57 protein-coding genes and 1 pseudogene (1 of these 58 only partly in view) are annotated in these 54,315 nt (G+C 65.0%); 33 read left to right on the plus strand and 25 right to left on the minus strand.

What is annotated here, in order from left to right; all coding sequences use genetic code 11:
- Positions 1 to 156 precede the first annotated feature (156 nt).
- Entirely contained in the window at positions 157 to 462 is a 306-nt protein-coding gene (locus AX724_RS24675; RefSeq protein ID WP_082733339.1) for a transposase, read from the plus strand.
- Between the two features lie 149 nt (positions 463 to 611).
- Here AX724_RS24675 and clpS read toward each other — a convergent pair whose 3' ends face one another.
- The 3 genes from clpS to AX724_RS00015 all read right to left on the minus strand — a co-directional run bounded on the left by clpS (position 612) and on the right by AX724_RS00015 (position 3,771).
- Positions 612 to 1,022: an ATP-dependent Clp protease adapter ClpS gene (clpS, locus tag AX724_RS00005; protein WP_066762321.1), complete on the minus strand. Its 411-nt coding sequence runs from the start codon at positions 1,020 to 1,022 to the stop codon at positions 612 to 614.
- Between the two features lie 113 nt (positions 1,023 to 1,135).
- Positions 1,136 to 1,936, minus strand: a complete 801-nt coding sequence (locus AX724_RS00010; RefSeq protein ID WP_066762063.1) for a phasin family protein — start codon at positions 1,934 to 1,936, stop codon at positions 1,136 to 1,138.
- Between the two features lie 95 nt (positions 1,937 to 2,031).
- Positions 2,032 to 3,771 (minus strand): PHA/PHB synthase family protein, encoded by a 1,740-nt coding sequence (locus AX724_RS00015; protein WP_066762071.1) that lies wholly within the window; start codon positions 3,769 to 3,771, stop codon positions 2,032 to 2,034.
- A gap of 141 nt (positions 3,772 to 3,912) precedes the next feature.
- Here AX724_RS00015 and AX724_RS00020 point away from each other — a divergent pair, with 141 nt between their 5' ends.
- From AX724_RS00020 to AX724_RS00030, 3 genes are all read left to right on the plus strand, one after another.
- Complete coding sequence (locus AX724_RS00020) at positions 3,913 to 5,124, plus strand: LL-diaminopimelate aminotransferase (RefSeq protein WP_066762073.1); 1,212 nt, start codon at positions 3,913 to 3,915, stop codon at positions 5,122 to 5,124.
- Positions 5,125 to 5,190: 66 nt separating this feature from the next.
- The gene (locus tag AX724_RS00025; RefSeq protein WP_066762324.1) at positions 5,191 to 5,667 is read left to right on the plus strand and encodes a DUF2721 domain-containing protein; all 477 of its coding nucleotides are present in this window, start codon (positions 5,191 to 5,193) and stop codon (positions 5,665 to 5,667) included.
- A complete protein-coding gene (locus tag AX724_RS00030) occupies positions 5,664 to 6,218 on the plus strand; it encodes a (2Fe-2S)-binding protein (protein WP_066762075.1) in 555 nt (184 codons plus the stop codon). The genes AX724_RS00025 and AX724_RS00030 overlap by 4 nt, the downstream gene beginning before the upstream one ends.
- Here the strand turns inward: AX724_RS00030 and AX724_RS00035 are convergent.
- The 3 genes and pseudogenes from AX724_RS00035 to AX724_RS00045 form a co-directional block, all read right to left on the minus strand.
- Entirely contained in the window at positions 6,203 to 7,012 is an 810-nt protein-coding gene (locus tag AX724_RS00035; RefSeq protein WP_066762077.1) for a DODA-type extradiol aromatic ring-opening family dioxygenase, read from the minus strand. The two genes, AX724_RS00030 and AX724_RS00035, sit on opposite strands and share 16 nt — an antisense overlap.
- 318 nt (positions 7,013 to 7,330) lie before the next feature.
- Positions 7,331 to 8,500, minus strand: a pseudogene (locus AX724_RS00040) (GAF domain-containing protein); the annotation flags it as partial.
- On the minus strand, positions 8,493 to 8,978 hold the full coding sequence (locus AX724_RS00045) for a biliverdin-producing heme oxygenase (protein ID WP_066762327.1): 486 nt from the start codon (positions 8,976 to 8,978) through the stop codon (positions 8,493 to 8,495). The gene AX724_RS00045 and the pseudogene AX724_RS00040, both read right to left, overlap by 8 nt.
- Positions 8,979 to 9,280: 302 nt before the next feature.
- On the opposite strand from AX724_RS00045, the gene AX724_RS00050 reads away from it, so the two are divergent.
- The 3 genes from AX724_RS00050 (at position 9,281) to AX724_RS00060 (ending at position 11,513) form a co-directional block, all read left to right on the plus strand.
- Positions 9,281 to 10,111, plus strand: coding sequence for an RcnB family protein (locus tag AX724_RS00050; RefSeq protein ID WP_066762078.1), 831 nt, complete (start codon positions 9,281 to 9,283; stop codon positions 10,109 to 10,111).
- 106 nt (positions 10,112 to 10,217) lie between these two features.
- Entirely contained in the window at positions 10,218 to 10,892 is a 675-nt protein-coding gene (locus AX724_RS00055) for a prolyl hydroxylase family protein (protein ID WP_066762330.1), read from the plus strand.
- A gap of 150 nt (positions 10,893 to 11,042) precedes the next feature.
- On the plus strand, positions 11,043 to 11,513 hold the full coding sequence (locus AX724_RS00060; protein WP_066762080.1) for an RcnB family protein: 471 nt from the start codon (positions 11,043 to 11,045) through the stop codon (positions 11,511 to 11,513).
- Positions 11,514 to 11,705: 192 nt separating this feature from the next.
- Here AX724_RS00060 and AX724_RS00065 read toward each other — a convergent pair whose 3' ends face one another.
- Positions 11,706 to 13,286 (minus strand): lysine--tRNA ligase, encoded by a 1,581-nt coding sequence (locus tag AX724_RS00065; RefSeq protein ID WP_066762081.1) that lies wholly within the window; start codon positions 13,284 to 13,286, stop codon positions 11,706 to 11,708.
- A 129-nt stretch (positions 13,287 to 13,415) separates the two neighbouring features.
- Here AX724_RS00065 and AX724_RS00070 point away from each other — a divergent pair, with 129 nt between their 5' ends.
- From AX724_RS00070 to AX724_RS00080, 3 genes are read left to right on the plus strand one after another with little or no spacing between them, the layout of a single operon-like run.
- Complete coding sequence (locus AX724_RS00070) at positions 13,416 to 13,781, plus strand: PilZ domain-containing protein (protein ID WP_066762082.1); 366 nt, start codon at positions 13,416 to 13,418, stop codon at positions 13,779 to 13,781.
- A gap of 50 nt (positions 13,782 to 13,831) precedes the next feature.
- Positions 13,832 to 16,585 carry an ATP-dependent DNA helicase gene (locus tag AX724_RS00075; protein WP_066762085.1) on the plus strand — a complete coding sequence of 918 codons (2,754 nt, stop codon included), beginning with the start codon at positions 13,832 to 13,834 and terminating at the stop codon, positions 16,583 to 16,585.
- Positions 16,582 to 17,124, plus strand: coding sequence for a SixA phosphatase family protein (locus AX724_RS00080; protein ID WP_066762087.1), 543 nt, complete (start codon positions 16,582 to 16,584; stop codon positions 17,122 to 17,124). Before AX724_RS00075 ends, AX724_RS00080 begins: the two co-directional genes overlap by 4 nt.
- A gap of 60 nt (positions 17,125 to 17,184) precedes the next feature.
- Here the strand turns inward: AX724_RS00080 and pip are convergent, their stop codons facing one another.
- Positions 17,185 to 18,126 (minus strand): prolyl aminopeptidase, encoded by a 942-nt coding sequence (pip, locus tag AX724_RS00085; RefSeq protein WP_066762333.1) that lies wholly within the window; start codon positions 18,124 to 18,126, stop codon positions 17,185 to 17,187.
- A 176-nt stretch (positions 18,127 to 18,302) separates the two neighbouring features.
- Here pip and AX724_RS00090 point away from each other — a divergent pair, with 176 nt between their 5' ends.
- A complete protein-coding gene (locus AX724_RS00090) occupies positions 18,303 to 21,122 on the plus strand; it encodes a TonB-dependent receptor (protein WP_066762335.1) in 2,820 nt (939 codons plus the stop codon).
- Positions 21,123 to 21,208: 86 nt separating this feature from the next.
- Positions 21,209 to 22,123, plus strand: a complete 915-nt coding sequence (locus tag AX724_RS00095) for a bifunctional helix-turn-helix transcriptional regulator/GNAT family N-acetyltransferase (protein WP_156447956.1) — start codon at positions 21,209 to 21,211, stop codon at positions 22,121 to 22,123.
- Between the two features lie 25 nt (positions 22,124 to 22,148).
- Here the strand turns inward: AX724_RS00095 and AX724_RS00100 are convergent, their stop codons facing one another.
- On the minus strand, positions 22,149 to 24,764 hold the full coding sequence (locus AX724_RS00100; RefSeq protein ID WP_066762091.1) for an EAL domain-containing protein: 2,616 nt from the start codon (positions 24,762 to 24,764) through the stop codon (positions 22,149 to 22,151).
- 69 nt (positions 24,765 to 24,833) lie between these two features.
- Positions 24,834 to 25,946, minus strand: coding sequence for a DNA polymerase III subunit beta (dnaN, locus tag AX724_RS00105; protein WP_066762094.1), 1,113 nt, complete (start codon positions 25,944 to 25,946; stop codon positions 24,834 to 24,836).
- A gap of 184 nt (positions 25,947 to 26,130) precedes the next feature.
- On the opposite strand from dnaN, the gene AX724_RS00110 reads away from it, so the two are divergent.
- The 4 genes from AX724_RS00110 to AX724_RS00125 all read left to right on the plus strand — a co-directional run bounded on the left by AX724_RS00110 (position 26,131) and on the right by AX724_RS00125 (position 29,314).
- The gene (locus tag AX724_RS00110; RefSeq protein WP_066762338.1) at positions 26,131 to 26,619 is read left to right on the plus strand and encodes a hypothetical protein; all 489 of its coding nucleotides are present in this window, start codon (positions 26,131 to 26,133) and stop codon (positions 26,617 to 26,619) included.
- 35 nt (positions 26,620 to 26,654) lie between these two features.
- Positions 26,655 to 27,929 carry a 23S rRNA (adenine(2503)-C(2))-methyltransferase RlmN gene (gene rlmN, locus AX724_RS00115; protein ID WP_443018615.1) on the plus strand — a complete coding sequence of 425 codons (1,275 nt, stop codon included), beginning with the start codon at positions 26,655 to 26,657 and terminating at the stop codon, positions 27,927 to 27,929.
- 145 nt (positions 27,930 to 28,074) lie between these two features.
- The gene (locus tag AX724_RS00120; RefSeq protein ID WP_156447957.1) at positions 28,075 to 28,878 is read left to right on the plus strand and encodes a YkgJ family cysteine cluster protein; all 804 of its coding nucleotides are present in this window, start codon (positions 28,075 to 28,077) and stop codon (positions 28,876 to 28,878) included.
- A 13-nt stretch (positions 28,879 to 28,891) separates the two neighbouring features.
- The gene (locus AX724_RS00125) at positions 28,892 to 29,314 is read left to right on the plus strand and encodes a hypothetical protein (RefSeq protein WP_066762100.1); all 423 of its coding nucleotides are present in this window, start codon (positions 28,892 to 28,894) and stop codon (positions 29,312 to 29,314) included.
- Between the two features lie 69 nt (positions 29,315 to 29,383).
- On the opposite strand, the gene AX724_RS00130 is transcribed toward AX724_RS00125, so the two are convergent.
- The gene (locus tag AX724_RS00130) at positions 29,384 to 29,893 is read right to left on the minus strand and encodes a porin family protein (protein WP_066762102.1); all 510 of its coding nucleotides are present in this window, start codon (positions 29,891 to 29,893) and stop codon (positions 29,384 to 29,386) included.
- A 287-nt stretch (positions 29,894 to 30,180) separates the two neighbouring features.
- Between AX724_RS00130 and AX724_RS00135 the strand changes: the two genes are divergently transcribed.
- The 7 genes from AX724_RS00135 (at position 30,181) to AX724_RS00165 (ending at position 35,006) form a co-directional block, all read left to right on the plus strand.
- Positions 30,181 to 30,915, plus strand: a complete 735-nt coding sequence (locus AX724_RS00135; RefSeq protein WP_443018616.1) for a cytochrome b/b6 domain-containing protein — start codon at positions 30,181 to 30,183, stop codon at positions 30,913 to 30,915.
- Entirely contained in the window at positions 30,912 to 31,658 is a 747-nt protein-coding gene (locus tag AX724_RS00140) for a molybdopterin-dependent oxidoreductase (RefSeq protein ID WP_066762104.1), read from the plus strand. The genes AX724_RS00135 and AX724_RS00140 overlap by 4 nt, the downstream gene beginning before the upstream one ends.
- 31 nt (positions 31,659 to 31,689) lie before the next feature.
- Positions 31,690 to 32,931, plus strand: a complete 1,242-nt coding sequence (locus AX724_RS00145; RefSeq protein WP_066762105.1) for an SAM-dependent methyltransferase — start codon at positions 31,690 to 31,692, stop codon at positions 32,929 to 32,931.
- A 112-nt stretch (positions 32,932 to 33,043) separates the two neighbouring features.
- Positions 33,044 to 33,343: a hypothetical protein gene (locus AX724_RS00150; protein WP_066762106.1), complete on the plus strand. Its 300-nt coding sequence runs from the start codon at positions 33,044 to 33,046 to the stop codon at positions 33,341 to 33,343.
- Positions 33,344 to 33,406: 63 nt separating this feature from the next.
- Positions 33,407 to 33,829 (plus strand): DUF350 domain-containing protein, encoded by a 423-nt coding sequence (locus tag AX724_RS00155; protein ID WP_066762108.1) that lies wholly within the window; start codon positions 33,407 to 33,409, stop codon positions 33,827 to 33,829.
- A gap of 3 nt (positions 33,830 to 33,832) precedes the next feature.
- Positions 33,833 to 34,663, plus strand: a complete 831-nt coding sequence (locus AX724_RS00160) for a S1 family peptidase (RefSeq protein WP_066762118.1) — start codon at positions 33,833 to 33,835, stop codon at positions 34,661 to 34,663.
- Between the two features lie 52 nt (positions 34,664 to 34,715).
- Complete coding sequence (locus tag AX724_RS00165) at positions 34,716 to 35,006, plus strand: DUF3297 family protein (RefSeq protein WP_066762121.1); 291 nt, start codon at positions 34,716 to 34,718, stop codon at positions 35,004 to 35,006.
- A gap of 29 nt (positions 35,007 to 35,035) precedes the next feature.
- On the opposite strand, the gene AX724_RS00170 is transcribed toward AX724_RS00165, so the two are convergent.
- The 4 genes from AX724_RS00170 to AX724_RS00185 all read right to left on the minus strand — a co-directional run bounded on the left by AX724_RS00170 (position 35,036) and on the right by AX724_RS00185 (position 38,178).
- A complete protein-coding gene (locus tag AX724_RS00170) occupies positions 35,036 to 35,773 on the minus strand; it encodes a CHAP domain-containing protein (protein ID WP_066762123.1) in 738 nt (245 codons plus the stop codon).
- A gap of 77 nt (positions 35,774 to 35,850) precedes the next feature.
- Entirely contained in the window at positions 35,851 to 36,384 is a 534-nt protein-coding gene (locus tag AX724_RS00175) for a CHAP domain-containing protein (RefSeq protein ID WP_066762125.1), read from the minus strand.
- Positions 36,385 to 36,491: 107 nt separating this feature from the next.
- On the minus strand, positions 36,492 to 37,562 hold the full coding sequence (gene recF, locus AX724_RS00180; RefSeq protein ID WP_066762128.1) for a DNA replication/repair protein RecF: 1,071 nt from the start codon (positions 37,560 to 37,562) through the stop codon (positions 36,492 to 36,494).
- Positions 37,563 to 37,611: 49 nt separating this feature from the next.
- Positions 37,612 to 38,178 (minus strand): hypothetical protein, encoded by a 567-nt coding sequence (locus AX724_RS00185; protein ID WP_331711400.1) that lies wholly within the window; start codon positions 38,176 to 38,178, stop codon positions 37,612 to 37,614.
- A 112-nt stretch (positions 38,179 to 38,290) separates the two neighbouring features.
- Here AX724_RS00185 and AX724_RS00190 point away from each other — a divergent pair, with 112 nt between their 5' ends.
- Entirely contained in the window at positions 38,291 to 38,824 is a 534-nt protein-coding gene (locus tag AX724_RS00190) for a peroxiredoxin (RefSeq protein WP_066762129.1), read from the plus strand.
- A 47-nt stretch (positions 38,825 to 38,871) separates the two neighbouring features.
- Here AX724_RS00190 and AX724_RS00195 read toward each other — a convergent pair whose 3' ends face one another.
- Both AX724_RS00195 and AX724_RS00200 read right to left on the minus strand, forming a co-directional pair.
- Entirely contained in the window at positions 38,872 to 39,786 is a 915-nt protein-coding gene (locus AX724_RS00195; RefSeq protein WP_066762130.1) for a dienelactone hydrolase family protein, read from the minus strand.
- Between the two features lie 35 nt (positions 39,787 to 39,821).
- A complete protein-coding gene (locus tag AX724_RS00200; protein WP_443018618.1) occupies positions 39,822 to 40,247 on the minus strand; it encodes a gamma-glutamylcyclotransferase family protein in 426 nt (141 codons plus the stop codon).
- A 314-nt stretch (positions 40,248 to 40,561) separates the two neighbouring features.
- On the opposite strand from AX724_RS00200, the gene AX724_RS00205 reads away from it, so the two are divergent.
- Positions 40,562 to 40,747, plus strand: coding sequence for a PspC domain-containing protein (locus tag AX724_RS00205; RefSeq protein WP_066762134.1), 186 nt, complete (start codon positions 40,562 to 40,564; stop codon positions 40,745 to 40,747).
- Positions 40,748 to 41,061: 314 nt separating this feature from the next.
- On the opposite strand, the gene AX724_RS00210 is transcribed toward AX724_RS00205, so the two are convergent.
- Positions 41,062 to 41,802 (minus strand): DUF72 domain-containing protein, encoded by a 741-nt coding sequence (locus AX724_RS00210; RefSeq protein ID WP_082733346.1) that lies wholly within the window; start codon positions 41,800 to 41,802, stop codon positions 41,062 to 41,064.
- Positions 41,803 to 41,914: 112 nt separating this feature from the next.
- Here AX724_RS00210 and AX724_RS00215 point away from each other — a divergent pair, with 112 nt between their 5' ends.
- The gene (locus AX724_RS00215) at positions 41,915 to 42,151 is read left to right on the plus strand and encodes a DUF2061 domain-containing protein (protein ID WP_066762137.1); all 237 of its coding nucleotides are present in this window, start codon (positions 41,915 to 41,917) and stop codon (positions 42,149 to 42,151) included.
- Between the two features lie 6 nt (positions 42,152 to 42,157).
- Here AX724_RS00215 and AX724_RS00220 read toward each other — a convergent pair whose 3' ends face one another.
- Positions 42,158 to 42,832, minus strand: coding sequence for a peptidylprolyl isomerase (locus AX724_RS00220; RefSeq protein ID WP_066762145.1), 675 nt, complete (start codon positions 42,830 to 42,832; stop codon positions 42,158 to 42,160).
- 148 nt (positions 42,833 to 42,980) lie between these two features.
- On the opposite strand from AX724_RS00220, the gene AX724_RS00225 reads away from it, so the two are divergent.
- Positions 42,981 to 44,471, plus strand: coding sequence for a tryptophan halogenase family protein (locus AX724_RS00225; RefSeq protein ID WP_331711401.1), 1,491 nt, complete (start codon positions 42,981 to 42,983; stop codon positions 44,469 to 44,471).
- A 4-nt stretch (positions 44,472 to 44,475) separates the two neighbouring features.
- Here AX724_RS00225 and AX724_RS00230 read toward each other — a convergent pair whose 3' ends face one another.
- Positions 44,476 to 45,840 carry a cation:proton antiporter gene (locus AX724_RS00230; protein ID WP_066762150.1) on the minus strand — a complete coding sequence of 455 codons (1,365 nt, stop codon included), beginning with the start codon at positions 45,838 to 45,840 and terminating at the stop codon, positions 44,476 to 44,478.
- A 205-nt stretch (positions 45,841 to 46,045) separates the two neighbouring features.
- Between AX724_RS00230 and AX724_RS00235 the strand changes: the two genes are divergently transcribed.
- The 3 genes from AX724_RS00235 to AX724_RS00245 all read left to right on the plus strand — a co-directional run bounded on the left by AX724_RS00235 (position 46,046) and on the right by AX724_RS00245 (position 48,252).
- Positions 46,046 to 46,270 (plus strand): type II toxin-antitoxin system prevent-host-death family antitoxin, encoded by a 225-nt coding sequence (locus tag AX724_RS00235; protein WP_066762152.1) that lies wholly within the window; start codon positions 46,046 to 46,048, stop codon positions 46,268 to 46,270.
- Positions 46,270 to 46,767, plus strand: a complete 498-nt coding sequence (locus AX724_RS00240) for a PIN domain-containing protein (RefSeq protein WP_066762155.1) — start codon at positions 46,270 to 46,272, stop codon at positions 46,765 to 46,767. The genes AX724_RS00235 and AX724_RS00240 overlap by 1 nt, the downstream gene beginning before the upstream one ends.
- A 276-nt stretch (positions 46,768 to 47,043) precedes the next feature.
- Positions 47,044 to 48,252 (plus strand): tyrosine-type recombinase/integrase, encoded by a 1,209-nt coding sequence (locus AX724_RS00245; protein ID WP_066762158.1) that lies wholly within the window; start codon positions 47,044 to 47,046, stop codon positions 48,250 to 48,252.
- Here AX724_RS00245 and AX724_RS00250 read toward each other — a convergent pair.
- Positions 48,227 to 48,421: a helix-turn-helix domain-containing protein gene (locus AX724_RS00250; RefSeq protein ID WP_066762163.1), complete on the minus strand. Its 195-nt coding sequence runs from the start codon at positions 48,419 to 48,421 to the stop codon at positions 48,227 to 48,229. The genes AX724_RS00245 and AX724_RS00250 overlap by 26 nt on opposite strands.
- Positions 48,399 to 48,632, minus strand: coding sequence for a helix-turn-helix transcriptional regulator (locus AX724_RS00255; protein WP_066762165.1), 234 nt, complete (start codon positions 48,630 to 48,632; stop codon positions 48,399 to 48,401). Before AX724_RS00255 ends, AX724_RS00250 begins: the two co-directional genes overlap by 23 nt.
- Before the next feature lie 525 nt (positions 48,633 to 49,157).
- On the opposite strand from AX724_RS00255, the gene AX724_RS00260 reads away from it, so the two are divergent.
- The 3 genes from AX724_RS00260 to AX724_RS00270 are packed head-to-tail and all read left to right on the plus strand — an operon-like array spanning position 49,158 to position 50,021.
- Positions 49,158 to 49,421 carry a type II toxin-antitoxin system RelB/DinJ family antitoxin gene (locus tag AX724_RS00260; RefSeq protein ID WP_066762168.1) on the plus strand — a complete coding sequence of 88 codons (264 nt, stop codon included), beginning with the start codon at positions 49,158 to 49,160 and terminating at the stop codon, positions 49,419 to 49,421.
- Positions 49,408 to 49,689, plus strand: a complete 282-nt coding sequence (locus AX724_RS00265; protein ID WP_066762171.1) for a type II toxin-antitoxin system YafQ family toxin — start codon at positions 49,408 to 49,410, stop codon at positions 49,687 to 49,689. Before AX724_RS00260 ends, AX724_RS00265 begins: the two co-directional genes overlap by 14 nt.
- Positions 49,683 to 50,021: a hypothetical protein gene (locus AX724_RS00270; RefSeq protein WP_231736417.1), complete on the plus strand. Its 339-nt coding sequence runs from the start codon at positions 49,683 to 49,685 to the stop codon at positions 50,019 to 50,021. The genes AX724_RS00265 and AX724_RS00270 overlap by 7 nt, the downstream gene beginning before the upstream one ends.
- A 113-nt stretch (positions 50,022 to 50,134) precedes the next feature.
- Here AX724_RS00270 and AX724_RS00275 read toward each other — a convergent pair whose 3' ends face one another.
- The 3 genes from AX724_RS00275 to traA all read right to left on the minus strand — a co-directional run.
- On the minus strand, positions 50,135 to 51,091 hold the full coding sequence (locus AX724_RS00275; RefSeq protein WP_231736418.1) for an alpha/beta hydrolase: 957 nt from the start codon (positions 51,089 to 51,091) through the stop codon (positions 50,135 to 50,137).
- A gap of 331 nt (positions 51,092 to 51,422) precedes the next feature.
- Entirely contained in the window at positions 51,423 to 52,127 is a 705-nt protein-coding gene (locus AX724_RS00280; RefSeq protein WP_066762178.1) for a DUF6118 family protein, read from the minus strand.
- Between the two features lie 9 nt (positions 52,128 to 52,136).
- Positions 52,137 to 54,315, minus strand: partial view of a Ti-type conjugative transfer relaxase TraA gene (traA, locus tag AX724_RS00285; protein WP_066762347.1) — the 3' portion only. It continues 836 nt past the right edge of the window; 2,179 of the gene's 3,015 nt are visible here — the last part of the coding sequence; the start codon falls outside the window, past its right edge; the stop codon is at positions 52,137 to 52,139.

Raw genomic sequence — 54,315 nt, forward strand, 5'->3', positions numbered from 1 at the left:
CTGCGCGCGCCTCCGGTCGGGCTACGCCCGCCCTCCGCCGCACGCAGCGCAAGGCCATCTTCAACAAACCAGCATCATATTATCCGAAAAGGGGGTCCCTCTTCGACGCCGATCGGGGGTCCCTTTTGAACGCCGTTTGACACTGGGGTTGGACCGATCACCGCGCTCACCTACACCTCGACCATCGAAGATCCGCGCCATTTTTGCCAGAAGCGACGACGTCCGCGCCTATGCGGGCTTGTGCCGCGACGCAGTCAATCGGGTGAACGCGATGTCAGCGGGCATATCTTCAAGGCGGGAGATCCGATGTTGCGTAAAGCGCTCTACGAAGCCGCCAATGTCGCGCTGTCCCAGGTGAAGCGACCATTCGCCCTACAGGCGTGGTCGCCAACGCTGACGGTACTTTTCGCCGCAATCCAGATACGGGCGTCGGACCTGGAAAGGATCGGGAAGAGCCGATAGCAGCCGATAAATGGCCTGCGGAGTGACCCTTCGGGGACGGTCACCCGATTCACGTGCCGCTGCATGGCGGCGCGGCAACGGGCTCGGGATGTGGGGCAATTAAACGCGTGTCGATCCCCGACTAACCCGCCCGCCGGAGCGGCGAAGGGCTATGCCTTCTCCAGCGTGCATTGCAGCGGGTGCTGGTTCTGGCGGGCGAAGTCCATCACCTGGTTCACCTTCGTTTCCGCGACCTCGTAGCTGAAGATCCCGCAGACGCCGACGCCACGCTGGTGCACGTGGAGCATCACGCGCGTCGCTTCCTCCATGTCCATGCGAAAGAAGCTCTGGAGGACGTGGACGACGAACTCCATCGGTGTGTAATCGTCGTTCAGCATCAGCACCTTGTAGAGCGACGGCTTTTTCGTACGGGTGCGCGTGCGGGTGGCGATGCCGACATTGGGCCCGCCGGGGCCTTCGCCCTGATCGTCCTGATCCCGGCCCGCCATGCTGACGGACCATGCCGATACGCTGATGCTGTTGTCCATGATGAAGGAGAATATGGCGATTCGGTTGGCCATGGCAAGGGGGCGGTCCCCCGGTTCGCCGCGCGATGCGTCACTTTGACCCATAGCAAAGGGGCGCTCCTTCGCCAGAAGGAACGCCCCGTCGCTTAGTGTAAAGTCCGGCAGGCTCAGGCCGCCAGCGACTTGACCTTGTCGGTGACCAGCGTCACGCGCGCGGTGATCGGCTGGGCGACTTCGCCGGCCATCTTCATCAGCGCTTCGCTGTTCTTCGCAGCTTCCTTGGTGAATTCATCGAAGCTGCTCGAGAGCAGCTGGCTTTGCAGCTGGAAGAATTCGGTGGGGGTCTTGACCGTCGAGAAGGTCTTGAAGGAGGCCGTGGCCTTCTCAAAGCTCTTGCGGCTGTAATCGACGGCTTCCTGACCCATCGTCTCGATCGCCTTGGCTGCGATCTTGCCCGATTCGACCAGCGCCTCGACATTGCCCTTGGCAAGGTCGCTCAGCTCTTCGATCGCCTTGGTCGACTTCTCGACATGCGCCTTGGTCTTCTCGTTGAAGTCGGCATAGGCGGTTTCCATCTTCGCCTTGGCGTCTTCGGCGAACTTCTTTCCGGTTTCGATAACGTCGTTCATAATTGTCGTTCCTTCTATGGCGGGCAGCGGCGCTGTCACTTCAGCTTCGGCCTTGGGCAGGCTCTCTGTCGGGGGCGTCGTCGCCATGTCCGGAACAGGTTCCGGCGCGGCATCGACAGCCGTGGTGGCGGCCACCACGGCAACGGGATCGGGGGTGGCCGAAGCGACCGGCACCGGACGCTTGGCCCGTGGCGCAGCCGGCTTGCGGGCAGGCTTTGCCGGTTGGGGAGCGTTGCCGATGGCGGCTTCAGCCGCCTTCAGCGCTTCGCTCGCCGATAAGGTGCTCGACCCTGTCTTGGGACGGGCGCTCTTACGCGGTGTCTTCGGGGTTACGGCCATGACCTTCCTCCGTTTGCTGCACTGCACAATATAGAAAGATCGAGGCAAATGCAATAGCTATTGTGCACTGCAACAAAATAGCCATATTCGCTCAGTCAGCGCTGCATGACGTAGCGTCCGGGCGCATCCTCGATCGCTTTCCGCTTGCCCCCGCCAGGGATGCGAGGCCCGGTCACGGCGACTGTTTTTTCGTCTATCCGCCCGATCCAGGCGCGCCAATCGGGCCACCAGCTGCCCTTCGTTTCCGTTGCGTGGGCCAGGAACTCATCGATCGTCGCCTGCGCCTCTTCGCAGGTCCAATATTGATATTTCATCGCCGACGGCGGGTTCACCACGCCGGCGATATGGCCCGAACCTGCCAGCAGGAATCGGATCGGCCCGGCGAAATGCTCGGTCAGTTTCCAGACGCTTTCCAGAGGGGCGATATGATCCTCCCGCCCGGCCTGGACATAGGCGGGCGTCTTCACGTTCTTGAGGTCGATGGGCGTGCCAGCAACGCTGATCGCGCCGGGCACAACCAGCAGGTTGTCGCGATAGAGCTGCGTCAGATAATCCTTGTGCCAGCGTGCCGGCAGGTTGGTCGTATCGCCGTTCCAGTACAGCAGGTCGAAGGGGGGATAATCCTGCCCCAGCAGGTAATTGTTGACCACATAGTTCCAGATGAGGTCGCGGCCGCGCAGCAGATTGAACGTCGCGGCCATGTAGCGTCCGTCCAGAAAGCCGCCGGACGAAAGCTGATCGACGAGCTTCATCTGCTCATCATCCACGAACAGGGTAAGATCCCCCGCCTCGCTGAAATCGACCTGCGCGGTGAAGAAGGTCGCGCTCGCCACCTTGTCCGCCTCGCCCCGCGCGGCCAGCAGCGCCAGCGTCGCGGCAAGCGTGGTGCCCGCCACGCAATAGCCGATCGCATGGACGTTTTCGACGCCCAGCAGGTCGCGCACGGTATCGATCGCGTCGATCTGGCCGCTCAGGATATAATCGTCCCAGACCATGTCCTTCATCGAAGCGTCGGCCGATTTCCACGAGACGAGGAAAACGCTCAAGCCCTGATCGACGGCCCATTTGACGAAGCTTTTTTCCGGCGAGAGGTCGAGGATGTAGAAGCGGTTGATCCAGGGCGGGAAAATGAGGAGCGGTGTTTCCAGCACCGTGTCGGTCGACGGCGCATAATGGATGAGCTGGTAGAGCGGCGTTTCGTGGATCACCTTGCCGGGCGTCGAGGCGATGTTGCGGCCGAGTTCGAAGGCCGTGCCGTCGGTATGGGTAAGCTGTCCCTTCTCCATGTCGGCCAGCATATGTTTGAGGCCGCGGACCAGATTCTCGCCGCCGCTCTCGATCGTTTTCTGCACCACCTGCGGATTGGTGAGCGGGAAGTTGGACGGGGACATGGCGTCGAGCAGGCCCGCGGTGGCGAAGCGCAGCCGGGCTTTCTCCTTGGGATCCACGCCGTCGACCGCGTCGGCCATTTTCGTCAGATAATCCGAGAGCAGAAGATAGCTTTGGCGGACGAGATCGTAAAAGGGATGCTCCGTCCATGCCGGGTCCGAAAAGCGCCGGTCCTTGCGCGCGGCAGGGCTGCCGGCCGGTGCGGGTTCCGGCGTATCGCGCAGCAGCCCGCCGGAATCCAGGAACCGCTGCCACAGGGCCAGCCCTTCGTCGGCAAAGCCGGTCTGGATGCGGGCAACGATTTCGGGATCGAAGGGCGGTGCCTGCCCGGTCATCCCCGCCGCCTGCTCCAGCATCAACTGCTGCGCGCGGCCGATCACCTGCGTCCATTGCTGCATCTGTTCGAGCGTTGGGAGGTGCGGTTCCATGACGTGCAATTGATCCATGGCCACCTTCCTTCTCCCGGCATCACGCAATCGCCGCTTTCGCTGGCGCGTCATCGGATGGCGAGTTATAGCCAGATTGTGACGCGCCAAGGGCGGGCCACGCATTATTCCCTACAGAGAGCTTTCAGGAAAGCCCCTATAATGTCCGAAGAATTCTACCGCATGAAGCGCCTGCCGCCTTACGTTATCGCTGAAGTCAATGCGATGCGTGCCGCCGCCCGCGCAGCGGGGGAGGACATTATCGATCTTGGCATGGGCAATCCCGACCTGCCGCCGCCCGACCATGTCATCCAGAAGCTGATCGAGGTGGCGCAAAAGCCGAGCGCGCACGGCTATTCCCAGTCGCGCGGGATACCGGGATTGCGGAAGGCGCAGGCCAACTATTATGGCCGCCGCTTCGGCGTGGAGATCGACCCGGACACCGAAGTCGTCGTGACCATGGGATCGAAGGAGGGGCTGGCCAGCCTTGCCACCGCGATCACCGAGCCGGGGGACGTGGTGCTGGCTCCCAACCCCAGCTATCCGATCCACACCTTCGGCTTCATCATCGCCGGGGCGACGATCCGGTCGGTGCCCACGACGCCGGACGAAAATTATTTCCGTTCGCTGGACCGCGCCATGGCCTTCACCGTGCCACGCCCGTCGATTCTGGTGGTCAACTATCCGTCCAACCCGACTGCCGAAACGGTGGACCTCGCTTTCTACGAGCGGCTGGTCGCCTGGGCGAAGGAGAATAAGGTCTGGGTGCTGTCCGACCTTGCCTATTCCGAACTTTACTATGACGGCAACCCGACGCCTTCCATCCTTCAGGTGCCGGGCGCGAAAGACGTGGCGATCGAGTTCACGTCGCTCAGCAAGACCTATTCCATGGCGGGGTGGCGCATGGGCTTTGCCGTGGGTAACCGCAAGCTCATTGCGGCGATGACGCGGGTGAAGTCCTATCTCGACTATGGCGCGTTCACCCCGATCCAGGCGGCCGCCTGCGCCGCGCTCAATGGGCCGCAGGACATCGTCGAGAAGAACCGCCAGCTCTACCACAAGCGCCGCGACGTGCTGGTGGAAAGCTTCGGCCGCGCAGGGTGGGACATTCCGGCGGCGCGTGCATCCATGTTCTGCTGGGCGCCGCTGCCGCCTGCACTGAAAGACATGGGAAGCCTCGAATTTTCCAAACAGCTCCTCACCCATGCCAAGGTCGCGGTCGCGCCGGGCGTGGGCTATGGCGAGGATGGCGAAGGGTTCGTCCGCATCGCGATGGTTGAAAATGAGCAGCGGCTGCGGCAGGCCGCGCGCAACATCAAGGCGTATCTCAAATCCATGGGCGTCAACACGCCGTCGAACAAGGGCGCTGCTTGATTTGTTGGCATTAGTCTGGCTTTTTGCTCCCCGGCGAACCGGCCGGAGCATCCATCCGTCATGACCATGATCCCCCTGCCCCAGGTAAGCCAGGTCGCTCAGACCATCCAGCTCGCGCTCGCGCCCGTATTCCTGCTGACGGGCATCGGCGCGTTCCTGAATGTCTGCGTCGGCCGGCTGGCGCGCATCATCGACCGGGCGCGCACGGTCGAGCAACTGATCCTCACGTCGCGGGGGAAGGAGCATGACCGGATGGTGGGCGAAATCCGCGTGCTCGACCAGCGGATGACCGTCGTCAACGCCTCCATCTTCCTGTCGGTCGCGTCCGCCTGCGCGGTATGCCTTGTCGTCATCCTGCTGTTCGCGGGCAACCTGTTCGGCGCGCATCTCGGCACGCCGATCGCCGTCCTTTTCAGCCTGGCGATGCTGCTGCAGGCCGTCGGGTTCGCGAGCTTCATCCAGGAGATCCGGCTGGGGTCGAAAATCATCCACGTCCGCAACGAAGTGCTGTTCCACAAAGTCGAGGAGGAAGAGGGCGCGTGACGAAGTTCACCGTCAACGACCGGCCGGTGCAGTATCGGATGGACCCGGACACGCCGCTGCTGTGGGCGCTGCGCGACGCGTCGAACCTCACCGGCACCAAATATGGTTGCGGCACCGGGGACTGCGGCGCCTGCACCGTCGATATCGATGGCGAGGCGGTACGATCCTGCCAGGTGACGATCGGCAAGACGGAGGGGCGGTTCGTGACGACGATCGAGGCACTGTCGCCCGATCGCGGCCATCCGCTGCAACAGGCGTTCGCGGCGGACAATGTGTCGCAGTGCGGCTACTGCATTCCCGGCATGATCATGGCCGCGTCCGTGCTGCTGCGCCGGACCAACGATCCGAGCGACGAACAGATCGACGCCGCGATCACCAACATCTGCCGGTGCGGCATCTATCCCCGCCTGCGCGGCGCGATCCGGCGGGCGGGCCGGATCATGCGCGGGGAAGAGCAGGTTGCCGCCGCGCCGCCGCCCGGCATTTCGCCGCAGGATGCCGCCCGCACCGTGCCGGCGCTGGGCCGTCCGGCCGATCAGCCGAAACGATAGCCGGAAACGGTCCAGCCCAGAACGCTGCTGCGATGGGACAGGGCAGCGGGGTCGTCCCCGCCCGCCCCCAACGCCACCATTAATGGCAGCAGATGCTCCGCGCTCGGATGGGCGAAGCGGGCGTGCGGCAGATCGGCCCAGGCGGCGACGCGGGCCGCGCGGCGCTGAGGATCGGGATCGGTGACGGCATCGGTCAGCGCCTCGTCCCACTGGGTCGACGGGTCCACCGCTCGCTCTCCCCTGACCTGCAGATTGTGGAAGCTCATGCCCGATCCGACGATCAGCACGCCTTCTTCCCGCAGCGGGGCCAATGCGCGGCCCGCGGCGATATGGGCGGCGGGATCGAGATCGTGGCGCAGCGACAGTTGCGCCAGCGGGATGTCAGCGTCAGGCAACATCACCTTCATGGGAATGAAGACACCATGGTCCCAGCCGCGCTCGCTGTCTTCCGCCGTCGCAAGGCCTGCCTGCGCCAGGAGCGCCGCCGCGCGTCGGGCAAGGCCGGACGCGCCCGGCGCGTCCCAGCGCAGCGCGTAGGTGTGAGGCGGAAAGCCGTAATAGTCGAAGAGCAGGTTCGGCCGCTCCCCCACATGAACGGTGAAGGCCGCTTCCTCCCAATGGCCCGACACAAGGAGGATGGCGCGCGGCCGTTCCGGCAGGCTGTCGACGATACCGGCCAGATAGTCCTGCATCGGTTGCCACATGGGGTCGCTATGCGGGCTTTGGGGATCGGTGGGATCCATGAAGAAGCAGGGGCCGCCGCCATGCGGCAGGAAAAGGGTTGGCTGAATCATCATCTTTGCCGCCATAGGATCGCGCGGGCTTAACTTCGCATATGTCCCGCAGATTTTGACATTTTATTGCGCCATCCTGATCCTATCGACATGGCCCCTTCACTCATGGCGACGCCATGGTGGCAAAGGCCGGGCCGGTAGGACAGGCGCCGACAAAGGATCGGCATTCGCGCGACGCGCTGCAAGGAGCGGAGGAGAAAACGTTCGTTTCGGTTGGGAAACCTACGCCGCGTCCATGGCGGGCGCCAGCGCCTGCGCCAGCGTCGCGCCGGAATAGGGCTTCTTCACCAATGTCACATGGGCAAAGCGCGACGGCAGGTCGAGCCCGTTGACGATCGCGGCAAAGGCCGGCTCGTCCGGGGTCAGGCCCGACAGGATCATCTGACCGTCGATATAGACGCCGACGCCGTCGGCCGGGATCGTGTCGAAGATGATGTCGCCGAGCCAGGCGGCGTTGTGCAGCAGTTCATTGTCCTGCGCCACGGCGGACAGCAGCCGGTCGGCAACCTGGCGGGACTTGCCCTCATAATCGGCGGTCTCGGCCCGCTCGCGGCTTTCGAGCATCATCGAAAAGATCTGACCGAACAACTCCGCCGCGCTGCGTTGCGCGAAGGTGGGCAGGCGCGGGCCATAATGGTGGCAGGCGAACAGCCCCCACAGCTTGCCCTCCACGATGATCGAGATGGAAAGCGACGCGTCCACGCCCATGTTGCGCAGATATTCGATATGGATCGGCGACACCGCGCGGGTGAGGCAGAGCGACATGTCGAGCGCCATGCCCGCCGGGTCGAGTTGCGGCATCACCGGGACAGGCGGCGCATTCACATCGGCGATCACCCGAAAGATGTTGCGCAAGTAGAGCGCGCGCGCCTGCGCCGGGATGTCGGAAGCAGGATAATGGAGGCCAAAGAAGCTCTCGATCCCCGGCCGCAGCGCCTCTGCCACCACTTCGCCGTCTCCGCTGCCGGAGAAGCGATAGACCATTACCCGGTCGAAGCCGGTCAGCGCCCGCACCTGCCGCGCGCCGTCCCGCAGGAATGCGGCCATCCCTTCCACCTGGCCAAGACGCGACACCATCGAACGGACGGTGCTGCTCGCTTCCATCTCGTCATGGCTGGCAGGTTCGCCCTCGATCACCACAAGCTGGCCGGAAAAATGCACCGCGACGTCAAAGGCGGGTCCGCCATCCATGAGGGGAAGGGAAAAGACGCGCTCGACCGCGTCGGGGCCACGCAGGAGCGTGATGCGATTGCGCAGCGTGTGGATGGCGTCGCCGCTCAGCACGGCGCTCACCGGCTTGCCCAGAACCTCCTCCGGCGACAGGCCGATGAAGTCGGCCACGTTGGCGGAAACCCGCGACACCAGCCAGTCCGCCGTCAGCGCGATCAGGAAACCGAACGGCTGGACGGTCCCAAGCACATGAATGGGCTCGCGGTCGCAATTGGTCAGGTCCACCGCCGCCGGCCGGCCGATATCGGACTCAGCCATGGGCGGACGCCATTTCGGCGCTGCCCGCCCGCAGGAACAGGGCGAAGGCGGCCCGGGCGCCCTGCACGGCGTCACCGAGCCAGCCTTCGCCGCCTTCCTCCGCTGCGCCATCGAGCGCGCGCTGGAAGGCGATCCAGTCCCCCTTGCCATGGGTGGCGGACAGATAGGCCCTTGGCAATCCGTCACCCACCTGACGTGCCAGCATGGCGCCGCCCAGCCGGGATCCTTCCAGCGCATAGCGCAGACCCCAGCGGAATCCGCCCCGGCCCGCATCCGTCAACGGCAGCGGATCGGGCCAGGCGCTGCCCAGTGCCGCCAGATCCTGCGCCAGCAGCGGCAGCCGAGGCGACTCGGGCCGGGCGACCGCTTCCAGCGCGCCGAGCGCGCGCGCCTGCGCCGTCAGGAAAGCGGTGTAGTCGGCGCGGGAATGCAGATCATAAGCCGAGAAGACCGAATCGACCTGTCGATGATCCTCCATCGTCGCGTCGCGCAGGGCCTGGCGCACATGGCCAGTGGTGGAGGCTGTCGTCACAGGGATCGTCCTAGGGCCATGTCAACGCCAGCGCCTTGATATGGATTAATCTTGCTGCCCCGAACCGGCATTATTTCAGTCATCCTGGCGCGAATTTCCCACTGTGGGTCGATCTTTGTCTCCGGTCCGGCGACTTGCCTTCCTTTCTGATCGCTGACGGCCGGGTTCAGTCCTGCGACATCCGGGGCATCCTAAAAGGACTGTCATGGCGGACATCCCCTTCGTCCGCATCGAGGAAAGACAGGACGATGTTGAGGAAGATGATGGTGGCGGGCCTGATGGCCGCCACGGTGATGAGCGGCATCGCGCCCGCCCTTGCGCAGGACGGTCCGGGGCGTGGCGATCGCGGCGAGCGCAGTGCGCGTCCCGACGGCGGCGGATGGCGGGGTGGCCCTGCCGGGCAGCCCGGCAGGCCGGATATGGGGCAGCGCTGGCAGCAGCGCGGGCCTGATCGCGCCGGCGGGGTCGTGGCGCAGCCAAGGACGGACATGCAGGCGCAGCGCTGGCAGCAGCGTGGCGATGATCGGCCGGGTCGACCGGCAGGCCAGCCGGGTGCGGGTGCGGACTGGCAGCAGCGCCGCGACAATGGCGGGCAGCGTGGCGATGATCGCAACCGGTCACAGACCCTTGGGCGAGAGGACTGGCGGAACGACAGGGCGCAGGAGCGCCGCGACTGGCGCGATGATCGCCGGGACGTGCGGCAGGACCAACGACAGGACTGGCGTCAGGATCGCCGCGACGACAGGCGGGACTGGCGCGACGACCGGCGGGACGATCGCGGCTGGCGGCAGGATCGGCGCTATGTCTGGAACAGTTACCGCAACCGTTATGGCGACCGCTATCGCATCGGCCGCTATTATGCGCCGCGCGGCTGGAGCTACGGCTATCAGCGCTATTCGATCGGGATATTCCTCAACAGCCTGCTCTACAGCAACAGCTACTGGCTGGACGATCCCTACAGCTATCGCCTGCCGCCCGCCTACGGCACGTTGCGCTGGGTCCGCTATTATGACGACGCGCTGCTGGTCGACATCCGCGACGGCTATGTGGTCGACGTGATCCACGATTTCTTCTGGTGACATGAAGCGTGCGGCTTCCTGAACTGGCCTTCAGGAACCACTGACCCCGGAGCAGCGATGCTCCGGGGTCTTTTCATGGGAGCCGCCCTTGTGGCAGGACGGCGGCATGACCGAGACGATCGACGATGGCGGCATCGCTTCGGCCGCGCGCGCGGCCTTTGGCGAAAGCGTGCGCAAGCGACTGGACCGCAATCCGATGGTCAGTCGCATCGATGCGCCGGAGCTTGAAATCTACGGCCGGCAGAATTTCCTGAGCCCGGAGGAATGCGCGGAGATACGCACTCTGATCGACGCCAGCGCGAAGCCCTCCACGCTCTTTTCCGGCAGCGCCAACGCCGAGTATCGGACCAGCCATAGCGGCAACCTGTCGCCCTGGAATCCGTTGGTGGAAAGCATCACCGAGCGGATCTGCGCGTTGACCGGCCTGCCGGCGACGCATGGCGAAACGCTGCAGGGGCAACGCTACACGCAGGGGCAGGAATATAAGGTTCATTGCGACTATTTCCCCCCGACCGCCGATTACTGGCAGGCGATGCGCAAAACCGGGGGACAGAGGACATGGACCGCGATGATCTATCTTTCCCCTTTGGAAGCAGGCGGCGAGACGCATTTCCCGATGTGCCAGTTCATGATCCCTCCGGTCGAGGGCATGGTGCTGATCTGGAACAATATGGATCGCGACGGCGCGCCCAATCAGTCCAGCCTGCACGCCGCCCGTCCGGTGGAGCGCGGGGTCAAATATGTCGTCACCAAATGGTTCAGGGAAAGGCCGTGGGGCTGAGGCCCGGACGGCGCGCCGGTTACACTTTGCGACATAGATGACTGGAATCTGACCGCGCCATTCCCGGAACATTCAGGCGAACACGCGCATATCTGATCCCGTGGCGAAGGAACCCCAAAGCTTTGCCAAGACATATGGGAGACGAGACCAATGCGTAAGTTCATCATCCTGGGCCTGCTGGCCGCGACCGTGGTGCCGAGCGTCGCTTCCGCCCAATCCTATGGCGAGGTACGCCGGAGCGAACAGCGACTGCGCGAAGAGCAGCGCGACCTGCGCCAGGCGGAGCGCTACGGCGACCGCCGCGACGTGCGCGACGCGCGGCGCGATGTCCGTGATGCCCGCGGCGAGGTGCGGGAAGACTGGCGCGACTATCGCCGCAGCCACCGCGACGTCTATCGCGGCGGCAACTGGAACGCGCCGTTCCGCTACAGCCAGTGGAATGTCGGTGCCCGGCTTCGCCCCAATTACTATGCGCCGCGCTATTATATCAGCGACCCCTATCGCTATCGCCTGCGCCCCGCCGGCCGCGACCTGCGCTGGGTCCGCCACTATAATGACGTGCTGCTGGTGAATGTCCGCACCGGCCGGGTGGTGGAAGTCAATCGCGGCTTCTTCTGGTAAGGCCCGCAAACGAAGCGGCCCGGAACGGATATGTTCCGGGCCGCCGTTCCCCGCTTGGCCGCGTCGCCCGTTTCCGGGCGCACGCGGCCGATGACGTGCGCTAGGCGCGCCACCAGTCCGAAAGGGGGGTGGACCGTTCGCCGTAACGACCGACCATCATGAAAGTTCCCCCGCCGGGCGGCAGTCGGCGTCTCAGGCGGCGAGTGCCTCCGCGATCAGGCGGCGGCTGTTTTCCACGCCGTACAGCGCGATGAAGCTGCCCATGCGCGGCCCCTGATCGGCGCCCAGCAGCGTCTGGTAAAGCGCCTTGAACCAGTCGCGCAGTTCCGCAAAGCCGAAGGCTTCGTCCTTGCCGATGGCGTAGACGATATTCTGGATGTCTTCCGCCGACGCGCCATCGGGCAGCGCCGCCAGTTCCTCGTCCAGCCGCTTGAGCGCCGCGGCCTCATTTGGCTCGGGCGCCCGCCGCTTGAGCGTCGGCGCGACGAAATCGCGATGATAGGCAAGGGCATGGCCGATCAGCGCGTCGAGTTCTGGATAGGTTTCCGCGCTCGCACCCGGTACATAATTTTGGAGATAGCCCCAGACCTGTTCGCGGGTCGCATCGCCCATCACACCGACGAGGTTCAAAAGCAGCCCGAAAGTGACCGGCAGTTCGCCGTGCGGCAGCGCCCCGTCATGGATATGGTGCACCGGGTTGCCCAGTTGCTGCTCGACCGCCTGCTTGGGGTAATTGCCACGGAATTGCCAATATTCGTCCACTGCCCGCGGGATGACGCCCATGTGCAGCTGCTTCGCCTTCTTGGGTTCGCGATAGGCGTAGAAGGCGAGGCTTTCCTGCGGGCCATAGGTCAGCCATTGTTCGAGGCTCAGCCCGTTGCCCTTGGACTTGGAGATTTTCTCGCCCTTTTCGTCCAGGAACATCTCATAATTGAAGCCCTCGGGCGGCCGGCCGCCGAGCGCGCGGCAGATCTTCGACGATTGGGTGACGGAATCGATCAGATCCTTGCCCGCCATCTCATAATCGACGCCCAGCGCATACCAGCGCATCGCCCAGTCGACCTTCCATTGCAGCTTGGCACCGCCCGACAGGATCGACTGCTCGATGATGTCGCCCTCATCCTCGAACCGGACCAGGCCCGCTTCGGCGTCGATCACCTCGACCGGCACCTGAAGGACAATGCCGCTCCTGGGGCTGATCGGCAGGACCGGCGAGTAGGTCGCCTGCCGTTCCTTGCGCAGCGTCGGCAGCATGATGTCCATGATTGCAGAATAGCGCCGCAGCACCTGCTTGAGCGCCTCATCGAACGCACCGGCACGATATTGCTCGGTCGCCGAGACGAACTCATAATCAAATCCGAAACGGTCGAGAAATTCGCGCAGCATCGCGTTGTTGTGATGCGCGAAGCTCTCATATCTTCCGAAGGGATCGGGCACCTGCGTCAACGGCTTGCCCAGATGCTCGGTCAGCATCGCCTGGTTGGGCACATTATCAGGCACCTTGCGCAGGCCGTCCATATCGTCGCTGAACGCCACCAGACGCGTGGGCAGGTCCGACAAGGTATGGAAGGCGTTGCGCACCATCGTCGTCCGCAGCACTTCGTTGAACGTGCCGATATGCGGCAGGCCCGACGGACCATAGCCGGTTTCGAACAGGACATGCCCCTTGTCGGGCGCGCCGGCCGCGTAGCGTTTCAGCAGCTTGCGGGCTTCTTCATAGGGCCAGGCCTTGGACGCCTGCGCGGCGGTGCGGATGTTGTCGGACATGGTCATGTCCAGCCCCCTACCCCCGGACGCGGCGAAAGAAAACGGTCAAGATTCGCCAAATCATTTCGGAGGCGGGCCAAAAATTAACCCATCATTTACCCTGCTTGTCGATAATTCCTTTGGACAGGAGGTCTCATGCAGATCAAGCGTAGTCGCGAACGCATCATCGTCGACATCCCCATCGTCGTGACGACGGTGCTCGACAGCCTGGAAGGCACGATCGTCGACCTCAGCGAGGGCGGCGCGCAGATCGTCGGCTGCTCTCTTCCCGCGCGTTCGCAATGCCAGATCGATCTGGACGGCTATACCGTATTCGGCACGGTGCAATGGGCCGAAGAGGATCGCATGGGCATTCGCTTCCCCTATCTCCTGACTGACGGCCCGCTGTACGAGCGGCTGGAAATGGCGCGAGGCCGGCGGCATGCGCCCCCGCCCGCCCTGCGGCCCCGTCCCCAGATGGCTGCGCCCGTCATCGGGGGCTTTGGCCGACGGATGGCCTGACCCCCTTTTTTCCGGTTTCCCTTTTGTTCCCGCTGCCCTAGATCGGCGACGTGATCGACCCTGCAGACCTGCCCGCGCTTCACGCCAGCCATGGCGGCATCTGGCTGCGAGAGGAGGGCCGCACGCAGGGCCTCGCCAAGGGGCAGGCCATCGCCCGCGCGGCGGAAACGCCGGTGCTGCTGCTCAACGCGCCCTTGACCGGCCAGCGGCTCGGCTATCCCGAACTCAACGGTCTCGACCTGCTCGAACTCTGGGCCTTCATCCACCCCGCCCGCTTTCTGGTACCGACGCCCAAGGGGCTTGCGGCGGCGCTGGGGTTGGCCGCGCCCACCGAAGAGGGCGAGATTCCCGGCCTGCTGCAACAGGCGACGGCCGCGCTGCTGGCACGGATCGATGCCGCCGACTGGACGGAACGGGAGGGCGCATGGACCGCCGCCCAGTCGCTCCACCGGCTGCGTTGGGCCTGGTCGCCGCTCGTCGCGCCGCGCATCGCCCGGCCGCGGGAGGCGGAACGCTGGCTCTTCTCGAAACTGCCTGAATGGGAGGAGGCCCAGCCGCGCCCGGCCCCGCGCACGATCAGCCTGAGCGAGGATCAGGTGCTGGATCGGCTGGATCGGCTGACCGGCGCAGGCGCCGAACCCCGTCCCGGCCAGCGCGCCTATGCCGCCGCCGCCGCCGCCGCGTTCACGCCGCGCCGCCATCGCGATCAGCCCAACATGCTGCTGGCCGAAGCGGGGACCGGCATCGGCAAGACGCTGGGCTATCTCGCGCCCGCCTCGCTCTGGGCCGGGGAGGCGCAGGGCACCGTGTGGGTGTCGACCTATACAAAGGCGCTGCAGCGGCAACTCGACCGGGAATCGCTCCGCCTGTTCCCCGATGCCGCAATGGCCGCGCGGCGCGTGGTGGTGCGCAAGGGGCGGGAAAATTATCTCTGCCTGCTGAACCTTGAGGATGCGCTGCAGGGCGGTTTTTCGGGCCGCGCCGCGATCCTGGCGCAACTGGTCGCGCGCTGGGCCGCCTTTTCCAAGGATGGCGACATGGTGGGCGGGGACCTGCCCGGCTGGCTGCCCACCCTCTTCCGCCGCAACGGATCGACCGCGCTGACCGACCGGCGGGGCGAATGCATCTATGCCGGCTGCCCCCATTATCGCAAATGCTTCATCGAGCGTTCGGCGCGGGCGAGCGCGGATGCGGACATCGTCATCGCCAACCATGCGCTGGTGATGATCAACGCCGCGCGGGGGCGGGAAACCGGCCAGCGACCGCAGCGGATCATCTTCGACGAAGGCCACCACCTGTTCGACGCGGCCGATTCGACCTTTTCGGTCGCGCTGTCGGGGCAGGAGGCAATCGAACTGCGCCGATGGATCATGGGACCCGAAAACGGATCGCGCGGGCGGCGGCGTGGCCTTGCCGCCCGCCTCTCCGACCTGGCGAGCTATGACGAGGAAGGCGGCCAGGCGATCCGCGCGGCGATCGACGCGGCGCAGGCGCTGCCCGCCGACGAGTGGCTGAAGCGCGTGGTCGCGGGTGAACCGTTCGGACCATTGGAGGCGCTGTTCGCCGCCGTGCGCGGCACCGTCTATGCGCGCGCCGCCGACGCTGGCGAGGCGGACGCCGGCTACGGGCTGGAGACCGAACTGGCGGAACCGGACGGCACGCTGGTCGAAGCGGCGCAGGAGGCCGCACTGGCGCTCGATGCGCTCATCAAGCCGCTCGTCCGCCTCGCCCGGCGGCTGGAGGCGGTGATCGAGGACGCGCCCGACTGGCTGGACGGCGCGGCACGGGCGCGGATCGAGGGCGCGGTGGCGTCGCTCGGCTGGCGGCGCGACCTGATCGCGGCCTGGCTGGCGCTCCTCGCCCGGATCGGCGGGCCGGCGGACCCTGACTTTGTCGACTGGATGACGGTGGACCGCATCGAGGGACGGGAGTTCGACATCGGCCTTCACCGGCATTGGCTCGATCCCACGCGTCCGCTCGCCGAAACCGTGCTGAAGCCCGCGCAGGGGGTGATCGTCACCTCCGCGACGCTGAAGGGCGGGGGCGAGTGGGACAATGCCGCCGCGCGCAGCGGAGCGGCCCATCTCCCCCACGGCGCGGAGCAGTTCGAGGCGGCGAGCCCATTCGACTACCCCGACCGCGCCGAGGTGCTGATCGTCACCGACATCAAGCGTGGCGACATCGCCGCGCTGTCGGGCGCCTATGCCCGGCTGATCGAGGCGGCGGGCGGCGGCACGCTCGGCCTCTTCACCGCGATCCGCCGGCTGCGCGCGGTTCATGCCCGCATCGCCGACAGGCTGGCGCGCGGCGGATTGCCACTCTACGCCCAGCATGTCGATCCGATGGATACCGGCACGCTGGTCGACATCTTCCGCGACGATCCGCGCGCTTCGCTGCTTGGCACCGACGCCTTGCGGGATGGCGTGGACGTGCCCGGCCATTCGCTGCGCCTCGTGGTCATGGAGGGCGTGCCCTGGTCCAAGCCCACCGTGCTGCATGCCGCGCGCAGGTTGGCAGGGGGCGGCAATGCCTATGACGACCGGCTGATCCGCGCGCGCCTCGCGCAGGCGTTCGGCCGGCTCATCCGCCGCGCGGAGGACAAGGGGCAGTTCGTCATCCTGTCCGCCGCCATGCCCAGCCGCCTGCTCAGCGCGTTTCCACCCGGCACGCCGGTGCGCCGCGTGACGCTGGACGAAGCCATCATCGCGGTCAGCGGACAGGCGCGCGATCAATCGCTTGGCGCACCGGCCGCTTTGGGGCATCAGGGATTCGAATCCGGCCCGCCCCGACAGGAGATCGAATGAAGCGCCTCACCCTGTTGCGCCACGCCAAATCGGATTGGGACGATCCGGTCGCGCGCGACTTCGACCGGCCGCTCAACCGGCGCGGGGAGAAGGCGGCGCGACTGATGGGCGAACATGCCGCGCGCAAGGAGATGCGGTTCGACCTGCTGGTCGCGTCGCCCGCGGTGCGGGTGGTGCAGACGCTGGAAACCTTCTTCGCGGGCTATGGCGAGACGCTGGAGACGCACTGGGACCGGCGCATCTATCTCGCCTCCGCCCCGACCTTGTGCGATGTCGTGCGCGACCTTCCCGACAGCGCGGACAATGTGCTGATGGCGGGGCACAATCCGGGATTCGAGGAGCTGATCCTGGAGTTGGTGCCGGACGATGGCGCAAGCCCGCTGCGCGACGATATCGAAACCAAATTCCCGACCGCCAGCCTTGCCGTGCTCGACCTTCCCATCGACCGCTGGGCCGAAGCGCGCGCCAGCATCGCCACGCTGGCGAGCTTCACCCGCCCCCGCGATCTCGACCCTGCGCTGGGACCGGGCGGGCGCTAGGCCGTCATCCGTTCGATCGGCCGCCTTCGGCCTGAGTAGCCCCCCGAATGCCCGCCGCCGCTAGGCGGCAAACCCATCCGTCGCGCGGATGAGCGCATCCAATATGCCCGGCTCATTATAGGCATGGCCCGCGCCCTCGATCATCTCGAAGCGCGCCTGCGGCCAGGCGCGGTGCAACGCCCAGGCGGTTTCGGCCGGACAGGCCATGTCGTAGCGGCCCTGCACGATCACGCCGGGAATGTCCGCCAGCCGCCCGGCGTCCCGCAGCAGCTGCCCCTCCTCCAGCCAGCCGCCATGGGTGAAGTAATGATTTTCGATCCGCGCGAAGGCGAGCGCGAAATCGTCGGCGTCATGCGTGGCGGACAAGGATGGATCGGGCAGCAGGCGGATCGTTTCGCCTTCCCACACGCTCCACGCGCGCGCCGCCGCCAGTTGCGCCGCGCGGTCGTCGCCGGTCAGGATGCGTCGGTAGGCGGCGACCAGGTCGCCACGCTCGTCCGGCGCGATCGGGGCTATGAACCGCTCCCATTTATCGGGATAGATGCGGCTCGCGCCCTCCTGATAATACCAGTCGATCTCTCGCGCGCGGACCGTGAAGATGCCGCGCAGCACCAGTTCGGTGACGCGATCCACGTGCGCCTGCGCATAGGCGAGCGCGAGCGTCGATCCCCAGCTGCCACCGAACACCAGCCACCGTTCGACGCCCATCATCTCTCGCAGGCGCTCGATATCGGCGACCAGATGCCAGGTCGTGTTGGCATCCAGGCTGGCGTGGGGTGTGGACCGGCCGCAGCCGCGCTGGTCGAACAGCAGCACGTCATAGCGCGCGGGATCGAATAGGCGACGATGATCGGGCGAAATGCCGCCGCCTGGGCCGCCGTGCAGGAATATGGCCGGCTTCGTGCCCGGCGTACCGGCCCGTTCCCAGTAGAGGGCGTGGCCGTCCCCCACATCCAGTTGGCCGGACGCGTAGGGATCGATGGGCGGGTAGAAGATACGCATGGCCATCCTTCTATGGCGCACGCCCGCGTCCGGCCAGCCTCTTTCCCGTCCCGGCCATCAACGGTTCAGTTGCGCCGTTACATCTTGCGACAGTTTTGCCTGGCCTTTGCCAATATCCTGCGACAAGTGGCGGCTAGGCCGGGACCATCATCTTGTTTCTGTTCGGGGGGTTTTCCGTGCGTCGATCCGCAACCGTTTTCCTGCTTCCCTTCTTTCTTGGCGCCGCGCCCGGCGCGTTGCTGGCACAGGAACGCCCGCAGGGTCAGCCGCAGGGCGGCGCTGCGACCCCGGATGAGGATGAGATCGTCGTCACCGGCCAGCCGCTGCGCGGATCGGTGATCGGCAATATCCAGCCCGAACAGTCGCTGGGGGCGGCGGACGTGCGCGCGCTGGGCGTCACCTCCATCGCCGAACTCGTCACCGAACTTGCGCCCCAAACCAACGGGACGCCGGTCATCCTGCTGAACGGCAAGCGCATTTCGAGCTTTTCCGAAATTCAGGACATCCCGTCCGAAGCCATTGCCCGCGTCGACATCCTGCCGGAACAGGTCGCCCTGTCCTATGGCTACGCACCGACGCAGAAGGTGGTGAACATCGTGCTGCGCGAACGATTCCGCGCGGAAACCGTGCAGCTGCGCGGTGGCACGACGACGCAGGGCGGGCGGGACAGCGGTACGGCGGAAGGCGGCATGCTGCGCATTCGCGGCGACAACCGCTTCAGCCTGAACCTGGAGTATGACCGCGCCGCCGACCTGCTGGAAAACGAACGGGGCATCGTGTCGGCTGCGCCCGGTCGCCCCTATGCGATCGACGGAAACGTCACGTCGACCATAGCGGGCGGGCAGATCGATCCAGCGCTGTCCGCGCTGGCGGGTCAGCCCGTGACGGTGGCTGCCGTTCCCGCCAGCGCGGCCGGCGCGCCACCATCCCTCGCCAGCTTCGTCGCCGGCGCGAACGCGCCGCAGATAAGCGACGTCACCCGCTATCGCACGCTCAGCCCCGCCACGGAGAGCTTTGCCGCCAACGCCACCCTGGCCCGCGCGCTGGGCGGCGTGTCAGCGACATTGAACGGCCGGCTGCAACTGTCCGACAGCGATTCGCTCCAGGGCCTGTCGCAGGCGGCGCTGACCCTGCCGGGCGGCAGCCCCTTCTCCCCCTTCGCCAGCGACGTGACGCTGTACCGCTATCTGATGCAGCCCGGCGCTCTGCAACAGCAGGTGCGCAGCAATACCGGCCATGTCGGACTGACGCTGAACGGCGGGCTGGGCAGCGGCTGGCAATGGTCCTTCACCGGCAATGGCGACCTGTCGATCACCACCACGCGCACCGATCGCGGCGTGGCGACGGGCGCGATCCAGTCGGCGATCGAAGCCGGCGACCCGACGGTCAATCCCTATGGCGCCTTCGCCGACACGCTGTTGGGCACACGCGTCGTCGATACCGCGCGGGCGAAAAGCCAGGCGTTGCAGGGCGACCTGCTGATCAGCGGATCGCCCTTCGACCTGCCCGCCGGCAAGGTCACGACATCGATCCGGGTCGGCGCGTCGGCCAACGGCTTTTCCAGCCGGTCGCTGCGCGGAGGCATCGCCACCAGCACTGATTATAACCGGGAGATCGGCAGCGGCCAGATCAGCGTCGACCTGCCGATCACCAGCCGGTCGCGCGCCGTGCTTGGCGCGGTCGGCGACATCAGCGTCAATGTGAATGCGGCGGCACAACATTATTCGGACTTCGGCACGCTTTCCACGCTGGGCTATGGCCTGCGCTGGAAGCCGGTGGCCGCCGTGCAGATACTGGCGTCGGCCAATCAGGATCGCGCCGCCCCCACCGGCGCGCAAATCACCGACCCCCTGATTGCCACGCCTAACCTGTCGGTATTCGACTATGCGACGGGCCAGACCGTCTTCGTGACGCAGCTATCGGGTGGCAACGCGGCCCTGCGCGAAAGCGTGCGCGACCAATTCCGGCTGACGGCAACGGTGAAGCCGTTCGAAAAACCGAACCTGACGCTGACCGCCACCTATCTCAACAGCCGCACCCGCAACCCGATCTTCGCCTTCCCCACGCCTACGCCTGCGTTGGAGGCCGCCTTCCCGCAGCGCTTCCTGCGCGACGCGGACGGCAATCTGCTCCAGATCGACGCGCGCCCGCTCAACTTCCTGCGCGCGCAGAGCGAACAGCTGCGCTGGGGCTTCGATCTTTCGATCCCGCTCAAGTCGCACATCCAGAAAGTGATCGAGGCGTGGCGCGCCGCCGGGTCGAAGCCGGAGGATCGTCCCAAGGAACTGGACGACATCCGCGCCGTCTTCATGCGCGGCCGACAGCAGCAGCAACGGCAGGAAGGCGACGCCCCTCCCCCACCCCCGCCCGGCGACGGTGCGGGCCAGGGCGGCGGGCGCGGCGCGAGCGCAGGGCCAGGCGGCGGCTTTCGGGGTCCTCCCGGCGGCGGCTTTGGCGGCGGGCCGGGCGGCGGCGGTGGCGGGCGGCTGAGCTTCAGCCTCTACCATACCTGGCACTTTACCGAGAATATCCTGATCGCGCCCGGCATCGCCCCGCTCGACCTGCTGAACGGGGACGCCACCGGATCGTCGGGCGGCCAGCCCCGGCACGAGCTTCAGGCACGCGTGGGATACAGCAATAATGGCATCGGTGCGCGGCTGGGCGTCGACTGGGAAAGCGGCACGCATGTCGACGGCGCGCTGGGCGGCAACAGCCGGCTCGAATTCGGCAGCCTCGCCACGGTGGACCTGCGACTGTTCGCCAATTTCGGCCAGATGCCAAGCCTGGTGAAGCAGGTGCCCTTCCTGCGCGGCGCGCGGGTGCAGGTCAGCGTCGACAATCTCTTCAACCAGCGCCGGGACGTGACGGACGCCGCCGGCATGACACCGCTGCGCTACCAGCCCGGCTATCTGGACCCGCTTGGGCGGAGCATATCGATCAGTTTCCGCAAGCTGTTCTCCCCCAACTTCGGGGCTGCGCGGGGATCGCGGGGTTAGGCGATTGTTCGCGCGATCCCGCATGCGAAGAGCACTGCCATGTAAAATCAGTTGACTCAGTCAACTATATGGCGTTTTCCTTTGGCATGGACACCGCCATTGAATCGATCCGAAGCTTCAACCGCTTCTTCACCCGCCATGTCGGCGCGATCGACACGCGCTTTCTCGACACCGACATCACCCTGCCCGAAGCGCGGCTGTTGTTCGAGATCGCGAAACGAGAGCCGGTCGCCGCGCAGATATTGCAGGCCGAACTGGGCATTGATCGCGGCTATCTCAGCCGTGTGATCGCCCGCTTCGAACAGAGGGGATGGATCAAGCGGGATCGTAGCGAAGGGGATGGCCGCATCCGCTCGATCCGTCTTACGGCGGAAGGGCGCACAGCGTTCGAGCAGATCGACAAGCGCCAGCGCGCGGCTGTCGCGCAGGATCTGGCCCCGCTTGCCGACCTTGAACGCGACGAACTCGTCCAGGCTCTGACGAAGGCGCGCCTCCTCCTCGATCCGCACGCGCCGATGGATGTCGTCATCCGAGCGGCGCGGACAGGAGAGGCCAGCCAGGTCGCGGCGCGGCAATCGATTCTCTATGCCGCAAGCCATGGCTGGGGCCGCGGCCTGGAAGTTGTGGAAGCAGAGACCGTCGCCGCATTCCTGCGCGACTTCAAGCCGGGACGGGAGCAATGCTGGATCGCCGATCTGGCAGGCGTGATGGCGGGTGCCGTGTTCCTGACCGACGAAGGCGACGGAACGGCGCGCCTGCGCCTGCTGCATGTAGAGCCGTTCGCCCGCCGTCGGGGGATTGGCGACGCGCTGGTGCGCAACTGCATCCAGTTCGCGCGCGAGGTCGGCTATGACCGGATCATGCTCTGGACCCACACGGTGCTGGATGCCGCGCGCCGCATCTACGCCCGGCACGGCTTCGAATGCATCGATGTCGAGACCCACGACAAGTTCGGCGATCCCGTGCAGGGAGAGACGTGGCGCCTGACGCTGAGGGGATAAGCAGCGGTGCCGGGGTCGATTGGGCCTAGCTCGCCGCGACCCTCGGCGCGGCGCGCAGGCTGCGCAGGTCGATCGCGCCTGCGAACTCCACGCCGGTGCGGTCGTCCCTCGACCAGCGCGCGGTCGCGTTGACGAACTGGTTTTCCGAGACCTCGATGGCGAAGAGCGTGCCTGCAGGCACGTTCCACAGCCCCTCGATCAGCGCGCCGGTGGCGGAGATGTTGCGGATGCGCCCGGTATAGACATGGCCGTCATGATGGATGGCGACGGTGCGCAACATCTTCTTGCGGTCAGGCCGGCTGGATTTGAACCCCTCCGCGGACGCGGCCGTGCCGGCGCTCTGCTGGCGCGCGAGCACGTCCGCCATCGGCATGGGCCGTCCATAGACATAGCCCTGGATATGGCTGCAACCCAGCTGACGGATCAGGTCGAGTTCGTCCTGCGTCTCCGCGCCTTCCGCCGTCGTGTCCATGCCCAGCGCCTCGGCCAGGCTGACGATCGCCTTGATGATCGCGCTGTTCCGGCTGCCCTTCGCAGCGGCACCGCGCACGAAACTCTGGTCGATCTTGATCTTGTCGAACGGCGCTTTCTTCAGATAGCCGAGCGAGGAATAGCCGGTGCCGAAATCGTCGAGCGCGAGGCGCACGCCAATGGCCTTCAACCGGGCGAACATGGCGTCCGTGCCGTCGTCGTCGTTCAGGAAGACGCTCTCGGTAATCTCCAGCTCCAGCCGTTCGGGCGCTAGCTGGGACGCGGCCAGCGCGCCCATGACGGTGGACGGGAATCCCGGATTGGCGAACTGGGTCGGCGACACGTTCACCGCCACGCGAATGCCGTCCTGCCACTGGGCGGCGTCACGGCAGGCGGTGCGCATCACCCATTCGCCGATTTGCGCGATCAGGCCGGTATCCTCCGCGATCGGCACGAAGATCGCGGGCGAGATCGCGCCGCGCACGGGATGGGTCCAGCGCAGCAACGCCTCGTAGCCGGTCACCTGTTCGGTCTTCGAAGACACGACCGGCTGGTACACCAGATGCAGGCCGTCGGTGACGAGCGCCTGACGCAATTCCTGTTCCAGCTGCCGCCGATCCTCCGCATCGGCGTGCATGTCCGACGAATAGAAGCGGTGGACGCCGCGCCCGTCGCCCTTGGCGGCATAAAGGGCCAGGTCAGCGTTGCGGATCAGCGCGTCGGCCGTGACCCCATCCTGCGGGGCGCTACTGATACCGATGGACACGCCGATCACGACAGCGGTGCCTTCGATCATATAGGGCTGCGACACATCGCTGATGATCGCCTGCGCCAGGTGGGACAGCAGCTTTGCGTCGTGCCCTCCAGGCAGCAGGATCTTGAATTCGTCCCCTCCCTGGCGACCGACCAGCCCCTTGTCGCCCACCACAGCCTGCAGGCGCTGGCTCACCTGGCGCAGCAACGCGTCGCCCGCCGGATGGCCCAAAGAGTCGTTGACGCTCTTGAACCGGTCCAGATCGAGCATCAGCAGCGCGCATTCGCCGGGCTTGCCGTGGCGGCTGGCGACTGCCTGTTCCAGCGACCGCAGCATCTGGATGCGGTTGGCAAGGCCCGTCAGGCTGTCATACTGCGCCAGCCGGGTGACTTCCGCCTGGCTACGGCGCATTTCGGTGAGGTCGGTGCCGGAACCACGAAAGCCGTGAAACTGGCCATATTCGTTGAACACCGGCTGGCCGGAGATGGACCACCAGCGTTCCTCGTCCTTGGCCAGGGCGGCGCAGACGGGGATATCCGAAAAGCCGGTGCGCGCCGACAGGTGGAAGCCCAGCGTCCGCTCGCCATCGCCCTGCTTCTTGTCGCCGGGCCGAACGATGTCCGTAATGGGCCGGCCGATCAGCGCGTCGGCCGACAGTTTCAACGTCCGGGCCAGCGGATCGGAGATGTAGGTCAGGCACCCCTGCCGATCCGTTTCCCAGAACCAGCCTCGACCGCTCCGCTCATGTTCCTGCAGCAGCCGGTCGGATCGTTGCGCGCGCAGTTCCCGCCGGTGCCGGTCTATTGCGTGCTGGCGGTCGTGCATCGCCTGGCGCAGCGTAGCGACCAGCATGACGATGATGCAACTTAGGAGGAGCCCGATTTGCGCCAGGTTCGCTTTTCCGACAGCGGAAACGATCAGCGCGCCGGCAAAATAGCTGATCCCCAGTAGACGGCGATTGCCGAAAAGACTCGCCGCGAGCAGGGAAACGGCAAATTCCGGCACGGCGGCCAGGAACAGCGCGTCGGTCGCCGCGGGCGGCTGTTGCGACAACCACAAGCTGAAGGTCAGACCCGACAGAAAAACGGCCGGCAACATCGTCCAGTTCTGGAGATGGGGCTTCAGGCCCTGGAACCAGCCGGTCCGCGGCACGGTCATCAGGACGACGTCGATCGTCAGCATGGCGGCAAAGATGCCCAGCGAAACCGCGCCGCCCGACAGCGGCGACAGGCTGAGGAGCAGCGATATGCAGAGTTTCGCCAGCAGGATGAGCGACCACAGGCGCGCAATGTACGTGAAGGCGCCGGAAATCCAGAAAGGGGAAACTTCGGTCCCACTCTCCGCGAGACCGAGCGCGACCATGAGCGTCATCGGACGGGTCGGCGTGTCAGTGACGGAGGCGCGCAGCAGGGACATGGCCCTGCCTTAGCCAGAACTCCTTGCCAGAGAATTACTTAGCAGCGAAAATGGATGGACGGGTTTGGCTCAAACGCGCATCGGCATGAGCACGTACAGCGCGGGGCTATCGTCACTCTCGCGGATCAGCGTCGGCGCGGCCGCGTCGGCCAGGTGCAGCTCGACGAGATCACTGTCTATCTGCCCCAATATGTCGAGCAGATAGCGCGCGTTGAAGCCGATATCGAACCCTTCGCCCTGGAAAGCGCCGGGCACTTCTTCCGCCGCCGTACCGTTTTCAGGGCTGGTGACGGACAGGGTGATGCGGTCCTTGTCGAGGCTCATTTTGACCGCGCGGGTCTTTTCCGTCGCGATCGTGGCGACGCGATCCACGCCATCCTCGAAACTGCGCGGATCGATCTTCAACAGTTTGTCGTTGGCGGTCGGGATGACGCGGCTATAATCGGGGAAGGTGCCATCGATCAGCTTGCTGGTCAGGATCGCGCTGCCCAGGCCAAAGCGGATTTTGCTGGCGGACAGGCTGATCTGGACCGACCCTTCGACCTCATCCAGCAACTTGCGCAGTTCGCCGATGCATTTGCGCGGCACGATGATGCCCGGCATGCCTTCCGCGCCGTCCGGGCGGCTCACGGTGACGCGGGCAAGGCGATGGCCGTCAGTGGCTGCCGCCTTGAGCACCGGCTCCGATTCTTCGGACACATGGAAATAGATGCCGTTCAGATAGTAGCGCGTTTCTTCGGTCGAAATGGCGAAGCGCGTCTTGTCGATGATCTGCTTCAGCGTCTCGGCCGGCAGCTCGAACTGAGTCGGCAGGTCGCCTTCGGCGATGACAGGGAAGTCGTCGCGCGGCAGGGTCGACAGGTTGAAACGCGCGCGCCCCGCCTGGATCAGCATCTTGCCCTCGGCCGCGTGCAGCGACACCTGGCTTCCCTCGGGCAGCTTGCGGGCGATGTCGAACAGCGTATGCGCCGAAATGGTGGTCGATCCGGCCTGTTCCACCTGCGCCGCGACGCTTTCCACCACCTGCAGGTCGAGGTCGGTCGCCATCAGCTTGATCGCGCCGTCTATCGACGCCTCGATCAGCACGTTGGACAGGATGGGAATCGTGTTCCGCCGCTCTACCACCGATTGGACGTGGCTCAGGCTCTTGAGGAGCGTTGCGCGTTCGATGGTGGCCTTCATGTCCCTGTTCTGTCCGTTCTGTTGTAAGTGGCTTCTATGGACCCGGTCGAATCCCGCCGACAATGATGGATGCTTCTTCATAACCGCTGTTGCGGCCCCTGCAAGCGGGCCCTTTCGGCTTTTGAAAGTCGCCCCTGCCATGGCAAGGGTTGCAAAAGGGTAAGGCTTGCGCTTTGCCGGTGCGATGCGCGCCATCTTCCTCCTGCCCATATGCGCCCTGTCGTTCGCCGGCGCGGCTGCGGCGCGCGATTCGCTGGGCATCTTCGACAGCTGGGGGGCCTTTCGCGACCCTCGGGAGCCGCGCTGCTATGCCATCGCACAGCCGATCCTGCCATCCGGCCAAACGCCCAAGGGCTTTGCCTCGGTCGGAACCTGGCCGCGCCAGCGGGTGCGGGGCCAGGTGCATTTCCGGCTGAGCCGGACGCGCAGGAGCGATGCGCCCGTGCTGCTGAAGGTCGGCGAGCGCCGCTTCACCCTGGTGGCGGGCCAGATGGATGCCTGGGCCGCGGACGCGCGATCGGACGCGCAGATCATCGCGGCGATGCGCTCCGCCACAGGCATGAGCATCGCCAGCGTCGGCGCGAACGGGCGCGGCTTTGCTGACAATTATGCGCTGCGCGGCGCGGCCACCGCAATCGATGCCGCGGCGCTGGGCTGCGCGCGGCTGCGCTGACGCGAGACGCCTTTAAAAAAGCCGCGAAATCGACTATGTGCGCGGCCATGCAGACATCCGCCAGCCCCCTGATGCCGATTCCCGGCGCTATCGATCCTGTGCCCGTGCCGCGCGCCGTCACCCCGCGCGAAGACGGTCGCACCGACCTGATGGGTCTGTCGCGTCCGCAGATAAAGGCGGCGTTCGAGGAAGCCGGGCTGGATGCCAAAGCCGCCAAGCTGCGCTCCAAGCAGGTATTCCACTGGCTCTATCATCGCGGCGTCACCGATTTCGAGTCGATGACCGACCTTGCCAAGCCGATGCGCGGCTGGATGGCGGAGCGGTTCGTCGTCGGCCGGCCCGAGGTGGTGGAGGCGCAGGTGTCGAGCGACGGCACGCGCAAATGGCTGCTCCGCTCCGACGACGGGCAGGATTATGAGATGGTGTTCATCCCCGACGCGGACCGGGGGACGCTGTGCGTTTCCAGCCAGGTCGGCTGCACCCTGAACTGCAGCTTCTGCCACACCGGGACCATGCGACTCGTCCGCAACCTGACGCCGGGCGAAATCGTGGGTCAGGTGATGCTGGCGCGCGACGCGCTGGGCGAATGGCCAAAGGGCAGCATGGCATCGGCCAATGATGACGAGGAAAGCGACGAGGCGTCGCACTATACCTCCGACGGGCGGATGCTGACCAATATCGTGATGATGGGCATGGGCGAGCCGCTGTATAATTTCGACCATGTGCGCGATGCGCTCAAGGTCGTGATGGACGGCGACGGCCTTGCGCTGTCGAAGCGGCGCATCACCCTGTCCACCTCCGGCGTCATCCCGATGATGGCGCGCGCGGGTGAGGAAATCGGCGTCAACCTGGCTGTCTCGCTCCATGGCGTGACCAAGGCTGTGCGCGACGAGCTTGTGCCCTTGAACCGCAAGTTCGGGATCGAGGAGCTTCTCGCCGCCTGCGCCGCCTATCCGGGCGCGAACAATGCCCGGCGCATCACGTTCGAATATGTGATGATCAAGGACAAGAACGACAGCGACGAGGATGCGCGCGAGCTGGTCCGCCTGCTGCGCCACTACAAGCTGCCGGCGAAGGTCAACCTCATCCCCTTCAATCCCTGGCCGGGCACCGACTATGAATGTTCGACGCCCGAGAGGATCCGGCGCTTTTCCGACATCGTGTTCGAAGGCGGCATCAGCGCGCCGGTCCGCACGCCGCGCGGCCGCGACATCATGGCTGCGTGCGGACAGCTGAAATCCGCCAGCGAGAAGAAGAGCAAGGCCGAGATGAAGCGCCTTGCCGAGGAGAAGCAGGCCGCGCTCGGCTGATCGGCCTTTCGTGGGCGTCTTGACCTCCTCGGGAAAACCCGGCCTTAGCGAAACGGACGTGCGGGGATTTCAAGAAGGAAACCCGTACGCCGGAACAGGGTGACGCACGGGGCGGCTTCCTCTTCCACATACCGGGCCCGCGTCTATGTCCATGCCTTCGCCTGCCATTGCTGAGGCGGCCTTGCCGTTGCGCTTTTCCTGCACGGCCTGCGGCAAATGCTGCCACGGTCTGCGGCTGCTGCTCAGCCTGTCCGAAGCCATCGACTGGCTGGACCATGGCGGGCGCGTGGAATTGCTCTGCGACGCCGGACCCGACCTTTCCTTCCCGGAGGCGTCGGGCGAGGCCTATCGCGCCGCGCGCGCCGTCCCGGCGACCAGCGGCGCGCTGCCCGTGACCGTTGCCGTGCTGCCGACCGCCGTGTTCGACGGTCCCTGCCCCAATCTCCTGCCCGACATGCGTTGCGGCGCCTATGACCGGCGCCCCAATGCCTGCCGCATCTATCCGGCGGAAATCCGTCCCGACCGGCAGATTGTGCCCACCCAGAAACTATGCCCGCCCGACGCCTGGGGCGGCGCGCAGCCCGTCTTTTCCGACCCGGTGGAAGGCATTGCCGACCCCGTGACAAAGGTCGCGATCGACCGAGCCCGGTTGGCAGGCATTGGCGACGTCGCGCTCAAGGCGCGGCTGCTGGCGCGGCTGGGCATCGATCAGGTCGCGCTCAGCAACGAAGGCTATGCTGTATGGCAGCCCGAGCCGGAGCGGCTGCTGGACGCCTTGCGCGCCGTACGGGACGAAGCGCCGCCGGCCGACGCGCCGCCGATCCGGGTCGAGATCGTGTCGCCGCGCGAAGCGACACGGCAGATGATCGCCGAGGCGCAAGGAGCCGACGCCTTACCCGACCCTGCCCGCGGCTATATCTACCTGCCGCTTTTCGCTGACGAACCCTGATCCGGACCGAAGCATGACCGACGAAGAGATGGAGGAACTGGCCCGCGCCTTTTGCGCCTGCACGCTGCCCAAGGAACGCTGGACCCATGGCGCGCATTTCGCGACCGCTTTATGGCTGATCCTGCGTCGCGCCGACATCGTGCCGGAACGCGACATGCCCGGCCTCATTCGTCGCTACAATGAAAGCGTGGGCGGGGTGAACAGCGCCACGGCCGGCTATCATGAGACGATCACGCAGGCTTCGCTGCATATGGCGCGGACGATGCTCGCCAGCCTGCCGGCGAAGGTTGCGCCGTCGGCGGCCTTCGCGGCACTGATGGCCTCGCCGCTGGGCGACAAGGACTGGCTGTTCACCTATTGGACGCGCGAGCGGTTGATGTCGGCTGAGGCGCGCGGGAACTGGGTGGAACCGGATATCCGGCCGCTTACGCCATAGGAAAAGGGCGGCCCCTCGCAGGACCGCCCTTTCCTTCTTCCGATCGGCCGTTCTTCCGATCGAACCGAATCAGAAGCGATAGCCGACGCCGACGATCGCCGCGTCGCGACCGCCGAAATTGTCTTCATATTCGCTGCGCTGATATTCGGCCGAGATATAGGTGCGCGGCGTCACCGCATATTCCAGGCCACCGCCATAGCGCACGCCCTCGAGCGAGGTGTGGGCCGCGCCGGCTTCGATGCGGGCGTTGGTGTAGCCGACCTTGCCGAACGCCAGGATCTGGGGGGTCACGACATAGCCGGCGCGCAGCGAAGCGGCGATTTCACGGCTGGCGTGGAAGCCCTGACCATCGATAGTGGAATCGCCCAGCGACACTTCGGGGCCGACGGTGACGCGCGGCGTGAGCGCAAGGTCATAGCCGGCGGTCACGCCATAGGCGAAACCGTCTTCACCCTGCGTCTTGTCCCAACCCATCGTGACGCCCGCGCGCGGCCCGGTGAAAGGCGCGGCGTCCTGAGCGAAAGCAGGAGCAGACAGAGCGGAGGCAGCAGCAATCGCTGCGAAAATCACAGTCTTCATAAAGTCCTCGATATTTATCTAGTCGCCGTTATTGAGACATTCATCCGGCGTTCATGTTAGATGCCAAGTGCATGCATAGATTGACTATACAACGCCCTCTTATTCTTACTGTCCTCTTACATTAGGTTCAGCAGATATGATCTGCATCAGGATCATGGACAGCCATCTAGGGTGCGGATTTTAGGTTGCAAAGGGGCACTCAATCTATTTTTTTAATTTAGGTCATTGTGTTGCAAATCCGTGACAGGGAAGGCGGTGTTGCTTTCCTGTTGGATGGCGCCGCGGAAATGGCTAGGCTGACGACCATGGACAGCGTCTCCAACAGCAGCAGGACGGTCCGCCGGCATCGCTTGTCGACCCGGCTCTGGCACTGGCTCAACGCGCTGCTTCTCTACATCCTCTTCACCAGCGGCCTTGGCATCTTCAATGCTCATCCGCGCCTCTATTGGGGCCAATATGGCGCGAACTTCGATCCCGCATGGCTGGTGCTGGAGCGGTTTCCGGGCTGGATCACCCTGCCCGCCCACTACAGCCTGGCGATGTCGCGCCATTGGCATCTTGCCGCTGCGCCGCTCTTCGCCTTCGCGCTGCTCGGCTACATGATCTGGAGCCTCGCCAACCGCCATGTGCCGCGCGATCTGGCGCTCACCCGACCGGACCTGAAGCCTCGCCATGTCTGGCAGGATGTGAAGGACCATGCCCGGTTGCGCTTCCCGACCGGGGAGGCCGCGCTGCGCTACGGCACGTTGCAGAAGGCCAGCTATATCGGCATCATCTTCGTTGCGCTTCCCGTGCTGATCCTCAGCGGCCTCACCATGTCGCCGGGCATGAACGCGGCCATGCCATGGCTGCTGGACCTGTTCGGCGGGCGGCAGTCGGCGCGGTCCATCCATTTCATCATGGCCTTCGCCCTCCTGGCCTTCTTCCTGGTCCATATCCTGATGGTGCTGCTGTCGGGCCCGTTGAACCAGCTGCGCGGCATCGTCACCGGCCGCTACCGGGTGCCGGAGGATCGGGCATGATGATCGCTCGCCGGGCGCTGCTGTTGGGCGCGACCGCCACGCTTGCCGGCTGCGACCGGCTGGCGGCGAACGCGCGGTTCCGCGACGTGCTTTTTTCCGCCGAGAATTTCCACAAATGGGCGCAGCGCAGCCTGATGGCGCGGGACGCGCTGGCCACCGAATATCGCCCCGACCAAATTTCCCCCATCTTCCGCGCGAACGGAACCGCCAATCCCAACACGCCCGATTACAAGGCGTGGTGGCGCGGCGGCTTTGCCGACTGGCGGCTGCGCGTCGACGGGCATGTGGCGCGTAACCTGTCGCTGTCGCTGTCTCAGTTGCGCACGCTCCCCCACCGCGAACAGATCACGCGGCATGATTGCGTCGAAGGGTGGAGCGCGATCGGCAAGTGGCGCGGCGTGCCGCTTAAGACGGTCCTGGAGGCCGCCGGCCTGCGCCCCGGCGCGCGCTACATCGTCCTGCATTGCGCCGACAGGATGGGCAACGGCCAGCCCTATTATGAAAGCATCGATCTGGTCGATGCCTTTCACCCGCAGACGATCCTCGCCTTCGCGCTCAACGACCGGCCTTTGTCGGTCGCCAACGGCGCGCCGCTGCGGCTGCGGGTGGAGCGGCACCTGGGCTACAAGCAGGCCAAATATCTGACACGAATCGAAGCGGTGGAAAGCCTGTCCACCATCGGCCGCGGCAAGGGCGGCTACTGGGAAGATCATGCCGGATACGACTGGTATGCCGGAATTTGACGCCAGCGAAACGACCTGACAGGACAATTGCATGAAGATTTTCGAACGGGTTCTGAAGCGCCTGGTCACGCGCGGCCAATTGACGATCCACTATGCCAATGGCGACAGTTTCACGGTCGGACGACCCGATCCCGCTTTCCCCGCCCTGGCGCTCCGCTTCAAGGATGGGCGCGTCCCCTTCGACATCGTGCGGGATCCGCGCCTTGGCATGGCGGAGGCATGGATCGACGGACGGGTGACGATCGACGGCGGCGGCATATTGGAATTCGTGTCCATGATCCGGGCGAACAACCCATGGGAGCAGGGACGGTCGATCGATGCGAAGAGCGTCCTCAGCCGCGGCTTCAAGACGGCGCGCCAGAAATTCTGGCGCCTCAATCACAAGAGCCGCTCCAAGGCCAATGTCGCTCATCATTACGACCTGTCGGGCGCGCTTTACGACCTCTTCCTCGACCGCGACAAGCAATATAGCTGCGCCTATTTCCCCGACGCGGACAATGAAACCGGGATCAGCCTGGACCAGGCGCAAGAGGACAAGAAGGCGCATATCGCCGCCAAGCTCAACCTGAAGCCGGGCATGAAGGTGCTGGATATCGGCTGCGGCTGGGGCGGCATGGCGCTCTACCTCCACCGCACCTGCGGCGTGGACGTGACCGGCATCACTTTGTCGGAAGAACAGCTCAAGGTCGCGCGGCAACGGGCCGAGGAGGCCGGCGTCGCCGACCATGTCCGGTTCGAACTGATCGATTATCGGGACATCGAAGGGCCTTTCGACCGCATCGTGTCAGTCGGCATGTTCGAACATGTCGGCACCGCGCATTACCGCACCTTCTACAATAAATGCCGCGACCTGCTGGCGCCGGACGGCGTGATGCTGATCCACACGATCGGCCGGGTGGACGGGCCGGGCATCACCGACGCCTTCACCCAGAAATATATCTTTCCGGGCGGCTACATCCCCGCTTTGTCGGAAATGATCCGGGGCAGCGAAGGCACGCGGCTGATGGTGACGGATGTCGAGGTGCTGCGACTGCATTACGGCCTTACCATCCGCGAATGGTACAAGCGCACCATGGCCCACCGGGCGGAGATCGTCGCCCTGTATGACGAGCGCTTCTTCCGCCTCTGGACATTCTATCTCGCTGGCGCGGCGACGGTGTTCGAACATGGCGGAATGGTCAATTTCCAGGTCCAATATGTCCGCGACCGGCGCGCCTTGCCGATCACACGCGACTATATGCTCGAAACCGAAACTGCTCTGCGGGGCCGCTGAACATCCTTAACGGCTCCTTACGGCACCATTCCCGCACGGTTCAGTTCGACGCGCGCATTCTCCGCCTCATGCTCCCGCCAGGGGTCGGCGGGCAGGATGAGGAGAGACGCACATGAAGCTGTTTTGGAAAAGCGCGGCGGTGCTGGGCATCGCCATTGCCGGTGTCGGCACCACGGCCGTCCCGGCACAGGCACAATATTATGGGGGCGGCTGGCGCGATGGACGCGACGGGCGCTGGGACAATGATCGCCGGTGGGACAACCGTCGCGACTGGCGGGGCGACCGCCGGCACTGGCGGGGCGATCGCCATGGCTGGCGCGGCAATCGCTACGCCTATCGCCAGCGCTGCTGGACCGACTGGCGCTACGATCGCTATCGCGACCGGAACGTCCGCGTTCGCATCTGCCGCTGATTTGCCGAACCGTAACGACCCGCCCGATTGAACCTTCGGGCGGGTTGCTGCATTGGGGATGGCATGACTGATCCCATGCCCGTCATCCACAGCCTGCTGTCGGGTTTGCCGATATTGCTCCTGCACCTGGGCACCGCGACATTGGTGTGGATCGCAGCGCTCGCCATCTACTTGTGGATCACGCCGCATGATGAGTTCGCGCTGATCCGCAACGGCAACGAAGCCGCGGCCATATCGCTCGGCGGCGCGGCGATCGGCCTTGCTCTGCCGCTCGCTCTCTGCCTCGCCGGATCGGTCAATGTCTGGGACATCGCCATCTGGGGCAGCGTCACGCTGGTGCTGCAACTCATCGCCTTCCGCCTTGTCGATTTCCTGCTCGGCACCCTGTCGGCGCGAATCGAGGCCAATGAGCGGTCGGCCGCCATCTTCCTTGCGATGACGAAGGCGGCGATCGCCTGCCTGACCGCCGCCGCCATCGCGGGCTGACCCATGGCGCGCGGCGGATGCGGCTGCCTGCCCTTCGCTCTTGGCGGACTGTTGCTGCTGGCCTGGTTTGGACAAGGCGTGGAAACGCCGCCCTTGAGGATAGAGCAATATGATCCCCGATCTCCGCGCCGGCCGATGCCGCAGTGGGGCGACGAGCAATATGCCATAGAGGAACCGGGCCGGCAGGCGGACTCGATGGGCACCGCCTTCGCGGTCGATCGGGACGGCGCATGGCTGACCGCGGAGCATGTGACCCATGGCTGCACGCGGGTGGGGCTGGAGGACGGACGGTTCGCGCGTCCGGTGCCGCGAGTGATCGAAAGCCGGGAGGCCGACGCGGCGCTGGTGCCCGGCGCCCTGTCCAGCCCCGAATCCCTGCCGCTGTCGCCGCGCATGCCCCAGCCCGGCACTCCTGGCTATCATATGGGATTTCCGGCCGGCGAGCCGACGCTGGTGGTGTCGGAACTGATCGGCGAAGCGAACGCCCGGCGCGGTCGCAGCGAAGTGGCGCAGCCGGTGCTCGCCTGGGCGGAGCGCGGCCGCCTGCCCGAAGGCGACGGCACGCTGTCGGGCATCAGCGGCGGCCCGGTTTTTGCCGAGGACGGGCATGTCGTCGGCCTCAACAGCGCCTCTACCGACCGGCGCGGGCGCATCCTGACCGCCGCGCCCGATGCGGTAACGCGATTGACGGCGGCCAGCCGCGATGTGGATGACCGGCCCGTCGCCTATCCCTTTGCGGGCCTGGCTGACGCGGAAAGCCGCTTTGCTGGCTGGCTGGACCGGGGCGTCATCCGCCGCATTTTCTGCGACGTCGACGAAGGCCAAGGCGGTTGACGGCGGCGGGGCGCAACCGCTAGGCGCGGCCGATATTTCCAAGGAACGAGCCATGAGCGACATGCCCCCCGACCATCTGTCCACCAATCCCAAAAGCCCCCATTTCGACATGGATGTGCTTCAGCGCGGCATCGGCATCCGCTTCAAGGGACGCGAGCGCAAGGATGTGGAGGAATATTGCATTTCCGAAGGCTGGATTCGCGTCGCCGCCGGCAAGACGCGCGACCGCCACGGCAATCCGCTGACCATCAAGCTGACGGGCGAAGTCGAAGCCTGGTACGAGAGCCCGGCCGAAGGAGCCGAACAGCCCGACGCCGACGGCAAGGCCACCGAAGCCGAATGAGGAAACAGGGGCGCGCGCAGCGCCCCTTTTCAATTCAGCACCGCTTCCCGTTTCACGTCGGCGATGATCGCGCTCAGCGTCCGCTCGACAGGCGCAGCGTCGGCATAATGGGCGATCGAGAGATCGGCTTCCAGTCGTGGAGCCTGGCTGCGCCGCTTGTTCAGGACAGGGGCGGCACGCGTGGGTGTCAGCGTTGCCATCTGCCGCAACGCGGCCGGTTGCGGCCCGGTGGCCACGGCCTGCCAGTCGCCCCGTTCCATAGTCGCGAAGCGCACGCTTTCGCCCAGTGCTGGATCGGGGGTGAAGTCGTGCAGCTTCGCCTTTGCCGGATAGATGAAGCCGTATGTGGGATTGGTGCGCGCGCCCATCTGTCCGGTCGGGCTGTGCCAGACGCGGACCTGACTCCAGTCTCCTTCCGCTGACACGTCCAGCGCCAGAACATCCTCCTCGATCGCGCCGGGTGCCGACCAGTTGGCATGCCGGATCAGCACGCGACGATCATCGAGCACCCTGCTGACGACCGCAACATGGCCCAGCGTCATGGGTCCATAAGGGCGGAAGGCGAGCACTGCGCCCTTCTTCGGCTTGTTTCCACGCTTGTAGAGGCCCTCAGCCTGATCCCACCAGGTGAGCGCGTCGCCGCGAATCTCCACGCCCGACACGATGCGGGCGTAGGGCACGCATTGCAGCATCGCCGCGCCAAGCGAGGGCGCAGCCATCACGCCGGACAGCAGGATGACTGCCGTCCGGATCGCCTTTCGAACCATATGCGATCCTGAAATATCCTGAATCGCCCCACCGGGAGCGATCCTAGACTAAGGGTCGTTGTGGAAAGGTTAACGCCTTAGAAAGCAGCGCGAAGCGCGGCGGCGCCGGCCGTGTCGGCCGATGCGACCTGCACGGGCGCAGCGTCGACCGGCTTGGCGGCGCTGGCGTAGATGAAGCCCTTCGCCGGGTTGGAGCGAAGGCCCATGCCGCCAATCGGGCCATACCAAACGCGCACGTCGGTCCAGTCATTGTTGGGCGACACGTCGATGGCGCGAACGTCGCGTTCGATCCCGCCACGATAGGACCAGTTGGCGTGGGTCAGCAGCACTTCACGGCCGCTCACGACCTTGCTGACCATGGCGACATGGCCGACCGGCATCGAACGGCTGGAAGCAAAGGCAAGGACGGCGCCGACGCGCGGTTCATGGCCACGATCATAGCGGCCTTCCGCCTGGCCCCACCAGGTGTTGGCGTTGCCATGAAGATCGATACCGGAAACCTGGCGGGCGAAAGGGGCGCATTGAAGCGTGCCGGCGGAAGCAGGAACGGCCGCGATTGTCGAGAGCGCAAGGAAGAGCGTCGCGAAAATCGCGCGAAAATCAGCTGACATGTGAAGTGCGACCCCGACTTATGTTAGGCTTCAACCCCGATGACCGGCTTAGGCCAGAGCGCGGCGAACTTGAAAAGTGCGCGGCGACGAGTCGTTTTATCGATGCGTTATACTGCGGAACGAAAAACCTGGCCGGCCGTTACAGTCAACCGGGATGCCGTCGTCAGGTCTTTGAAAAGACTGGGTTCTGTCCCCGTCATCCACACTTGTCCCGCGCTTTGGCGCAAACGGTCGAACAGCGCGGCTCGCCGTGACGGGTCGAGATGCGCGGCCACTTCATCCAGCAACAGTACCGGCGGCTGACCCCGGTCTGCGGTGACCAGCGCGGCGTGCGCCAGCAGGATCGACAGCAGCAGCGCCTTCTGTTCCCCGGTCGAACACAAGGCGGCTGCCTGATTCTTGGCGACGTGCACGACCGCCAGATCATGACGGTGCGGCCCGGACAATGTGCGTCCCGCTGCCGCGTCCCGCCGCCGTCCGCGTGCCAGCCGCGTCGCAAGCGGCTCGTCCCCCTCCTCATCGCCTTCAATGGCGACATGGGGCCGCGCGAACGGCTCGTCGGGCTGCTCCAGCAGCACCCGGTCGAGGCGCGCAACAAGGTCCGCACGCGCCTGCGCCAGCGCCGCGCCATGCTCCCCCATCTGCGCCTCGAGCGCCGTAAGCCACACAGGATCGGCGCTGCGCAGGTCCGTCAACAGCCGGTTGCGCGCGCGCATCGCTGCGTCATAGCGCGCGCTGTGCGCCGCATGTCCCGGATGCAGCGCGAGTGTCAGGCGATCCAGGAAACGCCGCCGCCCGCCCGGGCTGTCAAGGAACAGCCGGTCCATTGCCGGCGTCAGCCAGACGATCGAGAGATGATCGGCGAGTGCGTTGGCTGACCCGGCCATGCCCCCGATCCGCACCTGCCGCCGCTCCGGCGCGGCGGCCGTGACGCCGGTGCCCAGCACCACGCCGTCCACTTCGGCGGCAATGCCGAATCCACCCGGCCCGTCCTGCCGCGCCATCGCGGACAGCGCCGCCCCGCGCAGGCCCCGCCCCGGCGCAAGCATCGACACCGCTTCCAATATGTTGGTCTTGCCCGCGCCGTTGTCGCCGGTCAGCAGGACGAAGGCATGATCCGGCACGATCAGCGCATCCGCATGGTTGCGGAAATCGCTTAATGTGAGCCGACCGATCATCGCGCGGCTGTAGCGGGGCGAGCCGGCGGAAGAAAGGCCGGCCGTGCGTTCAGCACCGTTTGCGGGTCGTGGCGTTTCCGTCATTGATGATCGTCAGCCTGCCGCCATCCGGCGACGGGCGCAGATCCAGCGTTCGGGTCCAGCTCTGCCCTTCGCCGGTGAAGGCCGCCGTCACCCGTACGCCGCCTTCGTCACCCTCCGCGACGGATTGCACCGTTCCCACGCTTTCGTGGAAGATGAGCCGGCCCGGCTGTATCGTGAGTTCCAGATCGGCCGCGCGGTCCCCGCATCGCTCGCTCATGCCCGCCCATTGCCCTTGTAACGATGCCGGGATCGACCCGGCCGACATGGCGGAAGGCGGCGGCGTTTCAGCGACGGACGGGGCTTGGGCGGTCTCGCCCGCGTTGAACGCCGGACCGGCCTTCGTCCTGCCTGGCACATCGCCATCCACTATGTTGCTCACCATGTCCGGTTGCCGTCCGCCTCCTTCCTCGCTGCCGCAGGCGGCAAGAAGGGTCAGCAGGGGAAGGCAGATCGTGACGCGCATGATGGTTGAACCCGGCATCTTCCGGTCCGGTTCCCATTGCCGCCGGTCAAAGATTTTCCGCCTCAACATGATGATTCCCCCTGATCCCGCTTGCGTGGGCGCGCCATCGGGATCATCAATCGTCGCCATAAGGCGCGCACCCGCGCGCCTGCGACCGAACCGTTCGAAGGAGTGCCCGCCGATGAAGCGCCTGATCCTGTCCCTCGCCGCCGCAGCCGCCGTGCTGAGTTCCAGCGGTGCGATGGCCGCGCTCGCTGTGGGCGCGAAGGCCCCCGACTTCACCACGCGTGGCGCGCAGGCGGGCAAGACCTTCACGCTCACGCTCTCGCATCAATTGAAGCGCGGCCCGGTCGTCCTCTATTTCTTCCCCAAGGCGTTCACGCCCGGCTGTTCCGCCGAAGCGCGGGAGTTTGCCGAGAATATCGACAAGTTCAAGGCGGCGGGTGCGACGGTCATCGGCATGTCGGCCGATCCGGTCGACGATCTCGTCGCCTTCTCCACCAAGGAGTGCGCGGGCAAGTTCGCGGTGGCCTCCGCCGGCCCCAATATCGTGTCGGGCTATGACGTCGCGCTCAAGATGCGGCCGGGCATGACGGACCGCACCTCCTATGTGATCGCGCCTTCCGGCCGCGTCGCCTTTGTCCACAGCGAAATGAACTATGCGGGTCATGTGAAAAGCACCCTCGCAGCGGTCGAGGCGATGAAGAACAAATAAGGCCGCGCCGCCCGGTCCGCCGCACGCGGACCGGGCGGCCGGAATGCCTATCCTTTCACATATTTGCCGAACCAGGCCAGAGTCTGTGACCAGGCCTGGCTGGCAGCAGCTTCATTATAGCTTGGCCGATAATCCGCCATGAAGCCGTGGTCCGCCCCTTCATGCACGGTGATGGCGTCGGGCGGGGACTTGCCGGCCTGGCTGAGCGCCGCGCGCATCGCCTCCACGTCCTTCAAGGGGATGCCCTTGTCCAGCGAGCCATATTGGCCCAGCACGGGGGCCTTGAGCTTGCCGACTTCCTCGATGACGCTCAACGGCTGGAGCGCCGTCTTTTCGCTGACGAGCCGCCCATAATAAGCGACGCCAGCCTTCAGCGCGGCACTGTGCGCGGCATAGAGCCACACCACGCGCCCGCCCCAGCAAAAGCCGGTGATCCCGCGCCGCTTGCCGTCGCCGCCATGGCTGCTGGCCCAGGCGTAGGTCGTGTCGATGTCGGCCATGACTTGTGCATCGGGCGCCTTGGACACAATCGTGCCGACCAGCTGCTTGAAATCGGAGACCTTCGTCGCGTCGCCGTGACGGGCGAACAGGTCCGGCGCGATGGCATAATAGCCGGCCCTGGCAAAGCGCCGGCATATGTCGCGTATCCATTCATGGACGCCGAAAATCTCATGGACGACGACGATGACGGGCGCGTGTCTGCCGCTGGCGGGGCGTGCGACGAAAGCCGGCATGGCAAAGCCGTCGCTGGCGCGAATCGACACCGTTTCCTGGGTCAGGCCGTCGCCCGGCGTCTCCACCGCGCTGCTGGCGATCGGTCGGCAGGCGGCAGCGAAGCCGGCCGCAAAGGCGCCGCCGGCAAGCACATGGCGGCGTTGCAGCCCGGTGCTGCCGACCCAGTTGATGTCCTCCGCCAGCCGATCGGGGGTTGGCTGGTCCGTTCCGTCACGATCGATCGTCATGCGCGCCTCCTGATCCTCTCCCGCAGGGGCGCAGACTAGCCGCCGTCCTTGCGCGCGCAAGCCAGGAAGTCGCCGCCATCAATAGGCACCAGATTTCGGACAGGCAGGGCATAGACATAGGTCCATACCTCGGCCGCGCCGTGCGCGCCCTCGATCCTCACCCGCTCCCGCCGATATTCGTGCGGCGGGGGGAAATGCGCCGCGCATTCCTCGTAATCGTCGAGCCAGGCGAGCGTCACGTCGGGGCGAGCGAGCCGGAAGAGGTCGCCGCGCACCCAGCCTTGGGCGCCCGGCACGAAACCGGGATAGTCGGCTATGCGATACAGGCGCCCTGCCGCGCTGGCGGCACCAACATGGGTTGCCTCCGCCGTCAGCCGTCGCGCCATGGGATGCGGGAAGCCTGGGCGCAAGGTGCCATAGACGAAGAGCAAGTCGTCATTCACCCCGGCAACTTTCACCAACAGGGCGCAAAATTTCCCAACTTGAGGGAATCACGATCCGACCCTGGCGCGACATCCTGCCGTTGATCGACGTATTTCCGCCAAAAATCGAAACTGGCACGCGCTCTGCAATATCGTTCGGCATGAAGGCCGGGTGACCCGGCCAGACATCAGGGAGTATCCAGTCATGTCCGTCGTCAAGATCCACAGCGTCGCCTTCGCCCTGCTGGGCGCCGTCATCTTCGCAGGCCTGTTTGTCGGCGCCGCCGTGCCCGTCATCCCCGTCGCCTGATCGCCCATCCTCTTCCGCCATCCTGAAGCAGAAAGCCCGAACCATGAACAACAGTTTCACCCTCGACCGTCGCAATGGCAAGATCATGGGCGTGTGCGCCGGCATCGCCAACCGCACCGGCCTGGATGTCACGCTGGTTCGCGTGGCCCTGGTGCTCCTGACGCTGTGCGCGCTGGGCCCGATCGGTGTCGTCGCCTATCTGCTCGCCGGCTGGCTCGCGGAAGGCTGATGAAGGACAATCATCGATAAATGATAAGTAAAAAGGCCGCCCTGGTCATCCCAGGAGCGGCCTTTTTGCATCCCGTTCAATCGGGATGAAGATCCGATACGCTCGCGATCAGGCATACAGCACCGAATAAAAAGTCAGCATCTGAACGCCAATGGCGATGGCAAGCACCGCACCTTGAAAAGCCTGACGCATATTTTGCTCCGTCATTACAAGAATGGCCGCCCGTCTTCAGGCGGTGAGCGCCCCTACGCCCGTCATATTCTTGTAACAATCGCAAAGCGCGACTTTCCGATTGCATCAAATGCAACAGGGTGTCACTTCAAAGCCACGATCATCGCCTGCGCCGCCGCGGGATTGCGTTCTTTCGCCCCGCTGATGAAGAAGGTGAAGACATCGCCCCGTGCAGCCTGCTCGCGGGCTTGCCCCGCCCATCTGTCGATGTCCTTCCGGGAATAACCCGTCGGCTCGTCCGCCTGCGATCGCATCAGGCGCAGGTAGGAGAAACCGACATCCTTCCCGTTGATGGCTGGATATTCGGGATGATCGGCCAGCACCACCGCCGCCCCCGCCTGCCGCGCCAGATCGATGAAGCGGGGGTCATCGAAACTCTCGTGCCGCACTTCCAGCGCATGGCGCAGCGGCAGGCCATCGACGCTGTCGGGCAACAGCGCGAGGAACGCGCCGAAATCATCGGCGTCAAATTTCTTGGTCGGCATGAACTGCCAGAGGATCGGCCCCAGCCGGTCGCCCAGTTCGGCAATGCCCTGCCCCACGAATTTGGCGACGGACTCGCCCGCTTCCGCCAGTACCTTGCGGTTGGTGCAGAATCGGGATGCCTTGACCGCGAACTGAAATCCATCCGGCACGGCCTTGGCCCATCCCGCAAAGGTCGCGGGCTTCTGGCTGCTATAATAGGTCGCATTGATCTCGGTCGCCGTCAGATGCTCGCCCACATAGGCCAGCTCGTCCTTCTGCCTTAATCCTTCAGGGTAGAAGGTCCCCCGCCACGGTTCATAGACCCAGCCGCCGATCCCGACCCTGATGCGTCCTGTCATCGCCATCTCCTTGCGCCTTACAATGATCGTCCCGGTCGATCAGAGCCAGCGGAAAGACGCGCTGGCAATTATTGCGAATGACTATTAACTGCGACGGAAAAGGAGACACCGCATGCCGCTCGACCTCATCAAAACCGGAACCTACCTGACCATCCACCTGACCGTAGGGTTCACCGTCGCCTATGTGATGACCGGGTCGATGGCGCTTGCGGGCGGCATCGCCCTCATCGAACCGATGATCAACGCCGTCGCCTTCTTCTTCCACGAACAGGCCTGGAAGAAGGTTCAGGCCCGCCCGCCCCGGGGGAGTGGACGCGGCTGGGCGCGCACGCAGGCGACCTTCGCGTAAGGCTGTCTACTTCGCTGTCTTCTTTTTAAGGCCGATCAGCCAGGGCTTGACGCCCCGGCTCGGCTTTGGCTTGCCGTCCAGCCGCCGCGCGCGCAGGATCGCGATCGGCTTCACGATCATCTGCCCGCGCATCGGCCCGGACCCGCAACAGGTCGGCACCGCGAGGATTTTCTTCACGACATCCATGCCCGCGACCACATGGCCGAAGGCGGCATAGCCGATATAGTCTCCGCGTGCGTCCATGTTCGGCGTTGGGCCAATGGTGATGAAGAAATTGCCCATGGCGGAATTCGGCCGGTTGGGCCGCGCCATCGACAGGGTGGCGTCCAGGTGGCGGATGCCGGTCCGGGTGGTCGGCTCGTGCGGGATCGGCGGCAGGGACCGGCGCGCATCGGTATCGATCCCGCCCTGGATCAGGCCATAATGGGGATCGCTCTTCCGCCGCGCCGCGCGATAGAAGGTCACGCCGTCGAACCGGCCATCGTCGACATAGGTCAGGAAGTTGGCGGAGGTCAGCGGCGCGCGCTTCTGGTCGACCGCTACGATGATCCTGCCTGCTGACGTGTCGATCGCGACGCGAACGAACCCCGGCGTGGGTCGGTTGGCCGGCCCGGCAGCCACGGCAGATAAGGGCGCAAACAGGCATAGCAGCGCGAGCAGCAGACGAAACGGAAGGGACATCGGCGAAAATCCCTAACGCTTTTTCGCCGCAAGGCAAATCAGCGGCGCGACGGCAGGCGGCCGCCCGCTTGCCGCGGCCAGACTGATCGACCTGCCCGTCAGGATAGGCTAGCAAAGGTCCATGCAATGCGCGCGCAGGATCCTGATCGTGGGAGGGGGAACGGCCGGATGGCTGACTGCCGCCTATCTCGCGCGCTTCTTCGATGGCACCGGGCAAGTCGACATCACCCTGCTCGAATCACCGGACCTGGGCATCATAGGCGTCGGCGAAGGGACGTTCCCCACCATCCGGGGAACGCTCGACTTTCTGGGCATCGAGGAACATGCTTTCATCCGCGCCAGTTCGGCCACCTTCAAGCAGGGGATAAGGTTCGACGACTGGCTGCACGCACCCCTGCCGGACGGCAGCCGCCACCAGTATCTCCACCCGTTCGATGCCCCCTTCCAGGCCGATCAGGCCAATGTCGTTCCCGACTGGCTGAAACAGGACGCCCGGTCCCGGCCGGCCTTCGCACAGGCGGCCACGATCCAGCATGGCGTGGCGATTGCGGGACGCGCGCCCAAGACGCGCAATGAAAGCGGCTATTCGGGTCCGCTCGATTATGCCTATCATTTCGATGCCGGGAAATTCGCGGCCCTGCTGCGCCGCCGGGCGGTGGAACTGGGCGTCCGCCATGCCGAAGGAATGCTGACGGGCGTCGAGCCGGACGGCACCGGCGGCATCGCGCGGGTCGTCACGCGCGAGCATGGCCTGTTGGAAGCCGACCTCTATATCGACTGCACCGGCTTTCGCGCTGCTCTGATCGGCGAAGCGCTGAAGGCGGACTTCACTTCCGTACGGCACATCCTCTTCACCGATCGCGCGCTTGCGTGCAAGATTCCCTACGCCGATCCTGATGCGCCGATCGAAAGCGTCACCATCGCGGCCGCTCATGGCGCCGGCTGGACCTGGGACATCGGGCTGGAAAGCGCGCGGGGCATCGGCTGCGTCTATTCGTCCGCCCATATGGACGATGAAGAGGCGGCACGGCAGCTAAGGCTCTATATTGGCCATGATGCCTATGCCGCCCGCATCATCCCGTTCGAGCCGGGCTATCGCGCGCGGCAATGGATGGGCAATTGCGTGGCGGTGGGGCTTTCGGGCGGCTTCCTGGAACCGCTGGAATCCACGGGCATCCTGATGATCGAGGCGGCCGTCGCCATGATCGCGGAACTGCTGCCCATGACCGGGCCAGTGGATGCACCCGCGGCCCGATTCAATCGGCTGATCGCCGGCCGCTACGAACGCATCGTGGATTTTCTGAAGCTCCATTACTGCCTCAGCCGGCGAGAGGAGCTTTTCTGGCGCGACAATGCCGATCCCGCGTCGATCCCTGACAGCCTGCGGGAGATGCTGCGGCAATGGCGTCACCGGCCACCCAGCCGCTTCGACTTTCTGCTGGATCTCGAAAGCTTCGCCTATTTCAACTATCAATATATTCTCTACGGCATGGGCTTCGAAACCGAGGCCGCGCCTGGCCGAAGCGACATGCCGGACATCGCAGCGCAAAGGTTGTTTGCGCAGATCCGCCAATATGGCGAGCAGGCGATGCAGGACCTGCCGCCCCACCGCACGCTGATCCGTCAGATCAACGGCTGACGCGTCAGACGGCCGCCAGCCGCTGCCCCCCGTCCGCGTCCAGTGCGCCATCGCGACGCGCCTTGCGGCCATAGACGGCCTCGAACAGCGGGGTCGCCATCACCGTCGTGATGATCGCCATCAGCACCAGCATCGAAAAGAGCGTCGGGCCGATAATGCCCTTCTGCAGGCCGATGTTGATGATGATGAGTTCCATCAGCCCGCGCGAATTCATGAGAGCGCCGATGCCGAGCGCGGTGCGGTTATCTTCCCCGGTCAGTCGCGCCGCGGCATAGCAGGCGCCGAATTTCGCCAGGATCGACACGAGCAGCACGACCAGCGCGATCAGCAGCAGGCTGACCGAATTGACCATGTCCATCCGCGTATTGAGTCCCGAATAGGTAAAGAACATCGGCAGCAACAGGACGACCGCGATCGGCTCCACCTTCTGCTTCAATTCCTCGACGAACCGCCCGCGCGGCATGCACACGCCCATCAGGAAGCCGCCGAATATGGCATGGATGCCGATCGCATCCATCAGGAACGCCGACAGGCAGAACAGCATCATCGTGATGGCCAGCACCTGCATGCTCATTTCGCCCTTGCGTTCGACCGCCTCCCCCAGCGGCGCGAGCAGCCGGCGGCCGAACAGCAGCATGAAGCCCCCGTAAAGAACAGCGCCGCCGATCGCGATCACGGCCACGCCCGCACCCGCCCCGAAGGTCGCCAGAACGATCGCCAGCACGCACCAGGACGTCGCATCGTCGAATGCGCCTGCCGTCAGCGCCAGCGTGCCGAGCGACGAGTTGGCCAGGCCGTTTTCATTGATGATGCGCGCCAGCATGGGAAAGGCGGTCAGCGCGATGCATGCGCCAAGGAACAAGGTCGCGTTCGCCTGGCTGATCCCAGGGGTGAACAGGCCAGCCACGCCCATCAGGACCGGCGCCAGCGGAATCGCCAGCAGAAACGGGGCAAGGATGCCCGCCGCCGACACCGCCGCCGCACTTTTGGCTTTCGATTTGAAATGGTCCAGCCGCAAGGTGAGCCCTACCATGAACATGTAGAGGCCCACACCCAGTTGCGCCCCGACATACAGCACGTTGCGCGTGTCCTTGGGAAAGATCGCGTCCTGAACGCCGGGAAGAAACAGCCCCAACAGGGATGGGCCGAGCAGCACGCCGGCAATCATCTCGCCCACCACTTGCGGCTGTTTGAGATAGCGGCGGGCCAGCCAGCCGACGGCGCGGCAGGTCAGGATGATGACCGTCAGCTGCAGGAAGAAATGAATGCTGAAATCGGACGGAGCATAGCTGTTCACGCTGTTCGCCGCAGGACCGTGTGGGTTGAGCACGTCCGTCAACGCCAGCCATGCCTGTTGCAGCAAGTTCATTCCATCCCCCTGTCTTTATCCTTGTCGTGCCCGGCTGCGGCATCTTTCGGGAGGAAGAGGAGCGCAGCAGCGGCGGGCGACGCAACCTTTAAATCCGCTCGCCCGCGCGATTTCCTCCCCGCGCGACGCATCTGTTGCGCCGAGCCCACAATGTAGTAATGTAGGCACAAGATAGCGCAATCATTTTACCTGATGGACAGCCACGATGAAGGTCATGACCAGCCGGGAATTCAATCAGGATGTCAGTGCTGCGAAGCGAATCGCGCGCAGCGAACCGCTGTTCGTCACTGATCGTGGGCGGCCAACCCATGTGTTGATGAGCGTCGCGATGTTCCGGCAATTGACAGGGGAGCAGGAGAGCATCGTCGATCTGCTCGCGGCTCCGGCCGGCGCGCCCGACATCAATCCCGACGCGGCGCGGCGCTGGTAATGTTCCTGCTCGACACGTCAATCCTGTTGGACCTGTATGGATCGCGGTCCCGCGGGGGCGAGGCCGGCGCCGCCGCCTGGGCGGCGCGGACGTCCCGCGACAGGCTCTTCATTTCCGCGCTGACCATCGCGGAATTGGAAGGCATGCATGCCCGCGCCGCGCGCAAGGGCCAAGGCGTGGCCACGGCGCTGCGCCAGTGGATCGACACGCAGGTCCTGCCCGTGTTCGACGGGCATGTCCTGGCCATCGATGCCGCCGTCGCCGGCAAGCGCGGCGAGATCATGATCGAGGGGGAGCGCGACGCCCTGATCGCGGCAACCGCGCTTGTGCATGGACTGACGCTGGTGACGTTCGACAAGCCCGCCTTCAAACGCGCGCGGGTAAGGTCGATCGACCCGCGCAGCGACGATGGCGAAGAGGCGATCGAAGCACCGGACTGGCGCATGGCGAGCCGCCGCAAGCCGCAATGGCTGCGCGGGTTGTTCATCCGGGGCTGAAAAGACTGGCTTTTGCCGCGTCGCTCACCGGCTTGGCGGGAGCGATGCAATGGACCATCGGCAGATGGTGACCCCTACGAGTGTAGAACTTTTGTGTCAAGCAAGCTCAGGGTGTCCCTAACTACACTGTAAAATCAGTGATTTATGTTGTAATGTGTTCGCGGTCGGTCGCCCTGATTTGCCTGAATTTGGCTCAAAATGTGGGAACGATTGTGGGACCGTTTGCCGCGCGAAAGTGTGGGAACGCCCGCAATGCCCAAACAGGGAACCGAACCGATGGCACTGACAGCATTGAAGGTGAAGAACGCGAAGCCCGGTCGCCATGTCGATGGCCGGGGGCTTTGCCTGCTGGTGAAACCGAGCGGTGCGCGGACGTGGGTTCTGCGGATGCAGAAGGATGGCAGGCGGCGCGACTATGGCTTGGGATCGGCGCTGGACGTATCGCTTGCCGAAGCGCGCGACGCGGCGGCGGCGCTGCGTCGTCAGGTCCGCGAGGGAGCCGATCCGGTCGCGGAGCGGCGCAAGGCGCGCAAGGTGGTGCCGAGCTTCGAGACGGCGGCGCGTGATTGCTACGAGGCGTTGAAAGAGGGCTGGAAGAACCGGCGTCATGCCAACTGGATTTCCAGCCTTGAGAACCATGTCTTTCCGATGGTCGGAACCCGGCCGGTGGATCAGGTGGACAGCGCGGCGGTGGTCGAGGTGCTGTCGCCCATCTGGCTTGAGATACCCGACACGGCGCGACGCATATTGCAACGCATCGGCGCGGTGCTGGACTTCGCCCATATCAAGGGATGGCTTCCCGGCGAGGTATCGTTGCGCTCCGTCCGCAAGGGGCTTCCCCGTCAGGTGGACAAGGGCGGCCATCTGGAAGCGATGCCCTATGCCGATGTTCCGGCGCTCATAGCGAAGCTGGCGGCGGCCTCGCCCACGACCGGGCGCGACGCGCTGCGCTTCACCATTTACAATGCCGTGCGCTCCAACGAGACGCGCTTTGCCGTGTGGACAGAGTTCGACTTGGACAAGGCTATCTGGACCATTCCGGGCGAGCGCATGAAGGCGGGCGAAACCCATGTCGTGCCGTTGTCCGCGCCCGCCGTGGCGCTGCTCCGCAAACGGTGGAAGGAGCGGAGCAGCGGCACCGGGCTTGTGTTCAGCAATGACGGGGAAAAGGCCATAAGCGACATGACCATGACCAAGCTGCTACGGGATGACGGCATTAAGGGCGTGACCGTCCACGGCTTCCGGTCGGCCTTTACCGACTGGTCATCGGAACGGACGCGCTTCCCCAAAGAGGTTGCCGACAAGGCGTTGGCGCACAAGCTACCCAATAAGGTCGAGGCCGCCTATCGGCGCACCGACTTTTTCGAGAAGCGGCGCAGCCTGATGGCGCGTTGGGCCGAGTATCTGGACAGGGTGCCCGCGAAGGAAAGCAGGGACGCCGCCGCCACGGCGTCCGAGCCTATGCCGCTCCGCGCTGCCGCCTGATGAGGTCATGCAGGCTGGCGGTGGTGATGCGGGTGGACTTGCCGAGCTTCACCGTCTCGACTTCACCGGCCGCGATCAACTCATAGAGCTTGGTCCGGCCGACACCGATCATGCGGGCCGCGTCATTGACGCGGACGCAGATCGGATCAGGAGGAGGGGGCGCGGTCATGGGCGACCCTTCCGGCTTCATCGGCGCGATAGGCGGCGGGATTGGCGATCCAGCGTTGGACGGCAGATTCATGCCAGCCAGCGCCGTGGATGCTGATCGACACTTGCCGGGGGAATGTCCCGTCCGCGATCTTGCGGTAGAGGGTGGAGCGGGAAAGGCCGGTGCGGGTCAGCACGGTCTTGAGACGGATAATCCTTTCATGGTCGGGCATTGAGGTGACTTTCGGTTTTGACGTTGGCACAATCCCCCTACGAACAGAATTGACGGCCCGGATTCATAGCGCAAGAGCGCCCCGGCCGAGATATGACGAAGATGTGGCTCACGGTGGTCTAAGTGTAGGAAGCTGTGGGAAACGGCGGCGCACTATGGGAAACGGTGGCGTATGGCGGTGGACAGCGGCTAATGGCGGTAATTGGCGGCCTATACTTGCACGTTTCTTTAGCGACCGTGACAAATAAGCCACGCCATCACGCGGCTTGCTGGCAAGACATGCGACCCGATGAACTTGGCGGATTTCCGATTCGCATGACATGGCGGAGCCTTTCTTGAAGGTGGCCCGCCATTGCCACGAACTCATGCTGTATCGCTTTATCCCGCCACGCAAGAGGGGGAGGCACTACAGTGCCGCTCGCGGCCAACATAGTCTCAAAGGCACAAAATCAGTCGTTTTCGGCAGTCGTCAGAATTGCATTTTGCACCTCATTGCATTACATCGTCATGCAGAAAGGAAATCAACATGGCAGCGAACGCACTTGTCCAGACCCGAATCGACGGAGCCGTGAAGGCGGAAGCCGCGACCGTGCTGGCGGCGATGGGGCTTACCGTCTCTGATGCCGTGCGCCTCTTGCTCACCCGCGTTGCGCGCGATAAGGCGCTGCCGTTCGAGCCGCTAGTGCCCAATGCCGAGACGATCGAGGCCATGAAGGAAGCGCGTGAGGGGAAGGGCAAGCGGTTTGCCACGGTGGCCGACCTGATGGCCGACCTAAATGCGGACGATTGAACGCTTCGGGCGGTTCAAGCGCGACTACAAGCGGGAGAAGAAGGGGCAGCACGCCAAGACGCTGGACGATGCGTTGATCCCCGTCATTGAGGCTCTGGCGAATGACGAGCCGCTTGAACCGCGCCACCGCGACCATGCGCTGACCGGCGATTGGCGCGACCATCGCGATTGCCACATCAAGCCGGACCTCGTGCTGATTTACCGCAAGCCTGACGAGGACACCTTGCAGCTTGTGCGGCTGGGATCACACGCGGAATTGGGATGGTGACGCCAGCGTATGGCGGTAATCGCCTGTTTGTCGTGAACCTTCTGCGCAGGATGCGGGTTTCTGGATTGAAGGAGTTTGTCGAGATGGCGACAAGATCATCGAAGGCGTGGTTTGCGGCAAAGCGTTATGGATACGGCTCCGGACTGCCGATCTCATGGGAGGGCTGGGCCGTCCTTGCGGCATTCTTTCTGGTTGTGGTCGTAGCTGCCGCCGAATTGCCGGGATGGAAGAAGTCGATCGTTGATGCCCCAGCGATTATTGCCCTCATCGCTATCTGCGCCTTGAAAACCGAAGGCGGATGGCGCTGGCGTTGGGGCGACAGATCATTGTAGTCCAGAGCGATCTTATCCGGTGCTGGCAAAGCCCGAACGCCTAGCATTGGCGTTTGCTGATCGGCGCATTCACCTGCCGCGAGGCGCCTGTTTGCCGCGCACTCCTGATCTCATCACCCATGAGACTTTATAAACTTTGCGACCGCAGGCACGACATCCGGCGCAAGGGGTAAGCTTGGATCAGCGTAAGTCGCAACGTTAGCTGCGCGGTCGTCGGATGCAACAAGCTTAAGCACGTGATTGGTGTTGGGCAGCAATATCATCTGCGCGTCAGGTTTTGACTTTTTGAGCAACTCGGCATCTTGGATGCCGACCTGAATGTCTTTGCTTCCCTGCAAAATCAGGACCGGACCGCGATAAGAGGCAACCAAGGTTGAGGGATTTAGCGACATCTCGTTGATTAAGAAGTTCTGGACGTTCGTTCGAAAGAGTCCTCGAAGGGCTGGATTGAATTGGGTCACATCGACATGTCTCCCCGCTTCGAGTTCTGAGATGGCAGCGTTAGCTTGGTCCAGGATGGGTGCATTCGCTGGATTAGCTTTAAATTGTTCTCGCATGATCGTTCCAATAGGTCGGCCCGGCGTGGAGACAAGAATTAGACCGCAAACATCCTTTGGTGATTGCCCCGCGCGAAGAGCAACAAGTCCGCCTTCACTATGACCTAACAGCCACACACATTTAACGCCTGTCTTTTGACGGATCGAATTTACCCAAGTTTGAATATCGGTTGCATAGTCGTCTATCGTCACGGAATTTGGGTCCGGAATGGCGGCAGCACTTGCGAACATGCCCCGCTTATCGATGCGGACAGTAGAAATTCCCTGTGCAGCAAGACCATCGGCCAGAAGCTTTAGCGAGGCTGCCTTGATCCCCATGGGATTATTGCCATCCCGATCAGTCGGGCCGGAACCGGGGATCATCAGAACAACAGGCGCGCCAGAATCTGCGGAAGACAGCATTGTGCCTTTTAGGGGGCCATTTGGACCGGCAACATCGACAAAGCTTTCTTTTGGCGAAGGGGCCGCTGCCGTCAAACTGGCGGCAATCAGCAGCGAAATTACAATTCGCACTATTCCGATCCTTCCTCAGATTCCGAGATTGGCTCCCTTAATGTCAGCTTGATGGCTGCGATCAAGCAGAAGCCACTCTCGTCGATTTTTCTGACGTTCAACCTAACGAAAATCACATGATTCCGCGCATGGCTGGCTCGCCCGGTCCTACTGCACCGTCGCCGCGTTCTGATTGAACGAAAAACGCCGCCGGATTGACCGGATGCACAACAACCCCGGTTGCAGGGGTTTCCGTCACCCCTTGGCGCGTAGCTAAGCCGACCGGCCGCGCGCTCCCATATAGCGCCGTAGCGGCCGGTCGGCTTCGCGGGGCTTGCCCCGCTCTCTCTGGTCACGGTTGGCGATATCGCACCCTGATCGTGCATCGCACCGGCTGCTTGGCCTTGACGGCCTGTTGCTCACAAGCGTCAATGGCTTCGTGGTTATCGCGGCGTAGTTCGGCCGCGTCGGCTATCGACTGCCACGCCTGCGGGCTGTCGGCCTGCATGATCCGGGTTCCCGCCTGCCATAGCGTCGGCTCGCGCACGGTGCGTGCGGCGAGGCGTTCGGGCCAATGCCAGTCTGTCGGCGCGATACGCGCGAGAAAACCGGGAAACGCCGCCCATAAAAGACACCCGGCGACGAAGCCGCCGCCAGCCCATCGCCAGCGTTCTCGCTTCTGCTGGACGATGGTGGTGGCGATGCCGATGGTGGCGCGCAAATCGCGGCGGGTCTCGGCAAGCTCGCGCTTCAACTCGGCAATCGCGGCCTGATCCTCACGCCGCGCCAGCGCCGCCGCCGCCTCGATCTGCGATTGGAACTCATCCGGCGTCATTTGCAGCGCGGGCGCGCTCTCGATAGCGATCACCGATTTCGACAGCTTGGCAAGGGTGTTGCTGTAGTCGGGTATCTCTATGTCCGCTTTCTCGGCGGACACATGCTCGATGGCGCGGCGAAGCAGCGCCAGTTCGCCCTTAAGCTCGGTGAAGGCCCGTGTCGCCGGGTCCATCGGCGGCGGCTCGTAAGGCAAGGCGTTGGGCCAGCGTTTTTCGTCCATGTCGTTCTCCTATCGGCTCATGCCAAGGTCGCGGCCATGATCGAACGGCACGGAGTCCGACAAATCACGGGTAAGGCTGCGGCCCATATCCACGTCGATGCCCAATTCCTGACGCCTCCCGGAAAGCAGCGATTCCACCTGTGCATCGCGTTCGAGGCTTTTCGCCATCCCGGCCATTTCCTGACCGACGCGCTTCGCGCCCCGGAAATCCCCGTCGCGCCGTAGCTCGTCCTGCGCCTGCCGGAGCTGCTGCCAGCCCTCCACGAAGCGGTCTGCGCGGCTGTAGGGATCGGCCCGCAATTCCGCCTCTTGGCTCATCGCCCGTAGCGCGGCCTGGCCGCGCCCCTCCGCGGCCTCGCGGATCAGTTCCGGCTCGCCCCGGAACGCGCTGTTCAGGTCGGTGGAAGCATTGGGCCGGATGGCGTCCAGCGTCTCCCTTGCCCGGTCCAGCGCCTCGCGCTGGTGGGGCATGGCGTCGATGCCGTGCGCGCGGGTCTGCCGGATGGCATCCAATGCCCTTGCATAACGCTCGACCGCCCCGCGCACGCCCCCGGCGCGCATGGGCTGCGGGTGATGGTCGCGCTGGTGCTGGCGGGCCGGATCGCGCTCGGCCTTGGGCAGTGCGCTGCTCAAATCCAGCCCCTCGAAGATGCCGCGCGGGCGTTCCGGCATTGCCGGTGCCGCCCGATCCTGACCGGGAAGCGAGAGGCGCAAGCCATCGAAGATCCCGCGCGCCTTCTCCGCCCCGACGCGGGCAATCTCCATGACACGCTCGCCAAAGCTGATACCGCGCCGCTCCGCGAACTGCTGCGCCGGGTCACGGACTGGCTCGACGCGCACATAGTCGCTCGCCATGTCCTTGGTGCGCTCGCGCGACAGGATGCGGACAAGCTTGCTGTCGTCCTTGAAATCGTCGCGGCCATAGTGAAGCGCCATGCCTTCGCGGTGGCGCGTCATGCCGACATAGGAGCCGTGCCGGTCCATTCCCGGCGTGGCGAGCATGTGGGAGCGATCCACGCTCATGCCCTGCGCCTTGTGGATCGTGGCCGCGTAGCCATGATCCACATGAGCGTAATCCTTCATGTCGAACGCGACGGAGCGCCCGTCATCGGTGCGGACGGTCATGCCCTGCTGGTTGACCTGCTCGACGGTGCCTAGCGTGCCGTTCTTGACCTCAAGCCCGCGCTCGTTGCGAAGGAACATGATGCGGTCGCCCGATGCGAAGGCCCGCGCGCCGCGCTCGGCCTTCACCAACACGTCATCGCCAAGCGCGCCCGCCGCCCGCATCCGGTCGCGCGCCACCTCGTTCAACTCGCGCACCTCGTCATTGGTATGGGTGAGGATGATCCGGGTTTGATCAGGCGTGGCGATGCGCTCGCGGTCCCAACGCTCGACAAGCTCGCTCCGCGCCTGCTCGCGCGTCTCGGCCGCGTGGATCATGCCATGATCGGTGTAGGCCCGTATCGCCTCGCCTGTGCGCCCTGTGGCAAGATGGCGGGTGGCGACCTGCTGCCAACCTTCATGCTGGCGGCGAACCTCCGTAATCTCGACGCCGCCATGCCGTTCGTGGACCGCCCGGAAGGCCGCGCCCGCCTCGATGGCCTGCAACTGCTGCGGGTCGCCGACCAGCACGACCTTTGCGCCCGCGTCGGCGGCATGGGACAGCACGCGCTCCATCTGGCGCGTGCCGACCATGCCCGCCTCGTCGATCACCAGCACATCGCGCGAAGTCAGAAGGTCGCGGCCCTGCGCCCAACCATGTTCCATGCTGGCGATGGTGCGCGACGCGATGCCCGAACCGTTCTCAAGCCCTTCCGCCGCGATGCCGGACAGCGCCGCGCCGCGCACCTCGAACCCGCTGCGCTCCCACGCCTCCCGCGCCACGCCAAGCATCGCGCTCTTGCCGGTCCCGGCATAGCCGACGACGACGCTCAAGCCGCGCTCGCCGGTCACATGCTCGAACGCCGCGCGCTGCTCGCCCGTCAACAAAAGCCCGCGCTGCTCGGCCTGCGCCAATGCGGCAGCGCGGTCCTTCTCGTCCACGCGATGCCGCTCGCGCTCGGCCATCAATTCGCTGGCGCGCTGCAACCGTTGCTCGGTCTCGATCATGTCGCGACTGGTGAAACGATCTTCGCCGCGTCCGTCCTTGCCCAAGGCGACAAGATCGGGAGACGCACGAACGGCGCTC

The organism is Sphingobium sp. CCH11-B1 (assembly GCF_001556865.1).
Taxonomy (GTDB): domain Bacteria; phylum Pseudomonadota; class Alphaproteobacteria; order Sphingomonadales; family Sphingomonadaceae; genus Sphingobium.

What these genes read in the sequence shown, in the direction of transcription:
- clpS (WP_066762321.1), bottom strand. Translation starts at nt 1,022, where the DNA reads ATGGCCAACCGAATCGCCATATTCTCCTTCATCATGGACAACAGCATC.
- AX724_RS00010 (WP_066762063.1), bottom strand. Translation starts at nt 1,936, where the DNA reads ATGGCCGTAACCCCGAAGACACCGCGTAAGAGCGCCCGTCCCAAGACA.
- AX724_RS00015 (WP_066762071.1), bottom strand. Translation starts at nt 3,771, where the DNA reads ATGGATCAATTGCACGTCATGGAACCGCACCTCCCAACGCTCGAACAG.
- AX724_RS00020 (WP_066762073.1), top strand. Translation starts at nt 3,913, where the DNA reads ATGTCCGAAGAATTCTACCGCATGAAGCGCCTGCCGCCTTACGTTATC.
- AX724_RS00025 (WP_066762324.1), top strand. Translation starts at nt 5,191, where the DNA reads ATGATCCCCCTGCCCCAGGTAAGCCAGGTCGCTCAGACCATCCAGCTC.
- AX724_RS00035 (WP_066762077.1), bottom strand. Translation starts at nt 7,012, where the DNA reads ATGATTCAGCCAACCCTTTTCCTGCCGCATGGCGGCGGCCCCTGCTTC.
- AX724_RS00045 (WP_066762327.1), bottom strand. Translation starts at nt 8,978, where the DNA reads ATGGAGGATCATCGACAGGTCGATTCGGTCTTCTCGGCTTATGATCTG.
- AX724_RS00050 (WP_066762078.1), top strand. Translation starts at nt 9,281, where the DNA reads ATGTTGAGGAAGATGATGGTGGCGGGCCTGATGGCCGCCACGGTGATG.
- AX724_RS00055 (WP_066762330.1), top strand. Translation starts at nt 10,218, where the DNA reads ATGACCGAGACGATCGACGATGGCGGCATCGCTTCGGCCGCGCGCGCG.
- AX724_RS00060 (WP_066762080.1), top strand. Translation starts at nt 11,043, where the DNA reads ATGCGTAAGTTCATCATCCTGGGCCTGCTGGCCGCGACCGTGGTGCCG.
- AX724_RS00065 (WP_066762081.1), bottom strand. Translation starts at nt 13,286, where the DNA reads ATGACCATGTCCGACAACATCCGCACCGCCGCGCAGGCGTCCAAGGCC.
- AX724_RS00070 (WP_066762082.1), top strand. Translation starts at nt 13,416, where the DNA reads ATGCAGATCAAGCGTAGTCGCGAACGCATCATCGTCGACATCCCCATC.
- AX724_RS00080 (WP_066762087.1), top strand. Translation starts at nt 16,582, where the DNA reads ATGAAGCGCCTCACCCTGTTGCGCCACGCCAAATCGGATTGGGACGAT.
- pip (WP_066762333.1), bottom strand. Translation starts at nt 18,126, where the DNA reads ATGCGTATCTTCTACCCGCCCATCGATCCCTACGCGTCCGGCCAACTG.
- AX724_RS00095 (WP_156447956.1), top strand. Translation starts at nt 21,209, where the DNA reads ATGGACACCGCCATTGAATCGATCCGAAGCTTCAACCGCTTCTTCACC.
- AX724_RS00100 (WP_066762091.1), bottom strand. Translation starts at nt 24,764, where the DNA reads ATGTCCCTGCTGCGCGCCTCCGTCACTGACACGCCGACCCGTCCGATG.
- dnaN (WP_066762094.1), bottom strand. Translation starts at nt 25,946, where the DNA reads ATGAAGGCCACCATCGAACGCGCAACGCTCCTCAAGAGCCTGAGCCAC.
- AX724_RS00110 (WP_066762338.1), top strand. Translation starts at nt 26,131, where the DNA reads ATGCGCGCCATCTTCCTCCTGCCCATATGCGCCCTGTCGTTCGCCGGC.
- rlmN (WP_443018615.1), top strand. Translation starts at nt 26,655, where the DNA reads ATGTGCGCGGCCATGCAGACATCCGCCAGCCCCCTGATGCCGATTCCC.
- AX724_RS00120 (WP_156447957.1), top strand. Translation starts at nt 28,075, where the DNA reads ATGTCCATGCCTTCGCCTGCCATTGCTGAGGCGGCCTTGCCGTTGCGC.
- AX724_RS00125 (WP_066762100.1), top strand. Translation starts at nt 28,892, where the DNA reads ATGACCGACGAAGAGATGGAGGAACTGGCCCGCGCCTTTTGCGCCTGC.
- AX724_RS00130 (WP_066762102.1), bottom strand. Translation starts at nt 29,893, where the DNA reads ATGAAGACTGTGATTTTCGCAGCGATTGCTGCTGCCTCCGCTCTGTCT.
- AX724_RS00135 (WP_443018616.1), top strand. Translation starts at nt 30,181, where the DNA reads ATGGCTAGGCTGACGACCATGGACAGCGTCTCCAACAGCAGCAGGACG.
- AX724_RS00140 (WP_066762104.1), top strand. Translation starts at nt 30,912, where the DNA reads ATGATGATCGCTCGCCGGGCGCTGCTGTTGGGCGCGACCGCCACGCTT.
- AX724_RS00145 (WP_066762105.1), top strand. Translation starts at nt 31,690, where the DNA reads ATGAAGATTTTCGAACGGGTTCTGAAGCGCCTGGTCACGCGCGGCCAA.
- AX724_RS00150 (WP_066762106.1), top strand. Translation starts at nt 33,044, where the DNA reads ATGAAGCTGTTTTGGAAAAGCGCGGCGGTGCTGGGCATCGCCATTGCC.
- AX724_RS00155 (WP_066762108.1), top strand. Translation starts at nt 33,407, where the DNA reads ATGACTGATCCCATGCCCGTCATCCACAGCCTGCTGTCGGGTTTGCCG.
- AX724_RS00160 (WP_066762118.1), top strand. Translation starts at nt 33,833, where the DNA reads ATGGCGCGCGGCGGATGCGGCTGCCTGCCCTTCGCTCTTGGCGGACTG.
- AX724_RS00165 (WP_066762121.1), top strand. Translation starts at nt 34,716, where the DNA reads ATGAGCGACATGCCCCCCGACCATCTGTCCACCAATCCCAAAAGCCCC.
- AX724_RS00170 (WP_066762123.1), bottom strand. Translation starts at nt 35,773, where the DNA reads ATGGTTCGAAAGGCGATCCGGACGGCAGTCATCCTGCTGTCCGGCGTG.
- AX724_RS00175 (WP_066762125.1), bottom strand. Translation starts at nt 36,384, where the DNA reads ATGTCAGCTGATTTTCGCGCGATTTTCGCGACGCTCTTCCTTGCGCTC.
- recF (WP_066762128.1), bottom strand. Translation starts at nt 37,562, where the DNA reads ATGATCGGTCGGCTCACATTAAGCGATTTCCGCAACCATGCGGATGCG.
- AX724_RS00185 (WP_331711400.1), bottom strand. Translation starts at nt 38,178, where the DNA reads ATGTTGAGGCGGAAAATCTTTGACCGGCGGCAATGGGAACCGGACCGG.
- AX724_RS00190 (WP_066762129.1), top strand. Translation starts at nt 38,291, where the DNA reads ATGAAGCGCCTGATCCTGTCCCTCGCCGCCGCAGCCGCCGTGCTGAGT.
- AX724_RS00195 (WP_066762130.1), bottom strand. Translation starts at nt 39,786, where the DNA reads ATGACGATCGATCGTGACGGAACGGACCAGCCAACCCCCGATCGGCTG.
- AX724_RS00205 (WP_066762134.1), top strand. Translation starts at nt 40,562, where the DNA reads ATGAACAACAGTTTCACCCTCGACCGTCGCAATGGCAAGATCATGGGC.
- AX724_RS00210 (WP_082733346.1), bottom strand. Translation starts at nt 41,802, where the DNA reads ATGACAGGACGCATCAGGGTCGGGATCGGCGGCTGGGTCTATGAACCG.
- AX724_RS00215 (WP_066762137.1), top strand. Translation starts at nt 41,915, where the DNA reads ATGCCGCTCGACCTCATCAAAACCGGAACCTACCTGACCATCCACCTG.
- AX724_RS00220 (WP_066762145.1), bottom strand. Translation starts at nt 42,832, where the DNA reads ATGTCCCTTCCGTTTCGTCTGCTGCTCGCGCTGCTATGCCTGTTTGCG.
- AX724_RS00230 (WP_066762150.1), bottom strand. Translation starts at nt 45,840, where the DNA reads ATGAACTTGCTGCAACAGGCATGGCTGGCGTTGACGGACGTGCTCAAC.
- AX724_RS00235 (WP_066762152.1), top strand. Translation starts at nt 46,046, where the DNA reads ATGAAGGTCATGACCAGCCGGGAATTCAATCAGGATGTCAGTGCTGCG.
- AX724_RS00240 (WP_066762155.1), top strand. Translation starts at nt 46,270, where the DNA reads ATGTTCCTGCTCGACACGTCAATCCTGTTGGACCTGTATGGATCGCGG.
- AX724_RS00245 (WP_066762158.1), top strand. Translation starts at nt 47,044, where the DNA reads ATGGCACTGACAGCATTGAAGGTGAAGAACGCGAAGCCCGGTCGCCAT.
- AX724_RS00250 (WP_066762163.1), bottom strand. Translation starts at nt 48,421, where the DNA reads ATGACCGCGCCCCCTCCTCCTGATCCGATCTGCGTCCGCGTCAATGAC.
- AX724_RS00255 (WP_066762165.1), bottom strand. Translation starts at nt 48,632, where the DNA reads ATGCCCGACCATGAAAGGATTATCCGTCTCAAGACCGTGCTGACCCGC.
- AX724_RS00260 (WP_066762168.1), top strand. Translation starts at nt 49,158, where the DNA reads ATGGCAGCGAACGCACTTGTCCAGACCCGAATCGACGGAGCCGTGAAG.
- AX724_RS00265 (WP_066762171.1), top strand. Translation starts at nt 49,408, where the DNA reads ATGCGGACGATTGAACGCTTCGGGCGGTTCAAGCGCGACTACAAGCGG.
- AX724_RS00270 (WP_231736417.1), top strand. Translation starts at nt 49,683, where the DNA reads ATGGTGACGCCAGCGTATGGCGGTAATCGCCTGTTTGTCGTGAACCTT.
- AX724_RS00280 (WP_066762178.1), bottom strand. Translation starts at nt 52,127, where the DNA reads ATGGACGAAAAACGCTGGCCCAACGCCTTGCCTTACGAGCCGCCGCCG.